The sequence below is a fragment of the Rhizobacter sp. LjRoot28 genome, from assembly GCF_964253025.1.
Classification (GTDB): Bacteria; Pseudomonadota; Gammaproteobacteria; order Burkholderiales; family Burkholderiaceae_C; genus Rhizobacter.
Genome location: NZ_CAXUQC020000001.1, coordinates 1,727,696 through 1,785,366, shown reverse-complemented (window position 1 = coordinate 1,785,366; position 57,671 = coordinate 1,727,696). Strand labels below are relative to the sequence as shown.

General features: G+C 67.7%; 39 protein-coding genes, 1 tRNA gene and 1 pseudogene (2 of these 41 running past the window's edge). 6 read left to right on the top strand and 35 right to left on the bottom strand.

Annotated elements, in window-relative coordinates; translation table 11 throughout:
• The 4 genes in view from ACSQ2F_RS08345 to ACSQ2F_RS08330 are tightly spaced (at most 34 nt apart) and all read right to left on the bottom strand, a layout consistent with a single transcriptional unit that may run on beyond the window.
• Positions 1 to 1,881: the start of an RHS repeat-associated core domain-containing protein gene (locus tag ACSQ2F_RS08345; protein ID WP_436021637.1), read on the bottom strand. The gene continues 3,099 nt to the left of window position 1, outside the view; only the first 1,881 of its 4,980 coding nucleotides appear in the window; the start codon lies at positions 1,879 to 1,881; the stop codon falls past the left edge of the window.
• Positions 1,882 to 1,901: 20 nt separating this feature from the next.
• Complete coding sequence (locus ACSQ2F_RS08340; protein WP_436021635.1) at positions 1,902 to 8,252, bottom strand: fibronectin type III domain-containing protein; 6,351 nt, start codon at positions 8,250 to 8,252, stop codon at positions 1,902 to 1,904.
• Between the two features lie 34 nt (positions 8,253 to 8,286).
• Positions 8,287 to 9,927 (bottom strand): hypothetical protein, encoded by a 1,641-nt coding sequence (locus ACSQ2F_RS08335; RefSeq protein ID WP_436021633.1) that lies wholly within the window; start codon positions 9,925 to 9,927, stop codon positions 8,287 to 8,289.
• A gap of 16 nt (positions 9,928 to 9,943) precedes the next feature.
• Positions 9,944 to 13,525 carry an IPT/TIG domain-containing protein gene (locus tag ACSQ2F_RS08330; RefSeq protein WP_436021631.1) on the bottom strand — a complete coding sequence of 1,194 codons (3,582 nt, stop codon included), beginning with the start codon at positions 13,523 to 13,525 and terminating at the stop codon, positions 9,944 to 9,946.
• A gap of 1,373 nt (positions 13,526 to 14,898) precedes the next feature.
• Between ACSQ2F_RS08330 and ACSQ2F_RS08325 the strand changes: the two are divergent.
• Positions 14,899 to 15,084, top strand: a pseudogene (locus tag ACSQ2F_RS08325) (integrase core domain-containing protein); the annotation flags it as partial.
• Between the two features lie 128 nt (positions 15,085 to 15,212).
• On the opposite strand, the gene ACSQ2F_RS08320 reads toward ACSQ2F_RS08325, so the two are convergent.
• From ACSQ2F_RS08320 to ACSQ2F_RS08255, 14 genes are all read right to left on the bottom strand, one after another.
• Positions 15,213 to 15,289 (bottom strand) — tRNA-Pro (locus tag ACSQ2F_RS08320).
• Positions 15,290 to 15,404: 115 nt separating this feature from the next.
• Positions 15,405 to 15,875: a MerR family transcriptional regulator gene (locus ACSQ2F_RS08315; RefSeq protein WP_436021629.1), complete on the bottom strand. Its 471-nt coding sequence runs from the start codon at positions 15,873 to 15,875 to the stop codon at positions 15,405 to 15,407.
• 35 nt (positions 15,876 to 15,910) lie between these two features.
• Positions 15,911 to 16,273 (bottom strand): integration host factor subunit alpha, encoded by a 363-nt coding sequence (locus ACSQ2F_RS08310; protein WP_436026778.1) that lies wholly within the window; start codon positions 16,271 to 16,273, stop codon positions 15,911 to 15,913.
• 41 nt (positions 16,274 to 16,314) lie between these two features.
• Complete coding sequence (pheT, locus tag ACSQ2F_RS08305; protein ID WP_436021627.1) at positions 16,315 to 18,735, bottom strand: phenylalanine--tRNA ligase subunit beta; 2,421 nt, start codon at positions 18,733 to 18,735, stop codon at positions 16,315 to 16,317.
• 29 nt (positions 18,736 to 18,764) lie between these two features.
• The gene (gene pheS, locus ACSQ2F_RS08300) at positions 18,765 to 19,808 is read right to left on the bottom strand and encodes a phenylalanine--tRNA ligase subunit alpha (RefSeq protein ID WP_436021625.1); all 1,044 of its coding nucleotides are present in this window, start codon (positions 19,806 to 19,808) and stop codon (positions 18,765 to 18,767) included.
• A 125-nt stretch (positions 19,809 to 19,933) separates the two neighbouring features.
• Positions 19,934 to 20,290 (bottom strand): 50S ribosomal protein L20, encoded by a 357-nt coding sequence (gene rplT / locus ACSQ2F_RS08295; protein WP_056655597.1) that lies wholly within the window; start codon positions 20,288 to 20,290, stop codon positions 19,934 to 19,936.
• A 22-nt stretch (positions 20,291 to 20,312) separates the two neighbouring features.
• Entirely contained in the window at positions 20,313 to 20,516 is a 204-nt protein-coding gene (gene rpmI, locus ACSQ2F_RS08290) for a 50S ribosomal protein L35 (protein WP_056655594.1), read from the bottom strand.
• A gap of 142 nt (positions 20,517 to 20,658) precedes the next feature.
• Entirely contained in the window at positions 20,659 to 21,216 is a 558-nt protein-coding gene (gene infC / locus ACSQ2F_RS08285; protein WP_436026776.1) for a translation initiation factor IF-3, read from the bottom strand.
• A 78-nt stretch (positions 21,217 to 21,294) separates the two neighbouring features.
• A complete protein-coding gene (gene thrS / locus ACSQ2F_RS08280; RefSeq protein ID WP_436021622.1) occupies positions 21,295 to 23,214 on the bottom strand; it encodes a threonine--tRNA ligase in 1,920 nt (639 codons plus the stop codon).
• A gap of 227 nt (positions 23,215 to 23,441) precedes the next feature.
• Positions 23,442 to 23,918: an acyl-CoA thioesterase gene (locus ACSQ2F_RS08275; RefSeq protein ID WP_436021620.1), complete on the bottom strand. Its 477-nt coding sequence runs from the start codon at positions 23,916 to 23,918 to the stop codon at positions 23,442 to 23,444.
• A 43-nt stretch (positions 23,919 to 23,961) separates the two neighbouring features.
• Positions 23,962 to 25,041, bottom strand: a complete 1,080-nt coding sequence (locus tag ACSQ2F_RS08270) for a patatin-like phospholipase family protein (protein WP_436021618.1) — start codon at positions 25,039 to 25,041, stop codon at positions 23,962 to 23,964.
• A gap of 10 nt (positions 25,042 to 25,051) precedes the next feature.
• Positions 25,052 to 27,400 carry a Tex family protein gene (locus ACSQ2F_RS08265; protein WP_436021616.1) on the bottom strand — a complete coding sequence of 783 codons (2,349 nt, stop codon included), beginning with the start codon at positions 27,398 to 27,400 and terminating at the stop codon, positions 25,052 to 25,054.
• A gap of 93 nt (positions 27,401 to 27,493) precedes the next feature.
• Positions 27,494 to 29,668 carry a response regulator gene (locus ACSQ2F_RS08260; protein ID WP_436021614.1) on the bottom strand — a complete coding sequence of 725 codons (2,175 nt, stop codon included), beginning with the start codon at positions 29,666 to 29,668 and terminating at the stop codon, positions 27,494 to 27,496.
• Positions 29,665 to 35,454, bottom strand: coding sequence for a HAMP domain-containing protein (locus ACSQ2F_RS08255; RefSeq protein ID WP_436021612.1), 5,790 nt, complete (start codon positions 35,452 to 35,454; stop codon positions 29,665 to 29,667). The genes ACSQ2F_RS08260 and ACSQ2F_RS08255 overlap by 4 nt, the downstream gene beginning before the upstream one ends.
• A 132-nt stretch (positions 35,455 to 35,586) precedes the next feature.
• Between ACSQ2F_RS08255 and ACSQ2F_RS08250 the strand changes: the two genes are divergently transcribed.
• Complete coding sequence (locus ACSQ2F_RS08250) at positions 35,587 to 38,199, top strand: ATP-binding protein (RefSeq protein WP_436021610.1); 2,613 nt, start codon at positions 35,587 to 35,589, stop codon at positions 38,197 to 38,199.
• Positions 38,200 to 38,294: 95 nt separating this feature from the next.
• Here the strand turns inward: ACSQ2F_RS08250 and ACSQ2F_RS08245 are convergent, their stop codons facing one another.
• The 9 genes from ACSQ2F_RS08245 to ACSQ2F_RS08205 all read right to left on the bottom strand — a co-directional run bounded on the left by ACSQ2F_RS08245 (position 38,295) and on the right by ACSQ2F_RS08205 (position 46,249).
• Entirely contained in the window at positions 38,295 to 39,338 is a 1,044-nt protein-coding gene (locus tag ACSQ2F_RS08245) for a LacI family DNA-binding transcriptional regulator (RefSeq protein WP_436021608.1), read from the bottom strand.
• Between the two features lie 107 nt (positions 39,339 to 39,445).
• The gene (locus tag ACSQ2F_RS08240; protein WP_436021606.1) at positions 39,446 to 39,850 is read right to left on the bottom strand and encodes a PaaI family thioesterase; all 405 of its coding nucleotides are present in this window, start codon (positions 39,848 to 39,850) and stop codon (positions 39,446 to 39,448) included.
• 56 nt (positions 39,851 to 39,906) lie between these two features.
• Positions 39,907 to 40,815 (bottom strand): class A beta-lactamase, encoded by a 909-nt coding sequence (gene bla / locus ACSQ2F_RS08235; RefSeq protein WP_436021604.1) that lies wholly within the window; start codon positions 40,813 to 40,815, stop codon positions 39,907 to 39,909.
• Complete coding sequence (locus tag ACSQ2F_RS08230) at positions 40,805 to 41,779, bottom strand: pseudouridine synthase (protein WP_436021602.1); 975 nt, start codon at positions 41,777 to 41,779, stop codon at positions 40,805 to 40,807. The genes bla and ACSQ2F_RS08230 overlap by 11 nt, the downstream gene beginning before the upstream one ends.
• The gene (trhO, locus tag ACSQ2F_RS08225) at positions 41,766 to 42,560 is read right to left on the bottom strand and encodes an oxygen-dependent tRNA uridine(34) hydroxylase TrhO (protein ID WP_436021600.1); all 795 of its coding nucleotides are present in this window, start codon (positions 42,558 to 42,560) and stop codon (positions 41,766 to 41,768) included. Before trhO ends, ACSQ2F_RS08230 begins: the two co-directional genes overlap by 14 nt.
• 43 nt (positions 42,561 to 42,603) lie before the next feature.
• Positions 42,604 to 44,322: a potassium channel family protein gene (locus ACSQ2F_RS08220; protein ID WP_436021598.1), complete on the bottom strand. Its 1,719-nt coding sequence runs from the start codon at positions 44,320 to 44,322 to the stop codon at positions 42,604 to 42,606.
• Complete coding sequence (locus ACSQ2F_RS08215; RefSeq protein WP_436021596.1) at positions 44,319 to 44,699, bottom strand: DUF6394 family protein; 381 nt, start codon at positions 44,697 to 44,699, stop codon at positions 44,319 to 44,321. The genes ACSQ2F_RS08220 and ACSQ2F_RS08215 overlap by 4 nt, the downstream gene beginning before the upstream one ends.
• 13 nt (positions 44,700 to 44,712) lie before the next feature.
• Complete coding sequence (gene pssA, locus ACSQ2F_RS08210; RefSeq protein WP_436021594.1) at positions 44,713 to 45,330, bottom strand: CDP-diacylglycerol--serine O-phosphatidyltransferase; 618 nt, start codon at positions 45,328 to 45,330, stop codon at positions 44,713 to 44,715.
• Positions 45,331 to 45,334: 4 nt separating this feature from the next.
• The gene (locus ACSQ2F_RS08205) at positions 45,335 to 46,249 is read right to left on the bottom strand and encodes a DUF72 domain-containing protein (RefSeq protein ID WP_436021592.1); all 915 of its coding nucleotides are present in this window, start codon (positions 46,247 to 46,249) and stop codon (positions 45,335 to 45,337) included.
• 65 nt (positions 46,250 to 46,314) lie between these two features.
• Here ACSQ2F_RS08205 and ACSQ2F_RS08200 point away from each other — a divergent pair, with 65 nt between their 5' ends.
• Both ACSQ2F_RS08200 and ACSQ2F_RS08195 read left to right on the top strand, forming a co-directional pair.
• A complete protein-coding gene (locus ACSQ2F_RS08200; RefSeq protein ID WP_436021590.1) occupies positions 46,315 to 48,399 on the top strand; it encodes an ATP-dependent helicase in 2,085 nt (694 codons plus the stop codon).
• Between the two features lie 256 nt (positions 48,400 to 48,655).
• Entirely contained in the window at positions 48,656 to 49,132 is a 477-nt protein-coding gene (locus tag ACSQ2F_RS08195) for a CreA family protein (RefSeq protein ID WP_436021588.1), read from the top strand.
• Here ACSQ2F_RS08195 and ACSQ2F_RS08190 read toward each other — a convergent pair.
• On the bottom strand, positions 49,122 to 49,751 hold the full coding sequence (locus ACSQ2F_RS08190; protein ID WP_436021586.1) for a LysE/ArgO family amino acid transporter: 630 nt from the start codon (positions 49,749 to 49,751) through the stop codon (positions 49,122 to 49,124). The two genes, ACSQ2F_RS08195 and ACSQ2F_RS08190, sit on opposite strands and share 11 nt — an antisense overlap.
• A 69-nt stretch (positions 49,752 to 49,820) precedes the next feature.
• Between ACSQ2F_RS08190 and ACSQ2F_RS08185 the strand changes: the two genes are divergently transcribed.
• Positions 49,821 to 50,720, top strand: coding sequence for a LysR family transcriptional regulator ArgP (locus tag ACSQ2F_RS08185; protein ID WP_436021584.1), 900 nt, complete (start codon positions 49,821 to 49,823; stop codon positions 50,718 to 50,720).
• A 3-nt stretch (positions 50,721 to 50,723) separates the two neighbouring features.
• Here the strand turns inward: ACSQ2F_RS08185 and ACSQ2F_RS08180 are convergent, their stop codons facing one another.
• Positions 50,724 to 51,989 carry a TIGR03862 family flavoprotein gene (locus tag ACSQ2F_RS08180; RefSeq protein WP_436021582.1) on the bottom strand — a complete coding sequence of 422 codons (1,266 nt, stop codon included), beginning with the start codon at positions 51,987 to 51,989 and terminating at the stop codon, positions 50,724 to 50,726.
• Positions 51,990 to 52,057: 68 nt separating this feature from the next.
• Between ACSQ2F_RS08180 and corA the strand changes: the two genes are divergently transcribed.
• Entirely contained in the window at positions 52,058 to 53,026 is a 969-nt protein-coding gene (corA, locus tag ACSQ2F_RS08175) for a magnesium/cobalt transporter CorA (protein ID WP_436021580.1), read from the top strand.
• Positions 53,027 to 53,045: 19 nt separating this feature from the next.
• Here corA and ACSQ2F_RS08170 read toward each other — a convergent pair whose 3' ends face one another.
• The 6 genes in view from ACSQ2F_RS08170 to ACSQ2F_RS08145 are tightly spaced (at most 47 nt apart) and all read right to left on the bottom strand, a layout consistent with a single transcriptional unit that may run on beyond the window.
• On the bottom strand, positions 53,046 to 53,954 hold the full coding sequence (locus ACSQ2F_RS08170) for an SDR family oxidoreductase (protein ID WP_436021578.1): 909 nt from the start codon (positions 53,952 to 53,954) through the stop codon (positions 53,046 to 53,048).
• Positions 53,955 to 53,973: 19 nt separating this feature from the next.
• A complete protein-coding gene (locus ACSQ2F_RS08165; protein ID WP_436021576.1) occupies positions 53,974 to 54,903 on the bottom strand; it encodes a glutathione S-transferase family protein in 930 nt (309 codons plus the stop codon).
• 2 nt (positions 54,904 to 54,905) lie between these two features.
• Complete coding sequence (locus ACSQ2F_RS08160; protein WP_436021574.1) at positions 54,906 to 55,925, bottom strand: NADP-dependent oxidoreductase; 1,020 nt, start codon at positions 55,923 to 55,925, stop codon at positions 54,906 to 54,908.
• A 47-nt stretch (positions 55,926 to 55,972) separates the two neighbouring features.
• The gene (locus ACSQ2F_RS08155) at positions 55,973 to 56,410 is read right to left on the bottom strand and encodes a PaaI family thioesterase (protein WP_436021572.1); all 438 of its coding nucleotides are present in this window, start codon (positions 56,408 to 56,410) and stop codon (positions 55,973 to 55,975) included.
• Between the two features lie 6 nt (positions 56,411 to 56,416).
• A complete protein-coding gene (locus tag ACSQ2F_RS08150) occupies positions 56,417 to 57,208 on the bottom strand; it encodes an SDR family oxidoreductase (RefSeq protein WP_436021570.1) in 792 nt (263 codons plus the stop codon).
• On the bottom strand, positions 57,205 to 57,671 hold the end of the coding sequence (locus tag ACSQ2F_RS08145; protein WP_436021568.1) for a M3 family metallopeptidase. The gene runs 1,579 nt beyond the window's last position; 467 of the gene's 2,046 nt are visible here — the last part of the coding sequence; its start codon lies off the right edge, out of view; the stop codon is at positions 57,205 to 57,207. The genes ACSQ2F_RS08150 and ACSQ2F_RS08145 overlap by 4 nt, the downstream gene beginning before the upstream one ends.

The following is a 57,671-nucleotide window of genomic DNA, read 5'->3' as shown; positions in this document are numbered from 1 at the left end:
AGCCTCGACGTTGCCCGACGCGTCGGCGCGGTACTCGACAACCTCGCCGCGCGGGCCGACCTGCTTCCTCGGATTCCCGGCCCTGTCGTAGGCATAGTGCCTCACGGCCCCTTCCGGGTCGACTGTTCTTTTGACATTGCCTTGAGAATCATAGTCAAACGCCCAGCGTGAGACAGTATCCGCCGGCGCCGACTTTCCACGCCGCAGTAACGCGGTCACAAGACCGGCCGAATTCCGAACGTATTCAGTTTCCCGTTCCGCAACGCTACCAGCGGCCTCCCGCTTGTAGAGAAGGTTACCTGCGCTATCGTAATCGTATTGAGTTACCACACCCATCGCGTCGACACGCTCAAGCAGGCGCATATGGGCCGCCGAATACTTGCTGCTGACCGTCGCCCCGTCTGGATATTCGATTAAAACAACCTGCTCGAATTCGTTCGATCTTGTTCTCGTCGTGAATCCGCGAGCATTCGTGCCACTCTCCGTGCGAGAGCCGGTGTCATAGCGCACCTCGGCTTCAACGCGACCGTTCACAACGTGACGGACCATCCGGCCGACACGATTGTGGGTATAGGATTCGATCTTCTGCCCGGCAGCCGTCTCCGGCCTCACCACCTTCGCGTTGAACTGCTTGTTTACATCATCGTAGTCGAACGTGTACTCGGTCTCGGCACCGTCGGGCGTCACATGGCGCTTGACCGTGCTTCCAGAATATTCAATCGTTTCCTGCCGAAGTTCGGCATCAGTGATTTTTGTTATTCTGTTCCCAGCATCGTATTCATACTGAGTCACAAAGCCGCGAACGTCAGTGACCTTAATCAGGCGATTCTTGTCGTCATAAGCATACTTTACGGATCTAGGAGGAAGGTCAACCTCAAGTTCCGAGACCGGGTAATCTCTCACCTCAACTAGAACATCACCAGAATAGTGAAGGCTGAAAACAATGTGCCCGACATCATCCAGCACGGCGCGAACGATTCCACCAGCGTCTCGGAGAAGCCAGACTTTTTTGCCATTTCGTCCACCCCAAGACACCACCTGGCCTTGGGTGTTGTACTCAATCCAGTCGCCACCTCGATCGGTCCATCGATATCCCTTCTTGTTTTCCTGGGCCGCGACTGTGTAGCGCCCGTGTCGGAGAGCGGGCTCAACATCGGCCGTCGCAATGGGAAGGATTTGGAGAACGGCTCGCTTTTCCAGTACAGCGCGGTTATTAAAAGCATAACGGCCGCTCTCGCCCAAATACAGCTCGTTCATCCTTCGAAGCGCTTCAACATCGGCCGTTTGGGCTGATCCAGTGACGGAACCGAGACAGAGATTCGCGTAGTCGATGCTCACCCGCTGGAGCGGCACATAGTCCGGAGCCAGTTCGCCCATCAGTCGATTGAACGGCGTGGACCGCGCAGGCACCATCGGACCGGCTTCGGTAATGCCGCCGACGACCACCGTTCCTACCGTAGGTTCCCAGTCTTCATCGACCCAAACCCAGCAACTTGAACTTTGGGAAGGAGGCTCCGCGGGGAAATTACTCACAGTGGCACCGGCGCTTGCGGCACTTGTCGTGTCCGCGCTCTGGCTCCCGGTAAGGTTCTTCCAGCTTTGAGAAAGGCTTTCCCAATGCTGATTGAATTTCCACTCCTGACCATTCCAGGAGCGGACCCATCGCACTCGACCAGCCGTTGTGTCCACGTAGATGTCATCGACACTGACCGTGGCGAAGCCGTTGGGAAGCGACACGGAAAAGCCGTTGGGCGAGTCCTCCGAATAGGCTGGAGACGCGCAGGCAATCAGCATGGCACCCGCCCACACCTTCGCCTTCAAAGACCAAGGTTCGACCATTGCGAGAAACCGCCCCTCGAAATCAGAGATATCAAAACTCACGTCGACGCATCGCCAAATATTTAGTCGCACGACACTCCACCCTTTGGTATTTCAACGCACCGTTTTCCACGAAGCGGTATGGATGTGGGGCCGCCGCCGTAACCCCCTGTACCCCAACCGCCGCCGCTATACCCACCACCGCCGGCACCGCCGCCCGTACTTCCGCCTCCGCCGCTCTGGCAGGAACTCGTGCTCACGGAGAACCAAGACGAAGTTGCACCGCAGACCGATTTTTCGCCGTTTGCGCAGATGGAGATACAGGTCACTGCGGTTGAATTGCTGTAGCTATAGCAACCGGCACCGGTCGAGTTGTCCTGCGCCGCGGATTGTTCGAGACCGCGAACAGAGACGACACGATACGGAACGGTGATACGTTGATGCGGCTCTAACGCATGTGGTATGTCCACCAAGAACTCGTAGCGGAAGAATTCGTCGCTCTTGGGAAGCTGGTGTTTTATTTGCTCGGCACGGAGAAGCCCGTGGTTTTGAAGAGAGAGCTCGCCGTAATAAACATCTCCCGTGTTCATTTTCGGCAGATTGATGCTTGTCGGCCGCATGACCACTACTGCCGCCGGAACATCCGTTTCAAAAGTCGCATTCAAGGTAATTTCGTACCGGTCTTGAATAGTTATTTCCCGCACGCTCCATTCCACCGTGACGAGGTTGTACTGAAGAAACACCGATTGATTAAGTGTTATCCCCGGCTTGACGGTCAAACGTCCGCCAATCTCCTGGTGGTTATTTGCCGTAACGCGGAACTTGTACCGTCCCGCCGGCACGTTCTGGAACATGGCCTCGCCCAGCGCGTCCGTGCTCATCTCCAGCGTGACCGTCGCGACTTCCTCGTTCTGCAGCGTGATGCGCGCATTCGCCAGCCCAGAGATCAGCTTGCCGTCCTTGCCGACCGTCGCGGTGTAAATGTCCGACGCCCTGAACTGCACATTGCCCTGCCCGCTCGCGGTGATGCTCGCGTACACGTTCAAATTCTGTGCGCCGACGTTGTCGCCCTCCATGCGCACAAGGAACTCGTAAACGCCTTCGGCGATGCCTGCCGGCGGGTTGAAGGCCAGGTCGATGTTGCGCTTGGCACCCACCGCCAGCGTGCCGTTGACAGCGTTCGAGATGCTCACCCACGACGGGGCGGGAGAGCCGTCCGTCTTGGTCAGCGTGAACTGCAGGTTGATCGCGTCCTGCAGGCCCTTGTTCTCGACGACCACGGTCTCCACTTCGCTGGCGCCGCGCGCCAGGCCAGTCTCGACGAAGCTAGGCACGCTCGTGATGAACGGCTTGGCTTCGGTGAGCGTGTAGTTCACGGTCACGCGGCCGATCGGGGTGAGCGGGCTTTCGTCGGTGACGAGGTTCAGGATCACCGAACCCGTCGGCTGCGCGTCGTTGCTCGCGGTGAAGCGCACCGGCACGTTCAGCGTCTGGCGTTCGGCCAGCGTCACCGGCGCAGGCAGCTGCACGCTGATGCCCGCGGGGATCTGGCCCGTGGGCTGACTGGCGGCGTCCAGCACGAGGCGCAGGTTCGTGGCCTTCGTGCCCGGGCCCGCCTTCGCGGTGAACGGGATGCTGAACGGATAGTTCTTCGGCACGTCGAGCTTGTACGGCGTGGGGCCCACGGTCACCCGGTTGATCGTGAACGAGCGCTGCTCCGAGCGGTCGGTCACGTCCGGATGCACCGCGCTCACCTTGTAGAGACCCGAGTCGGTGATCGTCGGCGTGAACGTGTAGATGAACTGGCCGGCGGTGTCGGTCAGCACGCTGAACACGCGCTCGAAGCCCTGCTGGTTCAGAACCAGCTTCAATCGTGTGTTGGGCAGCGGCGCGTTGCCGCGGCGGTCCAACGCACGACCGGTGACGACGATGTCCTGGTCACCGAACGAGCTAATCGGGGTCACGTTGGTGACCTCGCCGTAGTAAGCGGTGTCGACGAGCGAGATCACCTTCTCGGCGCCACGACCGGCGATCACGACTTCGTCGTCCTGGCCGCTGTGGTACCGCAGCTTGTCGACCTCGAGCTTCAGGCGAATGCTGTTCGGGCTCGACGCCGGCACGTTGACGAGGAAGACGTCGGACGTGTAGCTCTGGCCTGCACCGATGCGCGCCACCGTGAGCCCGTTCGTCAGCGTCACGACGTTCGCCCCCAGCGCCTGGCGATACGCCTGCGTCGCCAGCACGTTGCCGTCGCCATCGAGCACCTTGAACCGCAGTTCGGTCGAGTCGCCGTTGCCGTTGTTCGTGGCCGTCAGCAGTTCGATGTCCACCTGGCTCGTGTTTTCGATGGTCAGGCGCACCCGGCCGGTGGCACCCCGCGTGAACTCGTCGGTGGCCATGCCCACGACGATGCCGCTGTCGCCCACGGTCACGCTTTCGTTGCGCGCGATCTTCACCAGTTCGCCTTCCACCGGCGAGATCTCGACGCCCACCTGGGTCTGGGCCGAGGCCGGCAGGTCGGCGTAGCCGCCCACGATCACCGGCACGAGGCGGGTCTCGTTCGCCCCGAGCGAGAACAGCTCCGACTTGTGGTCCTTGAACTGCGTTGCGTCCTTGTTGATCGGCAGGCGCACGACGACGCGGGCGTTGCCCACGGCCGACGAGGTGTTGGTGACCTGCACCTGCAGCTGGTTCATCACGCCGCGCAGCACCGGCAGGCCCGAGGCGATCTGCGCGCCCACGTTCGGCAGCAGCAGGCTGCGCGGCATCTCGACGCCGTTGGCGTCGACGGTGGCGATGGTGTAGAGGCGCTCGCCGCTCGTGTAACCGCTGTCGCTGAAGGTGCGCGCCGTGATGGGCGCCGGCGTCAGCTTGATGCGGTTCGCCGACGCGCCGACGTAGACGTTGTAGCCCGCGACGTTGCCGTTCGGCGCGTTCCAGGTGACCACCGGCAGTTCGTTGCCGAGCTGCTCCACACGCAAGTTCGACACCGGCAGCAGGCTCGCGTTCAGGTACGCCGAGTTGGAGATGGCCGACTCGTTGCCCGCCGCGTCGAGCGCGGTCACCACGTAGGCGCCCTGCGTGGGCGACGGCGTCGGGTCGAGCGCGATCGGCTGGCGCAGGCCGGTCTTCAGCGGCGTCAGGCCTTCGATGCTCGTGATGGACGTGCCCGTGGCACGGTACAGGTTGTACGTGGCAACGGTGCTCGCGAGCGGCGGCTGCCACGTCGCGACGATGCCCTGCCCCGTCAGCTGCAGCTGCAGCGATTGCGGCGCGCCCGGGGCGTTGGCGATGGTGGTGACTTCCACCGTGGCGCTCTGGCCCGACACGGATTCCTGCGCGTTCGACTGGCGCACGGTGGCGACGGCGTACCTGAACAGGCCGTCCTGCGGCGTGGTGTCGACGTGCACGGTGCCGCCCGAGCGCACCAGCGCCACGAGTTCGGTCTGTACCGGTGACTGCCGGTAGACCTGGTAGCTCGTCGCCTCGTCCACGGCCTGCCACGACAGGCGCACCTTGCCGCCCGGTTCGGCCTTCGCTGTCAAGCCCAGCGGGATCGCGAGCGGCGGCAGGTTGCCCTGGTACACCTGGAACCGGTTGAAGCCGATGACCTTGGTGGACACGTTGTCGAGGTCGTCGAGCGCGCGCGACGTGAAGCTCAGGATCTCCGGCTGCGCCAGGCCCGCGTCGGACGGCAGCGTGAAGCTGGCGGTCCACACGGTAGGGCTGACCTGCGTCAGGCTGCCGACGGACACCGCCGAGCGCACGGGACCGCTCAGCAAGTAGTTGACCGTCGGGGCGGCACCGGCCTTCGGCGCCTTGCTGAACGTGAAGGTGGCCGACACCGTGGGCGCGCTGTCGTAGCGGATCGGCGACGACGGGCTGACCACAATGCTGGAGAGGGCCGGACCTTCGGTGTCGATGCGGAACGTGGCGCCCGCGTCGATGTCGGTGCCGCGGTTGCCCGCCACGTCGCGTGCCGAGAACAGCGCGTTGGCGTTGCCCGACGCGGTGTTGGCGTCGACCAGGAAACTGCCGGCCCAGGTGGTCGGGCCCGTCGACGCGAGGTCGACGGGGATCGGAGTGCCGCCCTGCGGCACGATCGACAGGTACGGCGTGGCCTGCAGCGGTTCGCTCAGCGTGACCACGAGATTCACACGGCCCTGCCCGATGCGGCCGGTGGCGGCGTCCACCTTGCCCTGCGGCGCGTAGGCGATCGACAGCGCGCGGGGCAGCGTGCCGTCCGAGGTGGCCTGGGCCGGGTTCGACGGCACGGAGGGCGTGCCCGCGGCGTTCACCGACACCACGCGGTAGTACCAGGTGCCGTCCTGCTGCGGCAGGTCATCGTAGGCCGAGATGGTGTTGCCGAGGGTGCCGGGGTGCAACTTCACCCCTTCGGTGACGCTTGTGAACGGCACGCTGGCCCGATAGAGCTGGTAGCCAGTGACGTTCGGGTCGGTGGAGCGGGTCCATCCAAGCTTGACCTTGCCCTGCACCTGGGCCACGGCCGACAGGTTGGACGGGCTGGCGGGCACGGTGACGTCGAGCGTTACCGACACGGCGGCCGACAGCGCGCTCGTACCCCACGCATCGGTGGCGGTGGCCTGGATCTGATTCACACCGGGCGCCAGAGTCACGGCGCTGCTGAAGCGGCCGTCGCTACCCGCGTTGACCGCGGTGCCCACGGCCTGGCCGTTGAGGTGCAGGCGCACCGAACCGCCGGCCTTCGCCGTGCCGGCGACGGTGGCCGCGGCCTCTCGGGTCGTGCTGCCGTTCGCAGGGGCCGAGAGCACCGGCGCATCGGGGACCGCATGCGCCACGGTGATGCTGTAACTCGTGGTGCTGCTGTTGTTGAGCGAGTCGAAGGCACGCAGGGCCAGCGTGTGGGCGCCGTTGGCCACGGCCGACAGGTCGAGCGACACAGTGTAGGTGCCGGTGCCGGACGCCGTGCCCGCCACCCCGCCGTCGAGCAGCATCTCGATGCGCGAGATGCCGCTGCGGTCGGTCGCCTGGAACGTGAACGTGGTGTTGCGCGTAAGCGTGGCGCCATTGGCGAGCGGCACGCCGGCCGAGGTCGGCGTCGTCAGCTGCGGGCCTTCGGTGTCGGGTACCACGGGCGCGCGGGACAGCGTCACATCGCGCAGCTGCTCAGTGACGCGACCAGCACGATCGGTGGCGGTCACGCGCCAGTGGTGGACTCCGTCGGCGAGGCTCGTCGGGCTCCAGCTGTAGGCGTACGGCGCCGTGGTGCGCGTCGCCACCAGCGACCCGTTGAGGAAGAACTGCACGCGCTCGATGCCCGAGGCGTCGGTGGCCGCCGCGTCGACAGTGATCGGGCCGCTGATGACGCTGCCAGCCACCGGATTGCCGATGGTGAGCACCGGGGCCTCGGTGTCCACGAGCACGCCGCCTGTCAACGTGCCGGTTGCGACGGTGCCGCTCGCGTTGCGGAACTGCACCGAGACGGGCTTCGTGCCGTCGCCCGCGGACAGCGCGAAGTTCACGGTGGCGCGCCCGCCGGACAGCGGCTGGAACGCGATGCCGGCGAAGGCCGAGCCTTCGGCGATGCGGTATTCGGTGGCGTTCACGCACGAGATCTCGAGCGCGACGGTATGAGTTTCGTAGTACGGCGCCGGCTGCGCGAGGCGCACGGTGGGTGCGATTAGCGGTGCGGCGGCGAGGTAGTTCCCGTAGTTGACGCCGGAGGAGACCCGGTCGCCCTGGCCGGCGGGGTTGCCCATGGGATCGGTCGGTCCGCTCGCGTGGCCCCACCAGTTGCCGGTGGCGAGCAGCATGCTGCCCGCCGTGCCGTTCGAGATGGCGTTGCTGGTGTTGTGCGCGAACTGCGTGGTGCCCACGGTCGGCGCGCTTCCGCCGCCCGCCTCGATGCCGACGCCGTTGCGCAGGAAGCTGGACCCCGTGATCGCGGGCGAGGCGCCATCAATGAGGCGCAGGCCCACGGTGTTGTCGGTGAACTGGGCGTACTGCAGCGCGGGGTTCACGCCGCGCAGCGTCAGCGCCGCGCCGTTGGCGGCGCCTGCGTAGCGCACCGTCAGGTCGCCGAAGCCGGTCACGCCGAACGCCGCGGCTGACTTCTCCACGCGGATGCCAGTCCAGTCGGCCGAGGCCGGCGTTTGTGGGGCGGCGCCGATGGCACCGCCCGCCGCATCGTCCTTCTGGCTCGTGAAGGTCACGCCCTTCGCCGCGAGCAGGCGGTCGCGCACGATCAGGCGCCCGTCGCCACCGAACTTGACCACCACGCCCTCGTCGATCGCCAGTTCTGCGGCCGAGGCGGTCAGCGGCATCGATGTCGCGACGAGCGCGAACACCATCGTCCCGACGACCGACGAACGAACCCACCCCGCGCGGCGGTCGGAATGCCGGACACGCGAGGAATGGCGTTCCGGGCGGGAGTCGTTCGTCATCATGGTCATGGGGCGAAGGCGGTCGGGTTCCTGCGAGGAAAGGTCAGCCGCGGAAGCCCGCGGCCTGCAGGGCGGCGTACGGCACGTCGAACGTCTTGCCGCTCACGGTGTAGAGGCGCGCGGACGCCTCGCCCACGAGGGGCACGGTCACTTCGACCTTCTCGACGGCCTCGTTTCTCGCAAAGCGCGACAGGTCGGGCATGCCCGCCTGGGTGGTGCCGCCCACGACTACCGTGTAGGTCGTCGTCGCCTGCAGCGTGCTTGGGCCTTGGGGCAATGTCACCGAGACCGTGGCCGTCCCAGTCGTCGTGGTGCCGGCAATCGCAGGGCTGATCGCCTGTACCGACGGCCCATAGGCAGGCGCGACACGCAGGGTCACGGTGTTGCCCACCGGCACGTTCGTGGTCTGGAACACCACCTCGACCGGAGTCGTCGCCGAGGCCGGCAGGGTCACGTCGGCGTTGCCGGTCGGGTTCGCAGGGACGGCTTGGCCTGCCACCGAGGCGATGCGAATGCTCGGGGCGCCCGCGATGAAGATCGGGCCGGGGGTGTCCACCACATATGCAGGCGTCGCAGTGCCGGTGTAGGTGATGGCTTCGCCTTCGAGGCGGATGCGTCCGACGCTGCCGCCATAGTGTGAAGAGCTGCCGGTGCTGCCACAGTCCGACCGCGGACTGCCGTTGTAATGCCGGCAGCCGCCGTGGGTCTGGATGGGGCCGTTGCCGGCAATGGTGGTGGCTACGATTCGCACCGCACCGCCCGATCCGCCGGCCCCCTGTCCACCGACGCCCGGACCCGCGATACCCCCGCCATCGCCCCCGAGAGCGGTGATCGCGCCCGTGATGCTGACAGTCGCGGACGATGCGATCAAGATGGCGCCGCCGCCGCCACCGCCGCCGGAGCCAGCGTAGCTCGTTCCTCCCAGTCCACCCCCGCCGCCCGATCCTCCGAGCAGGGGCTGGAGCAGGGGCGAACCGTAGGCCTTTGCGCTATAGAAGACGTCAGCGGTTCCACAGCCATAGCTCGAGGCGCCGGGTCGCAGGATCGACAGGGCATAGGCGCCACCGGCGCCGACGGACCGGACAGCGCCGAATCCATCGCTACCACAACCATCGGCACCTTCGATCGCCCCTTTGCCGCCGCCTGGCCCGAGTCCGGCTCCCGACCGAATGACGGCCGGCCGCGAAGCCGCGTCCTCGCGCCCCCCCCGCCCACCGTCGTATCCACCCGGACCACCAAGGCCGGGCTGTCCGTCGTCGCCCAGCACGCCGTTGCCGTAGGTACCCGAATGCGCGGCCGTTCCACCACTGACATCGATGACGCCTGCGATCGTGACGCTACCCGTCGCCAGCAGAAAGACCGGCGTGTTCGCCGCGTTACGCTTGAACTTGACGGTCACGCCCGTGGGGATGTTCACCGTCGTGTAGTTCAGGATGCCCGACTCCGGCAGCACCACCTCCGTATTGACCGTCGGATTGAACGCGCCATCGGCGCCGGTGCTGCCACTGTTGACGGCGGCCTGCGCACTGGCCGCGGCCAGCACGCTCAGGAGAAGGGCGACCGGGGCACCGCGCCCCGGGCCCCGCTTCAGCGTTTGCGTTGAAGTGTTCATGGAGGGGCTCCTCGATTCAGGTTGGCAAGGGAAAGGACGCGCGCGCGCGCGCAGGACGGATGGGGACTTCATGGCTGGGCTGTTCCGGTCACTGCGGTGCGACCACGTTGAAGGTGTTGGCGGGAAGGGGTGCCGTGCCGCTCTGTCCACCCGGCACCTCGAGGACGAGGACACGGTTGCCCAGCGTGGCGTCTGCACCGACAAGCACGTTGAACTGCAGGTAGTCACCGAGCGCATCGGAGAGGAAGACGGGGGTTGTGACAGCACGGACACCCGAGGCGGGCGCGAACGAAACGCCCGTCACTGCGGACAGACCGGTGCCGCGCACCGTGACCGTGGCGGCCCGGCCCCGCTCGAGCAGGATCGGCGATACAGACTGGAGGATCGGGATCGCTCCAACACCGAACACAGGCTCAGCCGACACAGTCGCGACCGTGCCCGAAACCGTCTGCAGGCGCAGGTGGCGCGGGCCAGCCGGCGCATCGGGCGCGGCGGAGACCCCCACGCTCAGCACCGTCCCGCCACCGGTCACGACCGGCGTGTCGAACAGCAGGCCAGTCGACGGCGCGGCCACAACCGCGGTCACCGCATCGAAGCCGGAACCCGTGACGGTGATCGTGCCGGAGGCGCCTTGCAGCACCCCGCCCGGCGTGACCACCGCCACGTGGGCGCCCACGACGACACCGACCGGCCGAGTGCCGAGCAGTCCCGTCTGGGGTTCGTCGGGCAGCGTTGCCGAGTTCGTGCCGACAGCCACGCCGACCGGTGCCGAAGCCAGCATGCCGATGAGCGCGTCGGGTTCCGCCACGCTGCCGACCATGACGCCGACCAGCGCGGTGGTGATCGCATGGGCGGAACCGCTGGTGGCGGACACCCGCACTCGATTCCGCGGCGACGGCACGAGCGTCGAATCACCAGCCACCGTCGTGATGACCAACGTGCTGTCGGCCGCCGGCGCGCCGGTTGCGACGGCGCCGAAGAAGCTCAGAACCGAGCCGTCCTCGGACACCGTGAACGGCCCATTGAACGTCATTCCGTTCGCAGGCTCCGCCCGCACGCCCGTGATATTGATCAGGTTGCGGCCGCGCACCGTCATCTCGACCCCGGTGCTTCCCGCCGTCAGCACCTGCGGTGTCACCGAATCGAGTTCCGGAAGGGGCGCGGAGACAAGGAAGCTGTCGTCGGTCCACTTCACCGTCGTCAACACACCCGCCGCCGTCAACAGCACGAGTTTGCGGCTGCCGAGCGGTGCGTCCGGGGCCAGGCGCAGCGTGAAGGTCGCCTCGGTGCCCTCCGCGTTCGCGGTTGGCGCACCGACCAGCGAGGCACCCGTAGACGGCACCAACGCCGCGCCCGTCATGGACTGGAGCGAGCGGCCGCGCACGGTCACCAGCACATCGCTGCCAACCACACCCACGCGAGGCAACACCTCGAGCACCCCGGCGCCGTTCAACACACCGACAGCGGTCGAGCCCGGTGTCACCGTCACGGGTTTCTCCCCGACGGCCGGCACGCCAACCATCACACCGACCAGGCGCGACGCGAAGGGTCCGACATCACCCCGGACCGTATCGGCCTCGGCCAACATCCAGGTGTTGAACGACAGCAGTTCGGCCGACGACATCCCGGACGGCGTGACGACCTGGACGAGTCGCATACCCGTCACGGCGTCGGAAGCGATGTCCACCCACGTAGCGATGGAAGTGCCATCCGCATCGATCTCGAGTTGCGTGTCGATGCCCAGCCCCGCAGCGGGCGTCACCCGCAGCAGGCCCTGCTGCAAGTTGCGGCCCCGCACGACCAGCCGTATCCGGTCGCCGCGCGGCGAGATCAGCGGCGTCACCGATTCGATGGTCGGCGCACCGGTGGTCAGCTGGACGGTGGATTGCAGCGCATTGGCGAACACCAGTTCCTTGCCGGCCACGTCTTTGACGACGACGCGGCGGGCCCCTGCAACGGCGTCGCTCGCGGCAGTGACGTCCACCTGGATCTGGCTGCCGTCGGCGGCCACGTTCATGGCCTCGACGCTCACACCGGTGGACGGACTGAGCGACAGCTGCGCGCCCGACGGGATGCCCTTGCCGGTGACGGTGAAGCGCACCGTGGTGCCCCGTGCCCAGCCCCCAGGCGAGACCCCAGTGAGCGTGCCGCCCACCGCCACGCCGACCGGCGCGTTCGTAACCTTGGCCTCGGTGGTAACCGGCGGCACGGACACCTCCCCGTTCACGACCCCCACCAGACCGCTGTAACTCGTGTTCGCGCCGCGGAAGTCCGCGGTGATGAACACGGGCACGACGACCTGGGCGAGCGTCGAGGAGCGGAGCGTAAGGCTCACGGTGCCGGCCACACGCGGCACCACGGCGAGCGTAGCCACGGTCTGGCCGGCCGGAATGATGAGGGTGGCGGGCGACACCGTGAGCTTCGCCGGATCGCTCACCGAGACGTCGATCGAATGGTCCCGGAAGTCCGCCTTAGACAGACGCAGGACGATGTTGCGGCTGGTGGCGTCAGGCGGCAGCGCGAGCGGCGCCGGTTCGATCGACACCACCGGCGGCACCGCTGCCTGCACCACAAGGCTACCCTGGTTCGACAGGAGGTACTGACCCGCAATGGCCGGGTCCGGCGCGCGTACCTGCACGGCGAGCGTCGCGGCAGCCTGCTGGTTCAGCAGCGTCGCGCGAAGTTCGGTGGCGCTGACGAATCGCGTGGCTGCGGCAGCCCCGTTGAACAGCACCTGGGACGCCGCGCTGAAGTTGCGGCCGACCACTGTGACCTCGAGGGGGCCGGACTGCGCGTTCACGGACAACGGCGAAACACCACTGATCGTGGGGACCGGCAGCGTGACGGTAACGGCGTCCGGGAGAACGACCTCACCCGCATCCACCACCAGGCGCAACGCCGCGCGCCCGGGCGCGGCGGCGGCATCGACCTTGAGCTGCATGAAGACCTGCGACGAGGACCCGCCGCTGAACGGCGTCAGTGCGAGTCCGGGCCGGTCGAGCGTCGCTTCGCTCACACCGGACAATCGGCTGCCGCTGACCGTCACGGTGACGGTCTGGCCCACCTCGACCGTCGATGGCGAGAGCGCGACCACGGTAGGTGTTGCGCCGACCGACACCGCGCCGCCCGTCACCGCGTACGGTATTCCGCGCAGGCCCCAGCGCACGTTTCCGGCGATGTCGCCGGCAGCCACGGACACGGCGTTGAGGGCATTGCCGCTCGCGCGGTTGCCGAGGCCGAACGGCGAAGCGGCCAGATCGATCGCGATCGCCGCGCCCTGCTGCGAGCGGATGTCGACGAAGTTGAACTCAGGAGCCGATCCGTTGACCACGACGCCGCGGCCATGTTCGAACAAGACGTGCTCCAGCCGAGTGTTCACGGTTCCGGCGGTAAAGGTCCACTGGTTCCAGTCGCCGGCCGATGCACCCTGCCCGGCACGCACCTTGTCCGAACGGACATGCACCGGCAGTGCGGCCGTGCCGTTCGCCCGCACGCCACCCGCCTGGACCGTCAGCCCGGCGCCGCTGCCCATCGACACGACCACACCGGCGTCGATTGTCAGCGTCGCGCCCGCGCGCACGGCAATGGCACCGTTCACCACGTATGGGCTACCCGAGGTTTCCCAGCGGGTGTCGCTGGCAATGTCGGCCGCGACGATCGTCTGCGCCATCACCGGGCTGCATGCGAGCCCGAGAAAGGCAGCCAGGGCTGGCGCACCGGCGTCGCGCAGGCGACAGACGGCGGACCGCAGCAACACCGCGCAGGCAAGTCGCATCATGGGTACGGAAGAAGACGAGGTGGATCGCTGGCCGCCGCGCGGGCGTACGTCAGCGAGAAGGATCGGCGAGGGAAAACGCGCGCCCGGGCAGCATCGCCATCGGCGTTCGCGCGGCATTGCACCACGCGCAGAGCGTCCGATCTCGGACGCAACAAGACTTGTTGCCCTTCATTCCCCACTCCCCTTTTGGTGAGCCGCGCGATTCGTGCCGTGCGACATTCGTGGCCGGATGCTAACAGCGGAATTTGAGCGGTCGGGGGTTGGAGCTTGGGGGGTTGCGGACCTCGGCTCGACACGCTATCCGCGCGGGCGAGCGCGAAGAGGCCGCGGGCCCCTCAACTTTTCGATAACTTCCTCACGCAATCCGCCGATCCGGCCATGACGTTCAACCAGTCGACCGAGGCGACCATGGTCAGGCGTACCGACAAGGCCGCGAACGTTCCTCAACAAATCGCCCGGAAGGCGGAGTAAACCAAAGGGGGATTCATCTTTTTTCGCCCTGAGCTTTTGCCTGTCGTAAAGGCACCGGATTCCGTGGAGGCACTTTGACCTGCCCGGTTCTGAAGCCCAATAGTTTCAGGAGCGCCCCCAGTTCGAGAGGAGCCCATGAGAAAGTGTCAATTCACTGAAGAGCGGATGATCGCCATCCTGCACGAGGGCGCCCGCAGGGCGTCGGCAACGTCGCCAGAAGCACATGGTCAGCGAGGCAAGCATCTACGGCCGGCGGAAGCACTTCGGCCAGTTGGAAACCGTCGAGGTCAAGCGACTGAAGGAGCCGAGCCTGTGGGCTGATTCGAGTCGCACGCCCGACGTTGGATGCAGAGCGCAGATTGAGCGCGAAGGACTCAGCGATGATCGAGGCGATGCGGGAACTGTCGGTGCAGTATTCGAGCTATGGATACCGGTGAATCCGGATCTTCCTGCGTTGGCGTGGCTTCGGGCCGAGGTCGCTGATCCAACGCATCTGGCGCGGGCCGGCTGCTGCTACTGTGTCCGCGGCGCCTCATCGCCACGGGTCGGCCACGGGCGACACACCGTTCAGCGCGCCTGGTATGGTTCTACGACTTCGTGTTCGATACGACGCGGCGGGCGAGCAGATCAAATGCTTGCCCGTGGTCGACGATTGCACCCGGGAATGCGTGACCCTTAACGTCGTCGGCTCCATCCGCCGAGTGGTCGAGGCACTCGCACGCTTGATGAGGGATCATGGACCGCCCTTGTTCACGCGCTCGAACAACGGCCCATAGTTCGTCAGTCACGCGATTTTGAAGTGGACTGCACACTCATGCATCGCCACTGCCTTGAGCGATCCTGGCAAGCCCAGGCAGAACGGCACTTGCCAGAGCGTCAATGGCAAGTTCCGGAACGACGGCCTCTCGCTGGAGTGCCGCCAATCACGCCGCGAAGCGACCGTTGCTATCGAAGACTCGCGTTGCCACTACATTGCAGTCCGGGAACACCAGAAAGGTCGGACGAGTCGGCGGGACGGCGCGGCACGGAGGCGCGAGGCAAGCTCGCGGCAGGAGCTCTGGACGCAAAAAGGGTCAGTCCTTGTGAGAACTGACCCTTTGCGAATAACTGGTCGGGACGGCGGGATTCGAACTCGCGACCCCTTGCACCCCATGCAAGTGCGCTACCAGGCTGCGCTACGCCCCGACTGAGCCCGCAAGTATAGCCTTAAAGTTGTTGAGAACGCCAGCGTCTTGAGCGGTATTTGCATCGCGGCGCGTGAACGCCTTTGGCGGTGGCGCGCAGCGGCGCGCCCTGCCCTTCAGACGGTCAGCAGCGAACGGATGGAGAGCAGCTCGTTGCGCATCTGCTCGGGCGAGAGTTCAGCCGATGGAGGCTCGGGGAGCGGCTCGGCCGCGGCGCCGGCTGCTTCGAGGGCCTCGGGGCCGAAAGCGGAGCTGTCGTCGAAGCCGGAGTCGTCGTGCGTGTCGGCAGCGTCGAGTGCGTCGGTCACCGCGGCGAGGTGGCCGCGGCCGTGCACGAGCTCGGTCAGGCGGTTGCGCGCACCGCTGATGGTGAAGCCCTGCTCGTAGAGCAGTTCGCGGATGCGGCGGATGAGCAGCACCTCGTGGTGCTGGTAGTAGCGGCGGTTGCCGCGGCGCTTCATCGGCTTGAGCTGCGTGAACTCCTGCTCCCAGTAACGCAGCACGTACGGCTTCACGCCACACAAGTCGCTGACCTCACCAATGGTGAAGTAGCGTTTGGCGGGGATGGCGGGAAGCGCTTTCTCCATTGAAATCAATGAGATCGAGGCCGAAAGCTAAGACTTTACTCGAAGTCCTCACCCACCGGGATGTCGCCTTGGACAACACCCTTCAATTTGTGGCTTGCGTGGAATGTGACCACATTGCGCGCCTTGATGGGGATCGATTCGCCGGTGCGCGGGTTGCGCCCGGGGCGGGGGGCCTTGCGACGGATGTTGAAGTTTCCGAAGCCCGACATCTTCACGTCATCGCCCTTCACGAGCGTGCTGTGAATGATCTCGAAGAAGGCCTCGACCATGTCCTTGGACTCGCGCTTGTTGAGCCCGAGCCGCTCGAAGAGCAGCTCGGCCAGCTCGGCCTTGGTCAGCGTGGGCGTCTCGAGCGTGGGCAGCATCACGCGCTCGGGCGGCGGCGACTCGGGCGGCATGTCAGGCGGCAAGGTGGTCATGGTCGGTGCTCAGTGAGGCCTCAGCCGCGCAGGCGAGCGCCCAGGCGGGTCTTCAACGCGTCGAGCACGGCCGCGACGGCCGCCTCGATCCGCTCGTCCGTCAGGGTCGCGGAGTCGTCCAGCAGCTCCAGGCGAACCGCCAGGCTGCGTTCGCCGGCGGCCATGTCGGCCGTCGGCGTCGCGGGCTTGTAGATGTCGAACAGGCGGGCCGAGCGGATGAGCGCGCGGTCGGCCGACGTGATCGTCTCGATCAGCGCGTCGTGCGTGACCTGCTCGCCAGCGATGACGGCGATGTCGCGCCAGGCGGACTGCTGGCGCGCGATGGGCGCCGCAACCGGCACGTTGCGCGCCGTGAGGGCGTCGGCTTCCAGTTCGAACAGGATGGGAGCGCCGGGCAGCTCGTAGCCTTGGCGCCACCGTGGGTGCAGTTCACCCACATGGCCCACGGCCCGGCCGTCGAGCACGACACGCGCCGAGCGGCCCGGGTGCAGGGCCGGATGCTCGGCGGCTTCGAAGCGAACGGTGCGCGGCGCGAACAGCGCCTCGATGTCACCCTTGACGTCGTAGAAGTCGACGCTGCGTTCCTTGACGGACCACTGCAGCGCATCGGCCGGACCGTAGGCGATGCCGGCCACCCGCAGCGGTTGGTCGATGCCGGCCACCGTGCGCAGGCTCGCCTTGACGGTGTCGTCACGGCGGAAGACGCGACCGACCTCGAAGAGGCGCACACGCGCGGCCTTGCGGGCCAAGTTGAAGCGCAGCACGGACACGAGGCTGCCGATGAGGCTCGTGCGCATGACCGACAGCGGGCTGGCGATCGGATTCAGCACCCGGATGGGTTGCGTGTTGCCGGCCAGCTCCTGCTCCCACCGCTCTTCGACGAAGCTGAAGTTGATCGTCTCGTGGTAGTCGCGGCCGGCCAGCGCGTGACGCACGGCATGCAGGCTGCGGCGTGACTCGGGGCGCACGCGCGCGGTGACGGGCGCAAGCGGCGGCGTGTCGGGCAGGTTCTCGAAACCGATGACGCGCACCACCTCCTCGATGAGGTCTTCCTCGAGCTGGAGGTCGAAGCGCCAGCTGGGCGGCGTGACGGTGAGCACGCCCTCGGGGCTCGCCTGCACCGGCAGGCCGAGGCGCTTGAGCACTTCGGTGCACTCGCCTTCGGTCACCGGCATGCCGATCACCTTGGCGGCACGGGCGACGCGCAGCTGCACCGGCTTGCGCACCGGCATGTTGAGCTGCTGGTCGTCGATGGGGCCGGCTTCGCCGCCGCAGATGTCGATGATGAGCTGCGTCACGCGCTCGACGTTCTCGACGGTGTGCGCCGGGTCCACACCGCGCTCGTAGCGGTGGCTGGCGTCGGTGCTGAAGTTGTACTTGCGGGCACGACCGGCCACGGCCTCGGGCCACCAGAAGGCGGCCTCGACGTAGACGTTGCGGGTGTCGTCGTTCACCGAGGTGGCGTCACCCCCCATGATGCCGGCCAGCGACTCGACAGCCTGGCTGTCGGCGATGACACCGGTGCGGCTGTCGAGTTCGACGGTGTTGCCGTTGAGCAGCTTGAGCGTCTCGCCCTCCCGGCCCCAGCGCACTTCGAGGCCAGCGTGGATCTTGTCGAGGTCGAAGATGTGCGACGGCTGGCCGTACTCGAACATCACGTAGTTCGAGATGTCGACCAGGGCGGTGACGGAGCGCTGGCCGCAGCGGGCCAGGCGCTCGACCATCCAGGCCGGCGTGGCAGCCCGCGTGTTGACGTTGCGGATGACGCGGCCGGAGAAACGGCCGCACAGGTCGGTGTCGACCACCTCGACGGGCAGGCGCTGGTCATGCGCCGGCTGGGCGACGGGAATGGTGGGCGTCAGCAGGGGCGCACCGGTCAGGGCCGACAACTCCCGCGCAATGCCGTGCACGCTGAGGCAGTGCCCCAGGTTCGGCGTGAGCTTGAGGGTGAAGAGCGTGTCGTCGAGGCGCAGGTGGTCGCGCACCGAATTGCCCACCAGGGCATCGTCGCCGAGGATGAGCAGACCGGAGGACTCCTCGGACACCTTGAGTTCGCGCGCCGAGCACAGCATGCCCTGGCTTTCGACGCCGCGCAGCTTGCCGAGCTTGATCTTGAAGGGTGCACCGCCCTCCTCCGCCGGAGGCAACTCGGCGCCGACCAAGGCACACGGCACCTTGATGCCGGGGGCCACGTTGGGCGCGCCGCACACGATGTTGAGGACCGTGTCCGGGCCCACCTTCACCTGGCAGACGTTCAATCGGTCAGCGTCCGGATGGCGTTGCACGGAAAGCACCTCGCCCACGACCACCTGGGTGAAAGGAGGTGCGACCGGGCGAAGCTCTTCGACTTCCATGCCGGCCATGGTGAGCGTGTCGGCCAGCTCCTGCGTCGACAGCGGAGGGTTGCAGAAGGCGCGCAACCAGGATTCGGGGAATTGCATGTGAGAGGTCCAGAGACTGCGGGGCGGGCTTACTTGAACTGCGACAGAAAGCGCAGGTCGCCGTCGAAGAACGCCCGCAGGTCGCTCACGCCGTAGCGCAGCATGGTGAGCCGATCGGGGCCCATGCCGAAGGCGAAGCCGATGTGGCGCTCGGGGTCGAGGCCGTAGCTGCGCACCACGTTCGGGTGCACCTGGCCGGAGCCGGCCACCTCGAGCCAGCGGCCCTTCAGCGGCCCGCTCGCGAAGGCGATGTCGACCTCGGCCGAGGGCTCGGTGAAGGGGAAGAACGACGGACGGAAGCGCAACTGCAGGTCGTCCGTCTCGAAGAAGGTGCGGAAGAAATCGGTGAAGACCGACTTCAGGTCCTTGAAGCTCACGTTCTCGCCGATCCACAGGCCTTCGCACTGATGGAACATCGGCGAGTGGGTGGCATCGCTGTCGACCCGGTAGGTGCGGCCGGGCGCGATGACGCGGATCTCGGGCATGGGCAGCTCGCCGGCGTACTTCTCCGCATGGGCGCGCGCGTAGCGCACCTGCATCGGCGAGGTGTGCGGGCGCAGGTTCAGCCACTGGCCGTCCTCGTCCTTCATGTCCACGTAGAAGGTGTCCTGCATGGAGCGCGCAGGATGGTTCTCGGGGTTGTTCAGGGCGGTGAAGCTGTACCAGTCGGTCTCGATCTCGGGGCCGTCGGCGACGTCGAACCCCATCGAGCCGAAGATGGCCTCGATGCGTTCCATGGTGCGCGAGACGGGGTGCAGCGAGCCGGTGCCGCGCTGGCGCCCGGGCAGGCTCACGTCGAGCGCCTCGGCGCGGAGCTGGGCCTCGAGCTCGGCGTCGGCCAGTGCCTGGCGACGCGCGGTGAGCGCGGCTTCCACTTGCTGCTTGGCGGCGTTGATGAGTGCGCCGCGCGACTTCTTCTCTTCGGGCGACAGGGCACCGAGCGCCTTCAGCAGCTCGGTCAGGCGCCCCGCCTTGCCGAGGTACTTCGCCTTGGCGTTCTCCAGGTCGGCCGGTGCCGGGCTCTGCGCGAAGTCGGCTTGCGCGTCTTGCACCAATTGCTCGAGGTCGTTCATCAATTCATCAACGCCGGAAAATAAAAAAGGCCGAACCAGAAGGTCGGCCTTGAGGGCTTGGCACCCACCGGCACGAGGCCGATGGGTTTGCCGCAGCACCGGGTTGCCCCGGTGCAGACACGACATCAAGCGAGCTGGGCCTTCACCTTCTCGACGATGCTGCCAAAAGCGGCAGGATCGTTCACGGCCATGTCGGCGAGGACCTTGCGGTCGATCTCGATCGAAGCCTTCTTCAGGCCAGCCATGAACTTGCTGTAGGTGAGTCCGAGGCCACGGCTCGCCGCGTTGATACGGGCAATCCACAACTGACGGAACACACGCTTTTTCGTGCGGCGGTCACGGTAGGCATATTGCCCAGCGCGCATGACTGCTTGCTTGGCGATGCGGAACACGTTCTTGCGACGGCCACGGTAACCCTTGGCGAGTGCGAGAACTTTCTTGTGACGGGCACGGGCGGTTACACCACGTTTGACGCGAGGCATGCGGTTTCTCCTTCAGAAGCGATTAAAGGCCAGCGAAGGGCAGCATTTGCTTCATGTGCCCCATGTTGGTCTCATGCACGTTGACAGCGCCACGCAGGTGGCGCTTGTTCTTCGTGGTCTTCTTGGTCAGGATGTGGCGCTTGAACGCCTGGCCCCGCTTGACGGTGCCACCCGGACGCACGCGAAACCGCTTGGCCGCGCTCTTCTTGGTCTTCATTTTGGGCATGACTGCTCCTTTTGAATTGCACCTGCAGGCGCCGGCAAAGGGTCTTGCCGTCTTGTTGGCCTGCAGGGGCTTCTTGCGTCGCCCTGGTGACCAAACCAGGGCAACGAACTCACACGAACGCCGTTGCCAGCGCTCCTCTTGCTTACCGCTTCTTCGGGCCCAGCACCATGATCATCTGGCGGCCTTCGAGCTTGGGCATGTTCTCGACGACGGCGCAATCGGCCAGGTCGTCACGAATGCGTTCAAGCAGGCGCATGCCGATATCCTGGTGGGTGATCTCGCGGCCGCGATAGCGCAGCGTGACCTTGCCCTTGTCGCCGTCTTCCTCGATGAAGCGGCGCAGGTTGCGCATCTTGATCTGGTAGTCGCCTTCGTCCGTACCCGGCCGGAACTTGACTTCCTTGATCTCGATGACCTTCTGCTTCGACTTGGCTTCGGCCGCGCGCTTCTGTTCCTGGTACTTGAACTTGCCGTAGTCCATCAGGCGGCAGACCGGGGGGTCGGCCGTCGCGGCAATTTCAACGAGGTCGACGTCGAGCTCGCCCGCCATCCGCAGTGCTTCCTGCGTGCTCACGATGCCCAGCGGCTCGTTTTCCACGCCGTTCAGTCGGACCTCGGGGACCATGATTTCACGGTTCAGGCGGTGCTTGCGCTCCACATTCGGAGCGCGGCGGTCAGCAAAAGTAGCGATAGTTCTGATCCTTCAGCGGGCTCCAAGGCAGGAGAGCCCAAAAATTTGTCACGCGCGTCGTGGGTGAACCGGCTGAGCTGGACTCAGTCAGACCCGCTGGGCGATGTCGCTGGCGATCTTCGCGGAGAAGTCGGCGAGGGACATCACTCCCAGGTCCTGGTTGCCCCGGGCGCGCACCGCAACAGCCCCGTTTGCCTTTTCCTTGTCACCCACAACAAGGAGAAACGGGACCTTCTGCATTGAATGCTCCCGGATTTTATAGTTAATTTTCTCGTTGCGCAAATCAACCGAGACCCTAACTCCTTGTTTTTGCAGTGATTTCGCAATCTCCTGGGCGTAGTCGGCCTGGCCGTCGGTGATATTCATGACGACGACCTGCTTCGGAGCGAGCCAGGCCGGCAGTGCGCCGGCGTGCTGCTCGATCAGGATGCCGATGAAGCGCTCGAGGCTGCCCACGATGGCGCGGTGGAGCATCAGGGGCGTGCGGCGCTCGCCGGCTTCGTCCACGTACTCGGCGCCCAGGCGCTCCGGCATGTTCGGGTCGACCTGAATCGTGCCGCACTGCCAGTGCCGGCCGAGCGCGTCCTTCAGGGTGTATTCGATCTTCGGGCCGTAGAAGGCGCCCTCGCCGGCCGCCACCTCGAACTCGCAGCCGGAACGGCGCAGGCTCTCCATCAGCGCGAACTCGGCCTTGTCCCACGACTCGTCCGTGCCGATGCGGGCCTCGGGGCGGGTGGCGACCTTGTAGATGATGTCGGTGAAGCCGAAGTCCTTGTAGACCTGCTGCAGCAAGGCGGTGAAGGCGGCGCATTCCTCGAGGATCTGGTCCTCGGTGCAGAAGATGTGGCCGTCGTCCTGGGTGAAGCCGCGCACCCGCATGATGCCGTGCAGGCCGCCGGTGGGCTCGTTGCGATGGCACTGGCCGAACTCACCGAAGCGCAGCGGCAGGTCGCGATAGCTCTTGATGCCCTGCTTGTAGATGAGGATGTGGCCCGGGCAGTTCATCGGCTTGAGCGCGTAGTCGCGCTTCTCCGACTCCGTCGTGAACATGTTCTCGCGGTACTTGCCCCAGTGGCCGGTCTTCTCCCAGAGCGACTGGTCGAGCAGCTGCGGCCCCTTTACTTCCTGGTAGCCGTTGTCGCGGTAGACGGCGCGCATGTACTGCTCCACCTGCTGCCAGACGGTCCAGCCATTGGGATGCCAGAACACCACGCCCGGCGCGTGCTCGTCGATGTGGAAGAGGTCGAGCTCGCGGCCGAGCTTGCGGTGGTCGCGCTTCTCGGCCTCCTCCAGGCGGTGCAGGTACTGGGCAAGGTCATCCTTGGTGGCCCAGGCCGTGCCGTAGATGCGCTGGAGCATCTCGTTGCGGTGGTCGCCGCGCCAGTAGGCCCCGGCCACCTTCATCAGCTTGAAGTGCTTGAGCTTGCCGGTGCTGGGCACGTGGGGGCCGCGGCACAGGTCCTCGAACTTGCCTTCGCGATACAGCGAGACGTCTTCGTTGGCCGGGATGCTGGCGATGATCTCGGCCTTGTAGGCCTCGCCGATGCCCTTGAAGTACGACACCGCTTCATCGCGCGGCAGCACCCGGCGCTCGACCCGCTCGTCCTTCTTGGCGAGCTCGGTCATCTTGGCCTCGATGGCGGCCAGGTCCTCGGGCGTGAAGGGGCGCTTGTACGAGAAGTCGTAGAAGAAGCCGTTCTCGATGACGGGGCCGATGGTCACCTGCGCCTCGGGGAACAGCTCCTTGACGGCGTAGGCCAGCAGGTGGGCCGTCGAGTGGCGGATCACGTCGAGGCCCTCGGGATCCTTCTCCGTGATGATGGCCAGCTGGGTGTCCTGCTCGATGCGGTGGCTGGTGTCGACCACGCGGGCCGACTCGCCCTGCCCCACGCGCCCGGCCAGCGCAGCCTTGGCCAGACCTGCGCCGATGGACGCAGCCACCTCGGCCACGGTCACGGGGTTGTCGAACTGGCGCTTGGAACCGTCGGGCAATTGAACGGAAATCATCGGGAACTCCGGGAAGGCCTCGCACCCTGGGTGCGGGGCCGGAAAACAAAAAAGCGCGGGGGTGAGCCGCGCTTTCGAGATCAGGACGAGAAAAGGTGAACGAGCCGCGGCCGACTAGAGGGGTGCCTTGTCAGTGCGAGTTCGCGGTGTCATAACCAGGATGCCTTTCTCGCTCTTGCTCGTTGCAGATCGACGCATTGTAGTGCAGCGGCGGCGGCCCTGCCCGCTCAGGACTTCACGGCCTGGTACCGGGCCTCGAGTTCCTGGCGCAGCTGCCGGCGCACCTGGGCGGCCCCGCTGCGGCGCACTTCCTCGGGCGAGCGCGGCACCAGCGGCTTCACCTCGACGGGCTTGCGGTCATCGTCCACCGCCACCATGGTGAAGAAGCAGCTGTTGGCGTGCCGGACGGTCTGGGTGCGGATGTCTTCGGTGATGACCTTGATGCCCACCTCCATCGACGTCCGTCCGGTGTGATTGATCGAAGCCAGGAAGGTGACCAGCTCACCCACGTGGATCGGCTGGCGGAAGGTCACCTGGTCGACGGACATGGTCACCACGTAGCGGCCCGCGTAGCGGCTGGCGCAGGCGTAGGCCACCTGGTCGAGCAGCTTGAGGATGCTGCCGCCATGGACGTTGCCGCTGAAGTTGGCCATGTCGGGCGACATCAGCACGGTCATCGAGAGCTGGTGGTTGGGCAGGTCCATGGGGACTCCGAGGAAAAAGCGAAAGCGGGATGTGACGCGGCGGTCAGAGGGGCTCGGCGTGCACCGGCTGGCCGGTCGCCAACGCGGCGAAGTCGTCCCGCAGGCGCTGGCTTTCGGCAACCGCCTGGGTCCATGCGCGGGTCCGGGCGCCGATGTCCTCGCCATAGCGGACGAAGTCATTGCGGTCGGGCAGCTTGCCGTTGGGCAAGCTGCGGATCCACTCCGGCCTCGGCGAGAGCACGACGACGTTGTCCAGCAGCGGGCTGCTCCGGTGGCGATGACGCAGCACCTTGTCCAGCCAGCCGGGGATGACGGTCTTCTGGAAGTGCGGATAGAGGGTGAGGCCCTGCGCCATCGACGCGTAGTCGAGGTGCAGGTGGTAGTCGGTGATGCCGCCGTCCCAGTACGCACCGCGCGGGCCGCCCGGAATGTCGTGCACCGCATCCAGCCAGAAGGGGATGGAGCAGCTCGCCAGGATGCTCAGGCGCAGGTTCCCTGCGTCGAGCTTGGCGGCATGGGTGCGGTAGTCGAGCGTGCGCAGCGGCAGCGGGTCCCGGGCGTCGGAGAACACCACCCGCTCCAGCCAGGCCCCCATGGCACGACGGCTCACCGCATTCGTGGCGAAGGCGCCCAGGTAGGCAAGCGGGGTCGTCACCTTGGAGAACGCCCGTCCTTCGCGCCGCAGCACGTGGCGGCCCCGGCTGGTGAACACGTGCAGCCGATAGCGCGGGTGCTCCAGCACCTCGCGCTCCCGCCCGCCGAAGTGCTCCGTGAGCTTGTCGCCGAATGCGGTGGTGACCTGCGTGGGCGTCGGGCGGCGGCCCGGCTCGTGAGGATAGTCCTGCGCGATGTAGTCCCGGCCCAGGCGGTCCAGCGCCTGCACCGGGTTGTCGAGGCAGGCGCTGGCCATGCGCCAGGCGCCGATCGACGCGCCGAGCAGATGCACCGGATGGGTCGTGCCGGCCAGCCACTCACCAAAGAGGTACTGGTCGAGCGGGTTGAGCACGAGGCCCTTCGGCCCGCCGGCAGCACCCGGAATGGCGTGCACGTCGGCCGGACGCAAACCTTGCTCGCGCAGGTGCGCGAGTGCCCGCGGGCCCGCGTGGATCTGCAAGGCCTTCATCGCGGGTGGCTCAGCGCTTGCCCTGCAGCTTGGCGAAGGCGGCTGCCATCGCCGAGCCGCCGGCCGGCGGTGCCGAGGCGCCACCTCGCCCCCCCCCGCCGCTCACCCGTTCGTTGCGGCCGGCCGGGCGATGCGAGTTGTCACCGCTGCGCTCGCCGCGCGGGCTCACGGCGGCATCGAGCTTCATGGTGAGCGAGATGCGCTTGCGGGCCAGGTCGACCTCCAGCACCTTCACCTTCACCACGTCGCCCGTCTTGACCACCTCGCGGGCGTCCTTGACGAACTTGTTGCTCAGCTGGCTGACGTGCACCAGCCCGTCCTGGTGCACGCCCAGGTCGACGAAGGCGCCGAACTCGGCCACGTTGCTCACGGTGCCCTCGAGCGTCATGCCGGGCTGCAGGTCCTTGAGGTCCTCGACACCGTCGTTGAAGCGGGCCACCTTGAAGTCGGGCCGCGGGTCGCGGGCCGGTTTCTCCAGCTCGGCCAGGATGTCCTTGACCGTGATGGCGCCGAACTTGTCGGTGGCGAAGGCTTCAGGCTTCAGCGTGCGGATGACGTCGCTGCGCCCCATCACCTCGGAGGCCGGCTTGTTCACCGCCCCGAGGATCTTCTCGACGACCGGGTAGGTCTCGGGATGCACGCCCGACTGGTCGAGCGGGTTGTCGCCGTTGCGGATGCGCAGGAAGCCCGCGCTCTGCTCGAAGGTCTTCGCGCCCAGGCCGCTCACGTCGAGCAGCTGCTGGCGGTTGCGGAAGGCCCCGTTGGCGTCGCGCCAGCGCACGATGCTGCCGGCCACGGCGGTGCTCAGGCCCGACACGCGTGACAGAAGCGGCGCCGAGGCGGTGTTCAGGTCCACGCCCACGGAGTTCACGCAATCCTCGATGACGGCGTCCAGGCTGCGCGCGAGCTCGCCCTGGTTCACGTCGTGCTGGTACTGGCCCACGCCGATGCTCTTCGGGTCGATCTTCACCAACTCGGCGAGCGGATCCTGCAGGCGCCGGGCGATGCTCACGGCGCCGCGCAGGCTCACGTCCAGATCGGGCAGCTCCTTGCTGGCGTATTCGCTGGCGGAGTACACGGAGGCACCCGCCTCGCTCACGACGACCTTCTCGATGTGGGTGCCGGGGGCGAGCTGCTGGATGCGCTTGATGAGGTCGGAGGCGAGCTTGTCGGTCTCGCGGCTCGCCGTGCCGTTGCCGATGGCAATCAGGTTGACGCCGTGCGTGGCGCACAGGCGGCCCAGGGTGTGGATCGAGCCTTCCCAGTCCTTGCGCGGCTCGTGCGGGTAGACGGTGTGGGTGTCCAGCACCTTGCCGGTGGCGTCGACCACCGCGACCTTCACACCCGTGCGGATGCCCGGGTCCAGGCCCATCACCACCCGCGGGCCGGCCGGCGCGGCCAGAAGCAGGTCGCGCAGGTTCTCGGCAAACACCTTGATCGCCACCTTCTCCGCCTCTTCGCGCAGGCGCGAGAACAGGTCGCGCTCGAGGCTCAGGCTGAGCTTGACCTTCCAGGTCCAGGAGATCGTCTTGCGGATGAGGTCGTCGGCCGGTCGCTTGGCGTGGCTCCACCCGAGGTGGATGGCGATGCGGCCCTCGGCCTTGGACGGCTGGCCCGGTTGCAGCTCCTCGTCCAACACGAGCTTGGCGTCGAGGAACTCCTGCGTGCGGCCACGGAACACAGCAAGCGCCCGGTGGGACGGTACGCGGGAGATCGGCTCGTCGTAGTCGAAGTAGTCCCGGAACTTGGCAACGTCGGGGTTGCTCTCGTCCTTGCCGTCCATCAGCTTGGAGCGGAAGAGGCCTTCGGCCCACAGCCATTCACGCAGCTTGCCGACGAGCGCGGCGTCCTCGGCCCAGCGCTCGCTGAGGAGGTCGCGCACGCCATCGAGCACGGCCGGCACGTCGGCAAAGCCGCCTTCGGCGTTCACGAAGCCGGCGGCTTCGGTCGCGGGGTCGAGCGTCGGGTCGGCGAACAGGCGATCGGCCAGCGGCTCCAGGCCGGCCTCGCGCGCGATCATGCCCTTGGTGCGGCGGCGCGGCTTGTAGGGGAGGTAGATGTCCTCCAGCTCCTGCTTGGTCGGCGCCGTTTCAACGGCGGCACGCAGCTCGGGCGTGAGCTTGCCTTGCTCGTCGATGCTCTTGAGCACGGCCGCGCGGCGCTCTTCGAGCTCGCGCAGGTAGCCCAGGCGCGATTCGAGCTCGCGCAGCTGGATGTCGTCCAGGCCGTCGGTGGCTTCCTTGCGGTAACGGGCGATGAATGGCACCGTCGCACCGCCGTCGAGCAGTTCCACTGCGGCATTCACTTGGGCCGGCCGGCACTTCAGCTCGGCGGCAATCTGCAGAAGGATCTTGTCCAAAACGAGGGGCCCGTCGGAAGGGCAAAGCGGGAAAGCGGCGAAGTTTGCCACACCGCCCTCCCCGCCTCCGGCCGACGGACGGCCGCCGAGCGCTCAGTGGCCCTCGGGCGCCGCCCTGCGCTCCCGCTGTGCGTCCGGCGCCGGCGGATTCTCTCGCCAGCGGGCGATGAGGTCGTTCAGCCGGGCCGGCTCCGCCGGCTTGATGAGGTGCTCGTCGAAACCGGCCTCGAAGGCGCGCCGACGCTCGCTTTCCTGGCCGTAGCCGGTTACGGCGATCAGCAGGGAATGAGCCGTCACGGGGGACTGGCGCAGGCGCTCGGCCACCTGGTAGCCGTCCATGCCGGGCAGGCCGATGTCGAGCACCACCACGTCGGGGGCGAAGACGGGTGCGCTGGCCAGCGCCTGCAGGCCGTCGTGCACCGTCTTCACCTCGTGGCCCGCGATCTCCAGGCACATGGCCGTGGTGGCCGCGGCATCCCGGTTGTCATCGACCACCAGCACCCGGCACCCGGCCACGGCCGGTGCGAGTGCGGCCGGCTCGGTGACGGGCGCACCACTCGGTACCTCGCTGAGGCAAGGCAGCACCACCTTGAACTGGGAACCGCGCCCGGCGCCCGCGCTCGAGACCGCCACCGTGCCCTTGTGCAGGTGAACCAGGCGCTGAACCAGCGTGAGGCCGACGCCCAGCCCGCCCTGGCTGCGATCCAGCGCCCGCTTGCCCTGCTCGAAGAGGTCGAACACGTTGGGCAGCAGCTCCGCGTCGATGCCGATGCCGGTGTCCGTCACGGTGATCACCGCCTGACCATTGCCCACCTCCAGGCTGAGGGCCACGTCCCCGCCCTTTTCGGTGTACTTGGCAGCGTTGTGCAACAGGTTGGAAACCACCTGCGCGAGGCGTGCGGCGTCACCGCGCAACCACACCGGGCCATCCGGCAGCGTGTGGGTGAGCCGGTGCGCCCTGGCCTCGATCACCGGGCGGGCGGTTTCCACGGCCATCAGGATGACGTTTCGCAGGTCGAGCAGCTCGGTCTGCAGGGCGATCTTGCCCTGGCTGATGCGAGCGACGTCGAGCAGTTCCTCCACCAAACGGGTCAGGTGGTTCACCTGCCGGCCGGTGACGTCGGTGGCCCAGGACAGCTTGGGGTCCGGCGGGGCCACCCGGCGGATCACCTCCAGTGCGTTGCGGATGGGCGCGAGCGGGTTGCGCAGCTCGTGGGACAGCATGGCAAGGAACTCGTCCTTGCGCTGGTTCGACTGCTGCAGCTTCTCCTCGGCCGCGCGCCGCTCGTCGATCTCGAGCTGCAGGCTGCGGTAGAGCCGCGCGTTTTCGAAGGCGATGGCCGCACGCGAGGCCAGGTCCTCGAGCGTGCCCCAGTGCAGCGCGCTTCCGGCGTCACGCACCGGGTCGATCCACAAGGCTCCCAGCACGCGCTGGCCGATCAGCAAGGGGATGGCTGCCGCCGGGGGCCCCCACACGCCGGGCGTGCTGGTGCCGCGCGCCACCTGGACGATGCGCCGCTCACTGATGGCGCGACCAATGGCATCGTGCTCCTCGCCATCCAGCTCGGCGAGGGTGCGCGCGTTCGGCACGGGTTTCTCGCCTTCCCCGGAAATGACAAGGGTGTGCGCCTCGCGTTCGTCAGGCAGCACGAGCGTCGCCCGGTCTGCCATGTTCGGCACCACGAGCTCGATCAGCTGCCGGGCACCCACCGCCAGGTCGAGGGACCCGCCCAGCACGCTGCTGGCGTGCGACAGGAAACTCGACCGCTGCGTGGCTTCCTCGGCCGCGATGCGGGCCGCTTCGGCCTTGGCCAGCGCCACCCGTTCGTCGGCCTGCATGCTCAGGCGGCGCTGCATCTGGTGCAGCTCCACGAACACCTTCACCTTGGAGCGCAGCACCTCCGGCACCACCGGCGAAAGGATGTAGTCCACCGCGCCCAGGGAGTAGCCGCGTTCGGTCTGCACCTCGTCCGCATAGGAGGTGATGAAGATGATCGGCGTGTGGGCGGAGCGCTTGTAGCGGCGGATGAGGCTGGCCGTCTCGAAGCCGTCGATGTCCGGCATGTTGACGTCGAGCAGGATCACCGCGAACTCGCGCCGGAGAATCTCCCGCAATGCCGCGCCGCCCGAGCGGACCGACACGATGTTCTGCCCCAGCTCCTCCAGCACCGTCTCGAACACCAGAAGCTTCTCCGGCATGTCGTCGACGATGAGGATGTCGCTGCGCTCCGCCGGCTCGGTGGCCAGCTCGCCGAAGTTGCTGTTCAACGGCACAACCAGCCCCTCAGCACGGCCAGCAGGTTCATCGGGTCGACCGGCTTGGAGAGGTAGTCCCAGGCGCCCGCCTCGATGCACTTCTGCCGGTCGCCCTTCATGGCCTTGGCCGTCACGGCCACCATCGGCAGGTCACGCCCTCGCGGACGTTTGCGGATCTCCTGCATGGTCGCCATGCCGTCCATCTCCGGCATCATGATGTCCATCAGCACGATGTCGATGGTGGGGTCGGCCTCCACCAGGCGGATGGCCTCGCGTCCGTTGTCGGCCGACACGATCACCATCCCCTCGTTGTCCAGCACCGTCGCCAACGCGAAGATGTTGCGCATGTCGTCATCGACGATCAGCGCCTTCTTGCCCTGCAGCGCGCGGTGCCCGCCCAGCACTTCATCGATCACCCGGCGCTCGTCCTCGCTCAGCAGCCCGGGGTTGCGGTGCAGCACCGCGTTCGTCTGCGCAAGCGTGGTCAGCCAGGCATCGCTCTGGCGCAGGGCGAACCGTCCGGCGGTGCCGCGCCAGGCGCTGTCAACGGTGCCGTGCGGTGCATGCAGCACCACGGCGAGCGGCCAGGCGGCTTCGCGCCGCTCCATGGCGTCGATCACGTCCTCCGGTCCGATGTCGCGCAGCGAGGCATCCACCACCACGGCATCCACGGTGGCGAGTGCGGCCCGCGCCGACGCAGCGTCCTCGGCGAGCACGGTCTCGACGCCTTCGTCGAGCCGGGCGAGGAACTCAGAGCGCTGCGGCGACGACGGCATCGCCACCAGCAGCCGGCGGCTCGGCCGGTCGACATAGGTGAACATGTCGCGCATGGCCGCGTCGACCGCGTCCTTGGATTGCAACGGCTTGGCCAGGAAACCGATGGCGCCCTGCTGCAGCGCCCGCTCCCGCGATTCATCGGTGGAGACGACGCAGATGGGAAGGTGCCGGGTCGCCTGGTCCGTCTTGAGGCGGTCGAGCACGCGCCATCCCTGCATGTCCGGCAGGAAGATGTCGAGCGTGATGGCGGTCGGGTGGTACTCGCGCACCATGGTCAGCGCGCCGGCCCCCGTGCCGCTCACCAACCCCTTGAAGCCGGCCAGGCGCGCAGCGTCCAGCATGACCTTGGCGAACCCGAGGTCGTTCTCGACGATGAGCAGCACGCGGTCACCCGAGGCGATGTCATTGCGGTCGTCGTCGGCGAGGTTGGCAAAGAGGCCGGTGTCGCCCTCCCCGCCGGCCCCGGTCTCGACCAGGTTCTCGGGCGGAAGCACCATGCCCGTGAAGGCCCCGCGCCGCAGCGGCGCAGCCCGCTCCTGCGGTGCTGGCAGCGCGGCCGGCCGCTCGGCCTCGGAGTCAGCACTGAGCCAGCGCACCTGGCGGCTCGGTCGGGCCGCCGTGTAGTTCTGCGGCAGGTACAGCGTGAAGGTGCTGCCGGCCCCGGGCGTGCTCACCAGGCGAATCTCACCGCCCAGCAGGCGCGACAGTTCGCGGCTGATGGCGAGGCCGAGGCCCGTGCCGCCGTACTTGCGCGAGGTGGAGCCGTCGGCCTGCTGGAAGGCCTCGAAGATGATCTGCTGCTTGTCCGGCGAGATGCCGATGCCGGTGTCGGAGACCGAGAAGGCGATGACCTGGTTGGCCCGGTTGAGCCCCTCGTTGTCCGGCGACCAGCCTTCGTCCACGGTCGCGATCGAGAACGCCACCTGGCCCTGGTGGGTGAACTTGAAGGCGTTGGACAGCAGGTTCTTGATGATCTGCTGCAGCCGCTTGACGTCGGTGATGAGCGACTTGGGGAGCGACGGACCGACGTTGATGACGAAGTCGACGTGCTTCGATTCGGCGAAGTGCCGGAAGCTGCGCTCCACCGAGCGATGCAGGTCTTCCACCCGCAGCTCGCTCACATCCACCGCCACCGTGCCCGACTCGATCTTGGACAGGTCCAGGATGTCGTTGATCAGCATGAGCAGGTCGTTGCCCGAGGCGTGGATGGTCTTGGAGAACTCGACCTGCTTGCCCGACAGGTTGCCGTCCGGGTTCTTGCAGAGCTGGTCCGACAGGATCAGCAGGCTGTTGAGCGGCGTGCGCAACTCGTGCGACATGTTGGCCAGGAACTCCGACTTGTATTTGGAGGTCAGGGCCAGCTGCTCGGCCTTCTCCTCCAGCGCCTGGCGGGCCTGCTCCACTTCCTGGTTCTTGCGCTCCACCTCCTGGTTCTGGTGGGCGAGCAGCCGTGCCTTTTCCTGCAGTTCCTGGTTGGTCTGCTGCAGTTCCTGCTGGCGGCTCTGCAGTTCCTCCGCCAGGGACTGCGACTGCTCCAGCAGGTCTTCCGTCCGCGAGTTGGCCTCGATCGTGTTGATCACGATGCCGATCGATTCGGTCAGCTGCGTGAGGAAGGCCTCGTGGACCGGGTTGAAGCGCTGCAGCGAGGCCAGCTCGAGCACGCCTCGCACCTGGCCTTCGAAGACCACCGGCAGCACGAGCACGTCCATCGCGGCGTTCTCGCTCAGGCCGGACGCGATGCGAAAGGCAGTCGATGGCACGTTGGTCAGCAGCACCTTCTGCTTGTCGAGGGCGCACTGGCCAACGAGGCCTTCGCCGAGGCCCAGCTCCTTGCCGTGCAGCTGCTGGCCGCCGGAGGCATAGCTCGCGAAGAGCTTCAGGCGCGGCACATCGGTGTTCGTGTGCAGCACGTAGAACTCGGCCTGCTGCACGCCCACGACCGGTGCCAGCTCGGACAGGATCAGCTGGCCGACCGTCACCAGGTCACGCTGGCCCTGCAGCATCCGGGTGAACTTGGCCAGGTTGGTCTTGAGCCAGTCCTGCTCGGTGTTCTTCTGGGTGGTGTCCTTCAGGTTGCGGATCATCTCGTTGATGGTGTCCTTGAGGGACGCCACCTCGCCCTGCGTTTCCACCGTGATCGAGCGCGTCAAGTCGCCCTGCGTCACGGCCGTGGCCACCTCGGCAATGGCGCGCACCTGCGTCGTGAGGTTGGCGGCCAGCTCGTTCACGTTCTCGGTCAGGCCCTTCCAGGTGCCCGAGGCGCCCGGCACCTTGGCCTGGCCGCCGAGCTTGCCCTCCACCCCCACCTCGCGCGCCACGGTGGTCACCTGGTCGGCGAAGATCGCCAAGGTGTCCGTCATGCTGTTGATGGTGTCGGCCAGCGCGGCGATCTCGCCCTTGGCTTCCACGGTCAGCTTCTGCTTCAGGTCGCCGTTGGCCACGGCCGTCACCACCTTGGCGATGCCGCGCACCTGGCTCGTCAGGTTGCCGGCCATGAAGTTCACGTTGTCGGTCAGGTCCTTCCAGGTGCCCGACACGCCGCGCACCTGGGCCTGCCCGCCGAGGCGGCCCTCGGTGCCCACTTCACGCGCCACCCGGGTCACTTCCGCGGCGAAGGAGGACAGCTGGTCCACCATGGTGTTGATGGTGGCCTTCAGTTCGAGGATTTCGCCCTTCACGTCCACCGTGATCTTCTCGGACAGGTTGCCGGCCGCCACGGCCTTCGTCACGTCGGCGATGTTTCGCACCTGGCTCGTGAGGTTGGAGGCCATCAGGTTCACCGAGTCGGTGAGGTCCTTCCAGGTGCCCGCCACGCCCTGCACGTCGGCCTGGCCACCGAGCTTGCCTTCCGTGCCCACCTCCCGCGCCACCCGGGTCACCTCGGCCGCGAAGGAGCGCAGCTGGTCCACCATGGTGTTGATGGTGTTCTTGAGCTCGGAGATCTCGCCCTTCACGTCCACCGTGATCTTCTTCGACAGGTCACCGGCGGCCACGGCCGTCGTCACCTCGGCGATGTTCCGCACCTGGCTCGTCAGGTTGCCGGCCATGAAGTTCACCGATTCGGTGAGGTCCTTCCAGGTGCCGGCCACGCCCTGCACGTCGGCCTGGCCACCCAGCTTGCCTTCGGTGCCCACCTCCCGCGCGACCCGGGTCACCTCGGCCGCGAAGGAGCGCAGCTGGTCGACCATGGTGTTGATGGTCGCCTTCAGTTCCAGGATCTCGCCCTTCACGTCCACCGTGATCTTCTTCGACAGGTCTCCGGCGGCCACCGCCTTCGTCACGTCGGCGATGTTCCGCACCTGGCTGGTCAGGTTGCCGGCCATGGAGTTCACCGAGTCGGTCAGGTCCTTCCAGGTGCCGGCCACGCCCTGCACGTCGGCCTGGCCGCCCAGCTTGCCTTCAGTACCCACCTCTCGCGCCACCCGCGTCACTTCAGCGGCAAAGGAGGACAGCTGGTCCACCATGGTGTTGATGGTGTTCTTGAGCTCGGAGATCTCGCCCTTCACGTCCACCGTGATCTTCTTCGACAGGTCGCCCGCCGCCACGGCCTTCGTCACGTCGGCGATGTTCCGCACCTGGCTCGTGAGGTTGGACGCCATGGAGTTCACCGAATCGGTCAGGTCCTTCCAGGTACCGGCCACGCCCTGCACGTCGGCCTGGCCGCCGAGCTTGCCTTCGGTGCCCACCTCCCGCGCCACCCGGGTCACCTCGGCCGCGAAGGAGCGCAGCTGGTCCACCATGGTGTTGATGGTGTTCTTCAGCTCGGAGATCTCGCCCTTCACGTCCACCGTGATCTTCTTCGACAAGTCGCCCGCGGCCACGGCGGTCGTCACCTCGGCGATGTTGCGCACCTGGCTCGTCAGGTTGCCGGCCATGAAGTTCACTGATTCGGTGAGGTCCTTCCACGTGCCGGCCACGCCCTGCACGTCGGCCTGGCCACCGAGCTTGCCTTCGGTGCCCACCTCCCGCGCCACCCGGGTCACCTCGGCCGCGAAGGAGCGCAGCTGGTCCACCATGGTGTTGACGGTGTTCTTGAGCTCCAGGATCTCGCCCTTCACGTCCACCGTGATCTTCTTCGAGAGGTCACCGGCGGCCACCGCCTTCGTCACGTCGGCGATGTTGCGCACCTGACTGGTCAGGTTGCCGGCCATGGAGTTCACCGAATCGGTCAGGTCCTTCCAGGTGCCCGAGACGCCCTCCACCCGCGCCTGGCCCCCGAGGGACCCTTCGGTACCCACTTCGCGGGCCACCCGGGTCACTTCCGAGGCGAAGGACCGGAGCTGGTCCACCATGGTGTTGATCGTGTTCTTGAGGGTCAGGAACTCGCCCTTGACGTCCACGTCGATCTTCTTGGATAGGTCGCCCTTGGCCACGGCCGTGGTCACGTCGGCGATGTTGCGCACCTGGTCGGTCAGGTTGCCGGCCATCGAGTTCACCGAGTCGGTCAGGTCCTTCCATGTGCCGGCCACGCCCTTGACCTTCGCCTGGCCGCCGAGCTTGCCCTCGGTACCCACTTCGCGGGCCACGCGAGTCACCTCGGCCGAGAAGTTGCCGAGCTGCTCCACCATCTTGTTGATCGTCTTGGCCGTGCGCAGGAACTCGCCCTCCAGCGGGCGACCCTCCACTTCGAGCGCCATGCTCTTGTTCAGGTCGCCCTGGGCCACGGCGCCGATCACGCGCGCGACTTCACTGGTCGGATGGACCAGGTCGTCGATGAGCGCGTTGATGCACTCGATGGATTCGCCCCAGAAGCCCTTGGCGTCGCGCAGCGAGGCGCGCTGCTTGAGCTTGCCCTCCTTGCCGACGACCTGTCGCAGGCGGGCGAGCTCCTCGGCCATGCTCGCGTTCTGCTCGACCACGTCGTTGAAGGCGTCCGCCACCTTGCCCGAGACGCCCGGCCAGTGCAGCGGCAGGCGAACCCCGGCGTCGCCCTTGCGCAGCGCGGTCAGCGCAGCCAGCAAGGCGCCCCATTGGGCGTCGTCGTTGCGGGCAAGGGTCGGCAGGTTGTCCAGCACGTTCATCGGTACTTCTCCAGGGATTGGGACGCGGCCCGCGATTGTGGCAGGCCGTGCAGATTCCGGGGGCGTCCGGCGCGGCCCGAGGGAGCACTTCCCCGGGCGTACTGCCGCCCTGCAATGACTTGATAATGAACCATGCTTCGCTCAGGACACTTCTTCGGCCGACTCCTGGCAGCTGCCATGGCGCTGATGGCGCCGCTGGTGATCCTGCACGGGTTTACCCTCTATCAGCAGAACGAACGGGCCGAAGCCCAGGCCTACCGCTCGGTGGCCACGCGGGCGCTCGAGGAGGCCAAGGAAATCGACGCCTTCCTCACCCGAACGGAAAACCTCGTGGTCCTGCTGGCACAGCGGGCCGACCTGTCGACCCTGGACCCCCAGCGCTGCGCCGACACCTTCGGTGGCATGGCAACCATCGACCCCGTCTATGCGAACCTGGGCGTCATCGCGAACGACGGCTCGCTGGTGTGCGCCTCGGTGCCGCAGCACCGCGACAGGCCCGCCGTCAACTTCGCCAAGGCGGAGTGGTTCGCAGCGGCGCTGACCGACACCGCGCCGCGCCTCGGAACGCCCATGCAAGGCCCGATCGAGCAGGCGCCCGTCAGCATCCTGACGGTCCCGCTGCTGGATCCGACCGGCACCCGCGTCGGGGTGGTCGGGGCCTCGATCCAGCTCCACCGCCTCGCGGAGCGCATGTTCAGCCATGGGCTGCCGCCCGGCGGCAGCGTCACGCTCGTCGACGAGCGAAATCACGTCGTCACCCGCTACCCGGAGCCGGCGCGCTGGATCGGGCAGCCCCTGCCCTCGTCCGTGCGGGATGCCCGGCGCGTGTCGCCCGACAGCGTCGTGACGGCGGCAGGTCCCGATGGCCTGACCCGCGCCTACGCGACCGCTCCCATCGGCAAGCACGGCTTGCGGGTGGCGGTCGGCATTCCGACCGACTATGTCTTTGCCGCGCCGCGCGCGGCGCGCCTGCGCAGCTACCTTGTCGCCGGGCTGACCCTGCTGCTCGCCACCGTGCTCACCTTCCTGTTCGCCCGCGCGCTGGCCCGCCCCCTGCAAAGCCTGGGCGAGACCGTCAAGGCGTGGACCTCCGGCCGCCGTGGCACCCGGGCCGACGAAGAACTGCCCGGGGAGTTCAGGACCCTGGCCCGCGAGTTCAACGCCATGATCGACGCCCGCGAGGCAAGCGAGGCGCGGCTGGTCGAGTCGGAGCGCCGCTATGCCGCCATGCTGGACGGGGTCGACCTGCTGGCCATCACGGTCGCGCTGGACGGTCAATTGCTGTACGCCAACGACGCCCTGTCGCGGCTCACCGGATGGTCGCACGACGAGTTGCTGACCGGCGACTGGACGCGCCTCGTGATGCCCATGGACTCCACCGACGTCTTCGCCGCCCTGCGCACCTCGGTCGCACAGGAAGTGCCCGTCCCGCCCCGCCAGGACGGCGTGCTGCTCACACGCGACGGCCGCCGACGCCGCATCCGCTGGGCCAACGCCCCGCTGCGCTCGGTGAGCGGCGAACTGATCGGCATCACGAGCATCGGTGAGGACGTGACCGAGCGGCATGACGCCGAGATGGCCCGCCAGGCCAGCGCCCGCGCGGAGGCGGCGAACCAGGCCAAGACCGAGTTCCTGGCCCACATGAGCCACGAACTGCGCACGCCGCTCAATGCCGTGCTGGGCTTCTCCCAGCTGCTCCAGCTCGAAGCCGGGGACCACCTGTCACCGGCTCAGCGCCAGCAGCTCGACATGATCCACCTGGCCGGCGTGCAACTGCGCTCGCTGATCGAGGACGTGCTCGACGTCGCGCAGATCGAGGCCGGGCGCCTGGCGATCAACCTCGACGACGCGCCGCTGCAGGCGCTCATCGATGACGTCATCCGCCTGAGCGGCCCCAACGCGAGTGCGGAGCAGATCGAACTCCTCCTTGACCGGCCGGTGCCGGCGGTCGTGCTCCGCACCGACCCCGTTCGCCTGCGCCAGGTGCTGCTGAACCTGCTGTCCAACGGCATCAAGTACAACCGGCCCGGCGGCCATGTCCGGCTGACCGCGCGGGTGGAGGGCGACGACCTCGAGGTCGTGGTGACCGACAACGGCCTCGGGATGACGGCCGACCAGCTCCGGCACCTGTTCGAACCCTTCAATCGACTGGGCCGGGAGCACGGTGCCATCGCGGGCACCGGCATCGGCATGTCCTTGTCACGGCAGCTGACGCGCCTGCTGGGGGGTGACCTGATCGTCGACAGCGTGGCAGCGCAAGGCACCTGCGTGACGCTGCGACTCAAGGGCGTCGTGCACGCGGTGGCCCCGCACCGGCTGCACGAACCGCTGGCCGTGTTGCCGGGCGAGCCGACGGGAACCGTGCTCTACATCGAAGACAACGTCGCCAACACCCTGATCGTGCAGGAACTGCTGGGCCGCTGGGTGGGCGTCACGCTGCATGTGGCGCCGGACGGGCGTTCCGGCATCGCCATGGCGCGTGAACATCTGCCCGACCTGGTGCTGCTCGACATGCGTCTGCCCGACATGCACGGCCTCGAAGTGCTGGCCGCGCTGCGCACCGACCCTCGCACCGCCGGCATCCCGGTGGTATCGCTGTCGGCGAGCGCCATGCCGGAGGAGGTGGATGCCGCCCGCGGCGCCGGGGCCAATGCCTACTGGACGAAGCCGCTCGACTTCGCCCCCTTTCTCAAAGGCGTCGCCACGCTGCTGTCACGCAAGGCGGCCACCCCGACGCCTGACTGAAGTCGCCAGCCGGTCGACCGCCCTGCCCCGGCTACACCCTCCGGCGACGGTGCCACCGCTTGCTGCAACGCCTGCCCTCGCGGGGCCGGCGGCCCTCAGGCCGAGTCGCGCTCGACGATCGAGAAGCCGAGATCAACCACCCGGTCGGCCACCTCGCGGCCCTGGGCCCGCTCGACGATGCAGCGCGCGGCCTCCTCGCCGATGCGCGAGCCGTCGATGCGCACGGTGGTGAGCGCGGGGTTCAGGTCGCGAGCCAGTGACAGGTCGCCGAAACCCACCACGGCGAGGCGGTGCGGCACCGCAATGCCCTGGCTCTGGGCCTCGATGAGCACGCCCAGGCCGAGGAGATCGGAGCTGCAGAACACGGCGTCGATGTCCGGATTCTCGGCGAACAGTGCGCGCAGGCCGGCGCGCCCGCTGCCGAGCGTCGTGGGCGCCGGCACCAGGTGCACCGTCACGGGCGGCAGGCCGAGCTGCGCGGCCGTCTGAACGAACGCGTCGCTGCGTCGACGGGAGCGCTCGTCGTCGCCGCCCAGCACCGCCAGGCGCTTGCGGCCCTTGCCCTGAAGAAACCGGCATACCTCGCGGCCGACCTCGACATGGGAGAAACCGACCAGCATGTCGAGCGGCGTGGGCGTCAGGTCCCAGGTCTCGACGATGGGAATGCCCGAGGCCAGCAACCGGTGGCGGCCTTCCGCGGAGTGCAGGATGCCGGTGAGAACGATGCCGTCGGGCCGTCGGCCGATGATCGCGCTCAGCAGGTCGTCTTCGCGCGAGTTGGCATAGCCGGACTGGCCCAGCATCAGCTGGTACCCCTTGGCGGCCAGTGCCGCGGTGAGGGATTCGATGGTCTCGAGAAACACCGGCCCGGCCAGGGTGGGCACCACCGCGGCGACGAGACGGCTCTTGTTGGAGCGCAAGCCGCCGGCCAGCAGGTTGGGCACATAGCCGGTCATCGCGATGGCCTCCCGGACCTTGGCCAGGGTAGCGGCCGGCACCTGCTCGGGCTTGTTGACCGCGCGGGACACCGTCATGGCCGACACACCCGCGAGGCTGGCCACGTCGTTGACGGTGGCGCGCCGCGGGCGCGCTGGCGCCGGACCGGGACTGGGCTTGGGGTCGGATGGGGGGGCGCTCATACGCGGGCGATGTTACCTGCCCCGCAGCCATGATCCGGCGGGTTGCAGGCTGGCACCGGCCCACGTTTTCCCGCATCAACGCATTGCCATGCAGGCGCGCGCACCGATCAGGCGCGCGCCTCGACCGGGACGAGGATGGCATCTCCCGTGGCCACCAGTCGCTGCCCCTGCGGTCCTTCGGCGAACAGCTCGGCAACGGTGAAGACCTGCTTGCGGCCGGCCTTGACCACCCTCGCCTTGACGATGAAGGCCTCGCCGATGGCGGGCGCCATGCAGTTGACGGCGAAATGCGAGGCGAGCACGTTGCCGGCCACGGTGGAGGCGGCAAAGCCGCAGGCCGTGTCGATCAGACCGCCGATCAAGGCGGCATGCAGGAAGCCGGTGTACTGGCCGAGCTCGTCGCGCCACGGCAACCGCAACTCGACCTCGCCCTCCGAGACGGCACTCACCTCGATGCCCGCCCAGCGGTTGAATGCGGCGGAAGCATTGACCTTCCTCAGCGTGTCGATCATGAGAGGGCTCCTGTGGAATGGAGCCCCACTCTAGAAGGGGCGCGACCGACTGTCCGTCACACCGGCGACGGCGCAAGCGCCCGCGGCGAGGCCAGTTCGCGAACGACCAACCGAGCCGCCACGGCATGGGCGGCCTCGCGCGTCTCGACCGGCGCGGTCGACCCGGACATGAAGACGGCCAGCACGAGCGGCGAGCCGACGCTGGGCCACGCCACGGCGACATCGTTCAAGGCGCCGCGGGCGCCCCCGCCCGTCTTGTCGCCCACGCGCCAGTGGTCCGGCAGGCCGGCGCGCAACCGGCGCTGGCCGGTGGTCGATGCAACCATCCATGCCGTGAGATGGGCACGCGACGGCACGGACAGGTGCCGGCCGAGTACGACGGCACGCACGCTGCTGGCCATGGCCAGGGGCGTGGTGGTGTCGCGCAGGTCGCCCGGCAGGTTGGAGTTGAGCTCGGGCTCGTTGCGGTCGAGCCGTGTGCTCACGTCACCGAGCGTACGCACGAAGTCGGTCACGCCGGAAGGCCCGCCGACCAGGGGCAGCAGCAGGTTGGCCGCCGGGTTGTCGCTGACCTCGACCGCGGCCGCGAGCAGGTCGCGCACGCTCATTCGCCCCTCGGCCACCCGCCGGCCGGTCACCGGCGCGTGAGGCACCAGGTCGCGCCGTCCGTAGGCCACGGTCTGGTCCAGCGACAGCTGCCCGTCGTCGACACGACCCAGCACCGCCGCGGCCAGCAGCACCTTGAAGGTGGAGCACATGGCGAATCGACTTTCGGCGTTGAAGCTGACGAAATCACCCGTGCCGGTGTCCTGCGCAAACACGCCGAGCTTGCCCCCCACATGCGCCTGCAGGTCGGTGAGGGCGTCGTCGAGGACGACTTCGCGGCCGACCGGGGTCGCGCAACCTGCCAGCCATGCCGGCAAGGCACTGGCCAGCAGCGCACGGCGTCTCAGCTCAATCGTCACGGGTACCTCCTTCGTCAGACGCGACATCATGCCCAATCCCGACGGCCGACAGCGCAAGGCGGCTTTCAAAGGCACGTGGCTCGCCGGTCACCGGGTCGGTGAAGGCGATGCGGCGTGACAGCAGCTGCAGCGGTCGGTCGTACGACGGGAGCGCGCCGGGTGAGAGGTCCGGCTGCAGGACGGGGTAGAGGGTGTCCCCGACGATCGGTGCCCCGAGAGCCGCCATGTGCACCCTCAACTGGTGACGCTGACCGGTCTCGGGGCGAAGCCGATAGTGGGCCAGGCCGTCTCCACGGAGGCCGATGCGCTCGATGAAGGTCACCGCGTTCGGCGGGCCGGGCACCTCGCACATCTGCATGAAGGACGCAGCCGACTCCACCAGCCGGCTGCGCCGCACCAAGGCGCCCGACAACGAGGAACGGGCAGCGGCCACGGCTTCGTACTCCTTGTCCACGGCACGGTCGCGGAACAGGCGGTGGTAGGCCGCGCGGTCCTCCGGGCGCACGCTCAGCAGCACGAGGCCGGCGGTTTCACGGTCCAGACGGTGCAGCGGTGACAAGGTCTCGATGCCGAGCGCTCGCTTGAGCCGCACGAGCAGCGTCTCCTGCAGGTGGCGCCCGCCCGGCGTGACGGGCAGGAAATGAGGTTTGTCGGCGACCACGAGGTGGGCATCCTGGAACAGGACGCGCGCTTCGAAGGGAACCCGGTGCTCGTCAGCGATCTCGCGGTAGTAGTAGAGCCGGCGATGCGCGCCGCACGCCTCGTCAGCGGTCACCGCACGCCCGTCCTCCGCACGTACGCGGCCCTGGGCCACACGCTGCCGCCAGTCGTTCTCGGGTACCGCGGGAAACCGCGCCGACAGGAACGCCAGCACCGTTCGCCAGGGACCCGCGCTCACGCCGACGCAGCTGGGCCCCACGCCGTCGAGCGTGGGGAGGGCCGCCCGTGGATCAGCCTGCGGCATCCAGGCGGCGCGCCCGCTCGAGGCGCCAGGCCTCGTCCGGGTCGTCTCCGTAGACCCGCTCGGCGGTGGTGCCGGTCTCGGCCAGCCGCGTGTCGATCGCGATGCGGTTGTCGAACACGAAGCACTCGCCCTGCCAGTCGCGATCGGCGTCAGGCAGGCTGGCGAAGTAGTTGAGGATGCCCCCCTGGAGCTGCCGCACCTCGAGGCCCAGCCCGCTCATCCAGGCGCTGGTCTTCTCGCAGCGGATGCCGCCGGTACAGTACATGGCCACGGTCTTGCCTTGCTCCCGCCATTCGGCCGCATGGGCAAGGACGTAAGCCGGGAAGTCGCGGAAGTGGCGCACGCCGGGGTCGAGCGCCCGCTCGAAATGCCCCAGGCGGAACTCGAAGTGATTGCGGTTGTCGAGCACGACCACGTCGTCCCGCGCCAGCAGTTCGCGCCACTGGGCAGGGGCCACCTCGCCGGCGGTCGAGGCCACCGCGTCGTCGATGCCCACGGCGACGATCTCCGGCCGGTGGTGCACCTTGATGCGGGCGAACGGTGGCGTCCGGCATGCAGTGCGGCGGAAGGCCAGGCCGGCGAAGCGAGGGTCGGCGGTGAATGCGGACTCGAAGTCGTCCAGCGCCGACGCCGACCCGGCCAGCACGCCATTGACGCCCTCCCCGGCCACCAGCACGCTGCCGGTAAGTCCGAGCGTCAACTCGCGAAGCCACTGAGTGACTGTCGCAGCGTCCGGCAACGGGACGAACCGGTAGAAGGAAATGTGGAACTGGGGCACCATGGCCGCATTGTCGCAAGGCCGGGCTTGCAAGGGGGGCGGGTCGTCAGACCCTCAGACTGCGACCCGGCAATGGCGGCCACGGCACGCGCCGCGGCGAATCGACACCGTCGAGGACGTAGGCCAGCACGGTGTCGTCCCGTGCGGTCCACCGCAAGCGCGAGGCGGCGATGGCACGGCCGCACAGCAGCAGCCGGTCGCCTTCGGCCAGCACTTCCTCGTCGGCCGGCAGCAGCACCTTTTCCTGCGTGCGTTGCAGCAACAACGGCACGGCACGCAGGCGCAGGCCGCGGTTGTCCGGCGCGCGCATCAGGTCGCCCACCGTCACGGTGCGTCCGGCGCGAAGGGCGGCCACCACGGCACCGGCCTCGTCGGGGTCGATCGTGAGCGACCAGCTCTCCACGGTCTCCTCGCCGATGTGCTCGCGCATCGCGCTCAGCAGGTCGTGGGCCCAGTCCTCCTTCTGCTGGCGGGCCAGGCGCATGAAGTAGGACAGCTGCGGGGCCCGGATGATGCGCAGCACCTCCGCGGCCACGATGTAGCCGGACAGCACGCTGATGTCCAGCGGCGCCGTCTTGAACATCGGCGTATTGCGCCGTTCGTTCTGCCGGACCGCGATGAAGACCTCGGCATTGAGCTTGCGGGCGGTCAGGCAGGCGGTGAGGTTCTCGGTGTCCTTGACGCCGCAGATGACGACGCCATCGGCAGTCTCGATGCCGGCGGCGCGCCAGCTGTCGCCGCGCGTCGGCGACTCCGCGATGGTGCCCTCGGGCACGTCGTCGCCCCCGTGCTCCTCGATGACGGTCACCTCGATGCCGATGCGCTCGAGGTGGCGGCGCACCGTCCGGCCGAACGGACCATGTCCGCACACGATCCAGCGCCCGAGCGGCAGCACGCGCGGCGCGGCCATCGCGTTGGCGCTCTGCGTCGTGAGGGCCTCGTAGATGATGTGCAGGCTGGGCGCCTGCACGGCCAGGATCAGCCGCTCGGCAAACGTGTCGAACGGGTTGATGATGTGGTCGGCACCCACCGCCGCCATCTCGGGCTGCTTGTGATGCCAGCGGGCGGCGCAGATGATCTCGGCCGACGGGTTCATGAGCCGGGCTGCGAGTGCCACGTTGACGTTGACGCCATCGTCGCCCGTGAGTGCCACCACGCCCGCGCAGAAGGGAGAGGTGAGCCCGGCCAGTGCCAGAGCACGCGGGTCGCTCGCATCGGCATGCAGGGACGGCACCGGCAGGCGCAGGTTGTCCACCTCGACCGCATCGACGCGGGTGAGGTCGTTGTCGACCACCGCCAGGCGTACGCCCCCCTCGGCCAGCTCGCGCGCCACCAGGGTGCCGGAGTCGTCGTAGCCGCAGATCAGGTAGAACGGTTCGGTGATGCGCCGCACGCCCGAGGCCATGCGGTTCTCGTGGAGGATGCGCCGGAACATCGGGTCCTGCAGCGTGCTGAACACCGCCCCGATGGCATAGAGCCACGAGAGGACGGTGGAGTAGATGCACAGCAAGGCCCACAAGCGCTGGGCATCGGAGAAAGGGTACGGGATTTCTCCGAGTCCGATGGTCGTGCCGAGAAAGCTGACGAAATAGGTGGCGTGGAAGAAGCCCATCCGCCACGGCGAACCGTCGGGGGCCTGGCCCGGCACGAGCGTGAAGCCGACGATCGCCACGGCATAGACGACGATCAGCAGCACCAGGGGCAGCCGCAGCCGCCTCAGGAGGATGAAGACGCCGCGCTGGGCGCGGCCGTCGGCGCCGATCATCGTCGCAGGCTGGCCGTCTCGACGATCAACAGGACCACCGACACCACGTTGGCCGCCAGTGCACCGATGGCCAGCGAGACGACGGTCACGGTGTCGTGCACCGAGAGCGTGGCGCCGTCCAGGGTCGACCACGACCAGAACAGTGCGGCTGCAATCAGCTGCACGTCGGCCACGAGGCTGGTGGCCAGCATGGTGGAGCCGAGCTGCGAACGATCGCCGAACTTCATCACCGTGGCGATGAGGCTCACCACGAGCGACGCGAAGAGTTCGTAGCGGTTGTGATGGGCGATGTCGGTGATGTCTCCGACCACGAAGCCGAAGTTGAGCGTCAGGGCCAGGACGATGACGAACGCGAAGATGATCTTGTCGAAGCTCATGAGGCGTCGCGGATCAGATCTTGGGAATGCGGATGCGGCTGACCATCAGCGAGCCCGAGACCGCGAACATGAGCACGAGAGGATGAAGCGTCATGCCCCCGATCTTGACGCTGCCGAACCAGAGCGCGTCACCCAGGGCCCCTTGCCAGGCCGCAATGGCCAGCACGACCACGAGCAGCATGGACGTCGGGATGGGCGTGCCTTCGAAGTACTTGACCTTGTCGCCCCCCTCGGAGAGCGCTTCCGCCGTGACGTTGTAGCGGGCGAGCCGAGACACCCCTGCGGCGACGAAGAACACGAGGATGATGCGGTCGTAGAAGCCCTGCATGCCGGCACCATAGGCGATGACGGCCGGGGCCACGCCGAAGGAGATGACGTCGGCCAGGGAATCGAGTTCACGGCCCATGGCCGAGCTGCGCTGCCGCCAGCGGGCGATGCGGCCATCGAGCACGTCGAAGATGAGGGCCAGCGGCACCAGGCCGCAGGCGAAGTACAGATGGTGGACTTCGCGGGTCTGGAGGTAGGTCATCACCGAGAAGAGCGAACCCACCCCGCAGAAGGCGTTCGCCAGGGTGAACCAGTCCGCGAGGTGGAACTCGCGGATCATCGAGAAGGGCTTGGCTTTTTCCATCCGGCTAGCATAGACCAGAGTTGCCTCCCAGGCCGAGAAGGCCCATCAGGGTGAGCGCATTGCGCTGGCCCTGGTCCTCCATGTTGTTGTTGAAGATCACGTGGGTGAAGGCAGCCTTCTGCGACAACTGCCGGATCGGCACCGCAAGGCCCCGGAGTTCGTCTTCCGGGTAGTCATAGTTGAAGCGGTCGGAGGCCGCGACCTCCCCGCGGATGTTCCAGGTGGCGGCGTTGCGACCATGCAGCCGCACCAGGGCGAAGCGGGGGTGGGTGAGCTCCCAGACCGCCGGCACGCTGTTGTCGAACCCCTGTGGCTCGTCGACCACGGTATGCGCCACGCCCAATTCCCGCTCGAAGGCCAGCGTGGCCGCCTTGCGGGGTTCGGCGAACCAGCTGGCGTGGCGAAACTCCACGCTCACGTAGTGCCCCTGCAGCCGCTCGACGCAGTGCGCCACGTGCGCCCGCGCCGCCGGACTCTCCCGCACCCAGGGGGGGAACTGGAAATGCACGAGCCCCAGGCGGCCGGCGGCTTTCAGCGGCACGAGTGCGTCGATGAACCGACGCCACAGTTCATCGCGCAGTTCGGGCGGCATGTCCTTGTAGAAGAAGGTGGCAGGCGCGGCCGGTCCGAGCGCGGCGCGGATGTCGCCATGAAGCACATTCACCGGCGTCTGGTGCCCGGTGAACAGGCGAAAGGCCTTCACGTTCATGGTGAACCCGTCGGGGGTGCGTTCGGCCCACCGGGCGGCATTGGCCGCCGACGGAATGGCGTAGTAGCTCGAGTCGAGTTCGACGAGCGGGAACACCGAGGCATAGTGGCGCAGGCGCCCCTCGGCCGTGCCGGCGCCGCGCGGGTAGAAGCGCCCGCAGGCGATGAGCGTCTTGTCGGTCCAGGAGGCGGTGCCGATGCGGATGGCCATTGCGTTTCCCCGGCTGGCTGGATGCCTATACAGTATAGGTGCAGTGATTTCGTGATGGCCATGCCATGACCGCCCCAACCCCGCCTACCGCACCGCCCGACCCCTTCGCCCCACTCAACGACGCGCAGCGTGAAGCGGCCGGGCATGGCCTCGACGGCGACCCGCGAGCCTTGCTCGTCATTGCAGGGGCCGGGTCGGGCAAGACGCTGACGCTGGCGGCGCGGGTGGCGCGACTGGTGCTGGCCGGAGGCGATCCGCAACGCATCCTGATGCTGACATTTTCCCGGCGCGCCGCAGCCGAGATGGAGCGCCGCGTGGGGCGGGTGCTGCACCAGGCGCTGGGCTATGGCGCCACCTCGCGCCCGCCAGCGTTCCCGTGGGCCGGCACCTTCCACGCCATCGGCGCGCGCTTGCTCCGGATGCACGCCGGGCGCATCGGCTTGCCCGACACCTTCACCATCCTCGACCGGCCGGACAGCGAAGACCTGATGGCGCTCGCGCGCCAGGAGCTCGGCCTGGCCGCCACCCGCAACCGGTTTCCACTCAAGGGCACCTGCCTGTCGATCTACTCGCGGGTGGTGAACAGCCGGGCGCCACTTGGCGAGGTGCTGCAGCAGACCTTTCCGTGGTGCCAGGCGTGGGAGGCCGAGCTGAAGCAGCTGTTCCAACGCTATGTCCAGGCCAAGCAGGCGCAGCACGTGCTCGACTATGACGACCTGCTGCTGTACTGGTCGCACATGATGAGCGACCCGGACCTGGCCCGCGACATCGGCGCCGGGTTCGACCAGGTCCTCGTGGATGAGTACCAGGACACCAATCGGCTGCAGGCCGGGATCCTCCTCGCGCTCAAGCCCGACGGCCGCGGACTCACGGTGGTGGGCGACGACGCGCAGGCCATCTACGCGTTCCGCGCGGCCGACGTGCGCAACATCCTCGACTTCCCGCAGCAGTTTCCGATCCCGGCACGGGTAGTCGCACTGGAGCGCAACTACCGCTCGACGCAGCCCATCCTCGACGCTTCGAACGCGGTGATCGCGCTGGCGCCCGAGCGCTTCGCCAAGCGGCTCTGGACCGATCAGACGGCATCGAGCCGCCCTGCCCTCGTCACGGTGGCCGACGAATCGGCCCAGGCGCAATGGGTGTGCGACCGCGTGCTGGAGCAACGGGAGCAGGGCCTGACGCTGAAGTCGCAGGCCGTGCTGTTTCGGGCGTCGCATCACAGCGCCCCGCTGGAACTCGAACTCACGCGCCGCCACATTCCCTTCGTGAAGTTCGGTGGCCTGAAATTCCTTGAAGCGGCTCATGTCAAGGACCTGCTGTCGGTCCTGCGCTGGGCCGAGAACCCGCGCAGCCGCCTGGCGGGTTTCCGCGTCGCCCAGCTGGTCTCGGGCATCGGCCCGGCGAGCGCACGACGCCTGCTCGACGCGATGGACCAGGCGACCGAGCCGACGAGCGCGCTTCAGGCATTTGCACCGCCAGCGGCAGCCCGTGAGGCGTGGAGCGCATTTCGAGACGTGTGGACCGCCCTGCGTCGCGAGCCCGCGTGGCCGCGCGACCTGGAGACGGCGGCAGGCTGGTATGGGCGACAGATGGACCGTCTGTTCGAGGATGCCACCGTGCGGCTGGCGGACATCGCGCAGCTCACGCGCCTCGGTGCGGGCTACACGACGCGAGAGCGTTTCCTGACCGAACTGACGCTTGATCCACCCGAAGCCACGAGCGATGAGGCCGGCGTGCCGCATCGCGACGAGGACTACCTCATCCTGTCGACCATCCACTCGGCCAAGGGTCAGGAATGGAAGGCGGTGTACCTCCTCAATGCGGTCGACGGCTGCATCCCTTCGGACATGGCGACGGGCCATGCGGCTGAGATCGAGGAAGAGCGCCGCCTGCTGTATGTCGCCATGACGCGCGCCAAGCAGCAGCTGAGCCTCGTCGTGCCGCAGCGCTTCCACATCACGCAGCAATCGGCCCACGGCGATCGCCACGTCTATGCCGCGCTCACGCGCTTCATCCCGCCCGAGGTGGCGCAGCAGTTCGATTGGGTGGGCGCGCAAGCGGCTGACAGCGGGCATGAAGCGGCAGCATCCGCAACGGCCTCGGGCCCGGCGGTGGACGTCGCGTCCCGCATCCGGTCAATGTGGGAATGAAGGGGCACCGAGGTGCGACGCGTCGCTGCAAGAATTGCATAAAAAAAACGGACGGGGCCGTGAGGCGCCCATCCGTTGAAGAGACCGCAGTAGTTGGGGAGGGAGAGAGTCTGCGGCCCCGGGGAAACCAAATCGTAGGTGGATCGATAAATCCTGTGTGTAGGACATGGCCTCGAATTCTGTCGTCTCAACGGGGTGCTGTCGTAACCTTCCGTTTGCAACGCTTCATTTCGTATTCAACGCAAAGGTGCCCTTGATGAAATCAGTCGCAGCCCTCATGGCCGCCGTGTCCGTTTGCTTCGTTGCGCCCGCGGGGGCCGAGTCCATCGGCGAGGTGGACACCGTCTTCAAGCTGATCGGGCCCGACCACAAGATCGTGGTCGATGCCTATGACGACCCGAAGGTGAGCGGCATCACCTGCTATGTCTCGCGCGCCAAGACGGGCGGCATCAAGGGGGCGGTGGGTCTCGCCGAGGACAAGTCGGAAGCGTCGATTGCCTGCCGGCAGGTGGGGCCCATCTCCTTCGAGGGGCCACTGCCCGCTCAGGAAGAGGTCTTCAGCGAGCGCATTTCCCTGATTTTCAAGAAGCTGCGCGTCGTGCGCATGGTGGACACGCGACGCAACGCACTCGTCTACCTCACCTACTCGGAGCGCGTCATCGAGGGCTCGCCGCAGAACGCCGTGTCGGCCGTGCCAGTGGCGCGCGGCACGCCGATTCCGGTCAAGCGATGAAGGTGTGCCACACGAGGCCCACGGCGAGCACGAACATCACCAGCGCCACCACCGCGTCGAGCATGCGCCACGCGGCCGGCCGCTGGAACCAGGGCGCCAGCAAGCGGGCGCCGTAGCCGAGGCTCGTGAACCAGAGGCCGCTGGCCGAGGCCGCGCCGGCGGTGAAGTACCACTTCATGGCGCCCATCTGCTGCGCGCCGACGGACCCGACCAACAACACGGTGTCCATGTAGGTGTGCGGGTTCAGCAGCGTGAAACCGGCCACCTGCACGAGTACACGGCGCAACGGGGTGGCCGGCCCCGAACCCGGCGTGACCAGCGCCCCCGGCCGCAGCGCTCGACTCGCGGCCTTCATGCCGTAGACGAGCAGGAATGCCGCGCCCGCTGCGGCAAACACGGCTCGGATCTGCGGGTGCGCTTCGATGACGGAGGCCATGCCGGACACGCCAAGCGTGATGAGCACGACGTCTGCAACGAAGCAGAACGCCACCACCGGCAACACGTGCTCCCGTCGCAGACCCTGGCGGAGCACGAAGGCATTCTGTGCGCCGATGGCCACGATCAGGCCCAGGCCCAGACCGAAGCCGGTGAGGAAGGCGGGTGAGAGGAGGAAGTCCATGGCGCCAAGCATGGCGGCCTGGGCCACTTTAGGCCAGTTAAACTTCCTTGAATCGATGAAGGATTGCTAATGCTCGACTACGCATCGCTTGCCGCCGTCAGCCAGGTCGTCCGGGATGGCAGCTTCGAGCGCGCCGCGCGCTCGCTCAACGTGACGGCCTCGGCGGTGTCGCAGCGGGTGAAGCTGCTGGAAGACCGCTTGGGCCTTGCGCTGATCGTCCGCGGGACGCCTTGTGTCGCCACGGACGCAGGCCAGCGGCTGTGCCGCCACGTCGAGCAGGTCGGCATGCTGGAGCACGACCTGCACCGCGCGTTGCCGGCGCTCGGCCAGCTCGACAACGCGTCGTCGCGCATCACCTTGAAGGTGGCGGTGAATGCGGATTCGCTGGACGGCTGGTTCGTGGGTGCCGTGGCCCGCTTCTGCGACAAGGAGCAGGCCCTGGTGGACACCAGCATCGACGACCAGGAACACACCGCGGAGTGGCTTCGCACCGGCGCCGTGCTGGCCGCAGTGACGAGCAGTGCCAAGCCGGTGCAGGGCTGCCGCAGCATCCCGCTCGGCCACATGCCCTACGTCGCCACCGCGAGCCCGGCCTTCGTGCGGCGGTGGTTTCCGGACGGCGTCACTGCCGAAGCCCTGGCCCAGGCCCCCTGCATGACCTTCAACCGCAAGGACCGGCTGCAGAGCGAATGGGTGCGCCAGGTGTGCGGCCACGCGGTGGAAATGCCGCGGCACTGGCTGCCCTCCTCGCAGGCCTTCGTGGCCGGCGCCCTGGCCGGACTGGGTTGGGGCATGAACCCGCTCGCCTTCGTGGCGGACCATCTGCGCCGAGGCCGCCTCGTCCGCCTCGCGCCCGACAGCGACAAGCAGGTGCCCTTGCATTGGCAGCACGCACGGCTTCAGATTCCCATGCTGGACCGGCTCACCGATGCCGTGGTCGGCACGGCAAAGGCCGCGCTGGAGCCGTGAGCGTCAGCGCGCGTCCAGCCAGTCGGCGGCGCTGCGCCCCGCGGCCCGGCCGGTGGCCATGCAGGCGGTGAGCAGGTAACCGCCGGTCGGCGCCTCCCAATCCAGCATTTCCCCAGCACAGAAGACGCCCGGGAGCGCCTTGATGCCGAGGCCGGCGTCAAGGCCCTCGAAGCGAACCCCGCCTGCGCTGCTGATCGCTTCGTCGATCGGGCGGGTGGTGTTCACGGTGACGGGCAAGGCCTTGATCGCCGCGGCGAGCCGGATCGGATCATGCATGTCGGCCCTGGACAGGAACTCGTGCAGCAGCCCTGCCTTCACGCCGTGCAGCCCGAGCCGCGACTTCAGGTGGGTCGACAGCGAACGCGTGCCGCGGGGATGGGCCACTTCGGCGGCCACCCACTCGGGCGAGCGCTGTGGCAGGAGGTCGAGGTGGAAGGTGGCGCGTCCGGCCTCGGCAATGGTGTCCCGCAACAAGGCCGAGACCGCGTACACGAGGCTGCCTTCGATGCCGGTTTCCGTGACCACGAACTCGCCGGCCTGCTCGAACGGCGGCCGCCCTTGCCCGTCGAAGCGGATCGCCACGCCCTTGAGCGGCTCGCCGGCGAAGCGCTCGCGGAAGATGGCGCTCCAGGGCGGGTCGACCTCGAAGCCGCAGTTGGATGGCACGAGCGGCGCAACGTCAACTCCTGCCGCGCGCAGCCAGGGGACCCAGGCACCGTCCGAACCCAAACGGCGCCAGCTGCCGCCACCCAGCGCGAGGATCACCGCGTCATGGGTGCGTTCGACCGGACCCTCGGGCGTCTCGAGCGCCAGGGTGAAGGGGCCCGCGCCGGTCAAGCCGGTGAGGCGATGGCGCATGAAGAAGCGGGTGCCGGAGGCCCGGAGCCGGTGCAGCCAGGCCCTCAGCAGCGGGGCGGCCTTCAGGTCCGTCGGGAAAATGCGCCCCGACGAACCGATGAAGGTCTCCACGCCGAGCGAACGCGCCCAGGCGCGCACCGCGTCCGCCCCGAAATGCTCGACATGCGGCACGAGCCCGGACGTGCCGCCGCCGTACCGCCCGAGAAACGCGGCCGAGGGCTCCGCATGGGTGAGGTTGAGCCCGCCCTTGCCGGCCAGGAGAAACTTGCGTGCGACTGAAGGCATCGCGTCGTAGACGTCCGCGCCGAGGCCCCGGGCGGCCAGTGTCTCGGCCGCCATCAGGCCGGCGGGGCCCGCGCCGACGATGGCAATGCGGGAGGGAGTGGAGGGCTGGGCGGTCATCGGCGGCATGGGTTCGGGGGCGTGGCGCGGCACCGCCGCGCATGTCAACATTGTCGCCTTCCCCGACGAGACCCGACATGCTGATCAACTGCGTTGCGTATCAGGAAGGCCGCAAGGTGGCCGACATCGGCCCCGAGGCCATCAGCGACTACCTCGGCCGACCCGGATTCCTCGTGTGGCTCGCCCTCAAGGACCCGACACCCGACGAGCTGAAGATGATCCGGGACGAGTTCGGCCTGCACGAGCTCGCCATCGAGGACGCAGAGACCGATCACCAGCGCCCGAAGATCGAGGAGTACGGGGACACGGTCTTTGCCGTCGCGCACACCATCGAGTACGGGCCGACGGACGATCTGGTCAGCGGCGAGGTGGCCATCTTCGCCGGCCCGAACTTCGTGATCTCGGTGCGCAACCGTTCCGAACATTCGCTGCAGGAAGTGCGTGAACGCGCGGAGCGGGAGCCGCACCTGATGCGCGAAGGCCCGGGGTTCGTGCTGTACGCCTTGCTCGACGCCATCGTCGACCAGTACTTCCCGGTCATCGAGGCGCTCGAGTCGGAGCTCGAGGGCATTGAAGAGAAGATCTTCGTGGGCGGCAGCGGCAAGGAAAACGTGCGGCGCCTGTACGACCTCAAGCGCCGCATCGCGGTGGTCCGGCACGCCGTCATGCCGCTGCTGGACTCGGTGGGCCACCTCACCCGCGGGCGCGTGCCGCCCGTCTGCGAGAGTTCACGCCACTATTTCCGTGACGTCTACGACCACCTCGCCCGCATCGACGGCGAACTCGACAACCTGCGCGACACCATCAGCACCGCGATTCAGGTGAACCTGTCGATGATCACGATCGACGAGGCCGAAACCACCAAACGCCTGGCGGCCTGGGCGGGCATCTTCGCCCTGGCCACCGTGTTCGCCGGCATCTGGGGGATGAACTTCGAGCTGATGCCGGAACTGCGGTGGCGATGGGGCTACCCCGCCGCGCTCGGCGTGATGGGCCTCAGCTGCGCCTGGCTCTACCGCCGGTTCCGCAAGGCGGACTGGCTGTAGGGCCGGCGCGGGTTCTGCTTCAGTCGGCCGAGCGGAGCGCCTTGCGAAGCTCGGCACCCACTTCCGGGCGCGCCGCGAACGGGTCGCTCGGGTTGCGCCCTTCGAGCAGGTCTTCCATGCGGACCTTCACGCCCGCCAGCGCGTGGGCGTGGCTGTAGATGTAGAAGCGCTCCTCGCGGATGGCCTCGAAGACGGACTCGGCGATCGTCACGGCCGTGACCTTGCCGCTCGACACCGCCTTGGACGCCATCGCGCGACCGATGAGCTGGCTCTTCGTCTGCGGCTTGTCCTCGCTCAGGTCGGCGGGACGGTTGCGGGCGCTGTCGGCGATGCCGGTGGGCACGAAGTACGGGCACAGCACGGAGGCGTGGATCTGGTCGGTGACGAGGCTCAGGTCCTGGTAGAGCGTCTCGCTCAGGGCCACCACCGCATGCTTGCTGACGGTGTAGACGCCCATGTTCGGCGCGGCCAGCAGGCCGGCCATCGAGGCGGTGTTGACGATGTGCCCGCGGAACGACGGATCCTTGCGCGCCGCATCGAGCATCATCGGCGTGAACACCCGCACCCCATGCACGACGCCCATGAGGTTGACGCCGAGAACCCACTCCCAGTCCTTGACGCTCGATTCCCAGACGAGGCCGCCGCCACCGACACCGGCGTTGTTGAAGACGAAGTTGGGGGCGCCGAAGCGCTCGAGCGTGGCGGCGCCCATGGCCTCCACTTCGGCCGCCTTGGAAATGTCGAGCCGGTACGGCAGCACCTGGGCGCCGAGGCCGGTGATCTCGGCGGCGGCCTTCGTCAGCGCCTCCTGCTGCACGTCGGCCATGACGATGTTCATGCCGAGGCCTGCGGCGATGCGCGACACCTCGAGTCCGAAGCCCGAGGCCGCGCCGGTGATGACGGCGGTGCCGCCCTTGAAGTCCTTCATGTCGTCCCTTTCAGTGGTTTCAGTGTTTGACGTTCTTGATCTGGTAGCCGAGGCGAGGGAAATGCACGCGCACCCGCCCTGCCCGCTCGTCCTCGCGCTCGATGACGGCCTCGTCGAGACTCAGCCCGACGAGGGCGCCTTCGCAGGGGTCGCTGCCGTAGTCGGTGGCAGCCACGGTGACGCGGGCCCCCTCCTCGAAGCCCAGGTCGGGTTCGACGCGAACGGAGGCGAACGCCGTGCTGCTGCGCGCCACCTCCAGGGCCTCGGCGCTCGACATCGGGGTCGGCCGCCCTTGGCCGAAGGCGTTGACGTGCGTGTACCAGGCGGCGACGCGAGGGAACTGCGCCAGGGTATCGGCCATCAGTGGTGCGCGCCGGAGGTGCCACACCGACTGTGCAGCGGCCACGTCGGCAATGCAGGGCACCGGGCCCAGCAGGAAGGGCCGGCCGTCGGCCAGCAGGGATTCAAGCCAGCGCAGCTGGGTGGCCAGGTGGGCGGCGTTGTCGGCGGGCCCCGGGCGGGCACGCCCCACGGTGAGCGCCGCCCGGTCGGCCGCGAAGGCCTTCATGAACTCGGGTGACTCCCCGGCCATGCGCTGGGCCAGGCCGCCAACCTGCATGGCCAGCGGAATGGCACACCAGAAAAGGGACGAGTCGGCCCAGCTTTCGATGACGTGCTGCAACGGCGAGGCCGCGGCCGGGTAAAGGGCGGGCGCCGGCGCGTGCCGATCGAGCACCCGGCAGATGAGCGCACTGTCGCAGAAGACATCGGCGCCGATCTGCAGGAACGGCGTGCGCCGGTAGCCGCCGGTGAGGGCGACCACGTCGGGCTTGGGCATCATCATGGGCACGGTGACGGCCCGCCAGGCCAGCGACTTCATGCCCATGACCAGCCGCACCTTCTCGGAGAACGGCGAGGCCTCGTATTGGTGGAGAATGAGGTCGTCCATGATCAGACCAGCTTCACGAGCTGCTTGCCGAAGTTGCGACCCTTGAGCAGGCCGATGAAGGCCTCGGGGGCGTCCTCGATGCGCGGTGCGACGGTTTCGCGGTACTTGAGCTTGCCGCTGGCCACCAGGGTGCCCAGTTCGCCAAGCGCCTGCGGCCACACTTCCATGTGCTCGCTGACGATGAACCCCTCGACCTTGAGGCGAGAGGTCAGGATGAGCTGGGGGTTGGCCATGGGAATGGGCTCGCCGTTGTAGCCGGAGATCATGCCGCAGAAGGCCATTCGGCCAAAGGCGTTCATCTGCAGCATCACGGCGTCGAGCACCATGCCGCCCACGTTCTCGAAGTAGCCGTCCACGCCGTCCGGTGCGGCGGCCTTCAAGGCAGCGCTGAGCGAACCGAGGTCGCGGTGCGCCTTGTAGTCGATGCAGGCGTCGAAGCCCAGTTCATCGACCACGAACGCGCACTTCTCGGGTCCGCCGGCGATGCCGATGGCGCGGCACCCGCGTGCCTTGGCCAACTGGCCCACGGCCCCGCCCACCGCACCGCTCGCCGCGCTGACCACGACCGTTTCACCCGCCTTCGGAGCAATCAGCTTGACGAGGCCGTACCAGGCGGTGACGCCCGGCATGCCCACGGCGCCCAGGTAGGCCGACAGCGGAATCCGGGACGTGTCGACCTTGCGGAGCACGCCCGGCTGATTGCCATCGGCGAGCTGGTACTGCTGCCAGCCCCCCATGCCGACGACCTGGTCGCCGGCCTTGTAGTTCGGGTGGCGCGAGGCGACCACCTCGCCGACGGTGCCGCCGATCATGACCTCGTCCAGCGGCTGCGGCTGGGCGTAGTTCTTGCCGTCGTTCATGCGGCCGCGCATGTAGGGGTCGAGCGAGAGGTAATGGTTGCGTACCAGCACCTGGCCTTCGGCAGGCTCGGGCACCGCCACCGATTCGAGGCGGAAGTTCTGCGGGGTCGGCTCGCCGTCGGGGCGTGAGGCCAGAACGATGCGCTGATAGGTGTTGCTCATGGTGTCCTCGTCGAAGATGGGGGGACCGGCAGAGGCCGGTCGAAGGGTCAGTCGGAGGCCTCGGGCCGCTGGATGCGGCGCCCGCCCGCGGGCAGGCCGCGCATGTACTTGAAGGTGCCGGAAGCCTGGGCCACCAGCTCGCCGTTGCCGTCGAACACCGACCCTTCGCAGAATGCGAGGGAGGCGGTGCCGTGCACCAGGCGGGCCCGGGCGACCATGCGCCCGAGGCCCGGGCGCATGAAGCTCGTCTTCATCTCGATCGTCACCACGCCCTGCGAGGACGGTTCCTCGCCCGGCATCGGGCTGCGTGCGGCGTGCGCCATGGCGACATCGAGCAGCGTCATGGTGAGACCACCGTGGGCCACCATCCACGAATTGCACAGGGCGTCACGCACCTCGACGGCGATCTCGGCCTCGCCGCCTTCGAACTTCAGCAGCTCGAACCCCAGGTGCTCGACGAACGGGATGTGACGGGGAAACTGCATGTCGGATCAGCTCCCGTGGATCGCCGACACGCCGCCGTCCACCGCCAGGATCTGGCCGGTGATGTGCTTGCCTGCGGCAGAGGCGAACAGGACTGCGGCGCCCTTCAGGTCGTCGTCGTCACCGATGCGGCCGAGCGGCGCATTGCCGGCCAGCTTGTCGGCGCCGACGCGCGAGATGGTGCCCGCGGTCATCTTGCTCGGGAACATGCCGGGTGCGAGCGCGTTGACGTTGATGTTGTGACGGCCCCATTCACCAGCCAGGGTGCGGGTGAAGTTGACCACGGCACCCTTGCTCGTGCCGTAGGCGATGTACTGGATTTCCTTGGAGGCGCCCGACAGGCCGGCGATGGACGCCACGTTGATGATGCGGCCCTGGCGGCGGGGAATCATGCTCAGGCGGCCGACCGCCTGGCTCATCAGGAAGACGCTGCGGATGTTCAGGTTCATCACCTTGTCCCAGGCTTCCAGCGGATAGTCCTCGGCCGGCGCGCCCCAGGTGGCGCCCGCGTTGTTGACGAGGATGTCGATTTCCCCGAGGGCCGCGTGTGCCTCGCGGGCGACGCGCTGGATGTCGTCGGGCTGGCTGGCGTCGGCGGCGATCCACTTCGCATCGATGCCGCGGGATGCCAGGTGGGCAGCGGATTCTTCCAGGTCGGCCGCCTTGCGGGACGTCAGCATCACGCGGGCGCCGGCCTCGCCGAGCGCCTCGGCGATCTGCAGGCCGAGGCCTCGCGAGCCGCCAGTGACGAGTGCGGTCTTGCCGCTGAGGTCGAACAGGTTCTTGAGGGGTGTGCTCATGGTTTCTCCAGGGTCGTCGATGTGGACGGATTTGTCTGTCGCGGGGGTGCCAGCGTGTTGAAGAACGCCTCGGCCGACCACGGCCGCCCGAGGAAGCGCTGCATCAGCAGGTCGGGCGCCGCCTGGCCCCCGGGGGCAAGGATGGTCTCGCGGTAACGCCGGCCGGTGTCGGCCGACAAGCGGTCGGCAGCGAAGGCGGTGCGCAGGTCCTCGGCGAGGACGAGGCTCCAGAGGTAGCTGTAGTAGCCACCGGCATAGTGGCCGGCAATGTGGCCGAAGCCGGCGGGGAACTGGCTGCCGGCCACATGGCCGAGCGGCGTGCTGCCTTCCATGTCGCGCCACAGGGCCATCGGCTCCCGGGGCCGCGCGCCGTGCAGCGCCAAATCGTAGGCGGCGAAGAGCCGCTGGCGCGCCAGGCGAAGGCCCTTGGCGAAATCGCGGGCTTCGCGGGCGGCGGCCAGTC

Bases quoted from the DNA above. Each gene is read 5' to 3' on its own strand.
- ACSQ2F_RS08200 (WP_436021590.1), top strand. From the start codon at position 46,315: ATGACCGCCCCAACCCCGCCTACCGCACCGCCCGACCCCTTCGCCCCA.
- rpmI (WP_056655594.1), bottom strand. From the start codon at position 20,516: ATGCCCAAAATGAAGACCAAGAAGAGCGCGGCCAAGCGGTTTCGCGTG.
- ACSQ2F_RS08170 (WP_436021578.1), bottom strand. From the start codon at position 53,954: ATGAAGGACTTCAAGGGCGGCACCGCCGTCATCACCGGCGCGGCCTCG.
- ACSQ2F_RS08155 (WP_436021572.1), bottom strand. From the start codon at position 56,410: ATGCAGTTTCCCCGTCACATCCCGTTCGTCGAGCACCTGGGGTTCGAG.
- ACSQ2F_RS08315 (WP_436021629.1), bottom strand. From the start codon at position 15,875: ATGGAGAAAGCGCTTCCCGCCATCCCCGCCAAACGCTACTTCACCATT.
- ACSQ2F_RS08275 (WP_436021620.1), bottom strand. From the start codon at position 23,918: ATGGACCTGCCCAACCACCAGCTCTCGATGACCGTGCTGATGTCGCCC.
- ACSQ2F_RS08215 (WP_436021596.1), bottom strand. From the start codon at position 44,699: ATGAGCTTCGACAAGATCATCTTCGCGTTCGTCATCGTCCTGGCCCTG.
- ACSQ2F_RS08185 (WP_436021584.1), top strand. From the start codon at position 49,821: ATGCTCGACTACGCATCGCTTGCCGCCGTCAGCCAGGTCGTCCGGGAT.
- thrS (WP_436021622.1), bottom strand. From the start codon at position 23,214: ATGATTTCCGTTCAATTGCCCGACGGTTCCAAGCGCCAGTTCGACAAC.
- trhO (WP_436021600.1), bottom strand. From the start codon at position 42,560: ATGGTGCCCCAGTTCCACATTTCCTTCTACCGGTTCGTCCCGTTGCCG.
- ACSQ2F_RS08250 (WP_436021610.1), top strand. From the start codon at position 35,587: ATGCTTCGCTCAGGACACTTCTTCGGCCGACTCCTGGCAGCTGCCATG.
- ACSQ2F_RS08245 (WP_436021608.1), bottom strand. From the start codon at position 39,338: ATGAGCGCCCCCCCATCCGACCCCAAGCCCAGTCCCGGTCCGGCGCCA.
- ACSQ2F_RS08220 (WP_436021598.1), bottom strand. From the start codon at position 44,322: ATGATCGGCGCCGACGGCCGCGCCCAGCGCGGCGTCTTCATCCTCCTG.
- ACSQ2F_RS08190 (WP_436021586.1), bottom strand. From the start codon at position 49,751: ATGGACTTCCTCCTCTCACCCGCCTTCCTCACCGGCTTCGGTCTGGGC.
- ACSQ2F_RS08205 (WP_436021592.1), bottom strand. From the start codon at position 46,249: ATGGCCATCCGCATCGGCACCGCCTCCTGGACCGACAAGACGCTCATC.
- pheS (WP_436021625.1), bottom strand. From the start codon at position 19,808: ATGAACGACCTCGAGCAATTGGTGCAAGACGCGCAAGCCGACTTCGCG.
- ACSQ2F_RS08310 (WP_436026778.1), bottom strand. From the start codon at position 16,273: ATGCCGCCCGAGTCGCCGCCGCCCGAGCGCGTGATGCTGCCCACGCTC.
- ACSQ2F_RS08150 (WP_436021570.1), bottom strand. From the start codon at position 57,208: ATGAGCACACCCCTCAAGAACCTGTTCGACCTCAGCGGCAAGACCGCA.
- ACSQ2F_RS08270 (WP_436021618.1), bottom strand. From the start codon at position 25,041: ATGAAGGCCTTGCAGATCCACGCGGGCCCGCGGGCACTCGCGCACCTG.
- ACSQ2F_RS08255 (WP_436021612.1), bottom strand. From the start codon at position 35,454: ATGAACGTGCTGGACAACCTGCCGACCCTTGCCCGCAACGACGACGCC.
- pssA (WP_436021594.1), bottom strand. From the start codon at position 45,330: ATGGAAAAAGCCAAGCCCTTCTCGATGATCCGCGAGTTCCACCTCGCG.
- ACSQ2F_RS08160 (WP_436021574.1), bottom strand. From the start codon at position 55,925: ATGAGCAACACCTATCAGCGCATCGTTCTGGCCTCACGCCCCGACGGC.
- ACSQ2F_RS08335 (WP_436021633.1), bottom strand. From the start codon at position 9,927: ATGAAGTCCCCATCCGTCCTGCGCGCGCGCGCGCGTCCTTTCCCTTGC.
- ACSQ2F_RS08330 (WP_436021631.1), bottom strand. From the start codon at position 13,525: ATGGCGCAGACGATCGTCGCGGCCGACATTGCCAGCGACACCCGCTGG.
- rplT (WP_056655597.1), bottom strand. From the start codon at position 20,290: ATGCCTCGCGTCAAACGTGGTGTAACCGCCCGTGCCCGTCACAAGAAA.
- ACSQ2F_RS08340 (WP_436021635.1), bottom strand. From the start codon at position 8,252: ATGACCATGATGACGAACGACTCCCGCCCGGAACGCCATTCCTCGCGT.
- ACSQ2F_RS08230 (WP_436021602.1), bottom strand. From the start codon at position 41,779: ATGCCGCAGGCTGATCCACGGGCGGCCCTCCCCACGCTCGACGGCGTG.
- ACSQ2F_RS08165 (WP_436021576.1), bottom strand. From the start codon at position 54,903: ATGGACGACCTCATTCTCCACCAATACGAGGCCTCGCCGTTCTCCGAG.
- ACSQ2F_RS08195 (WP_436021588.1), top strand. From the start codon at position 48,656: ATGAAATCAGTCGCAGCCCTCATGGCCGCCGTGTCCGTTTGCTTCGTT.
- corA (WP_436021580.1), top strand. From the start codon at position 52,058: ATGCTGATCAACTGCGTTGCGTATCAGGAAGGCCGCAAGGTGGCCGAC.
- ACSQ2F_RS08240 (WP_436021606.1), bottom strand. From the start codon at position 39,850: ATGATCGACACGCTGAGGAAGGTCAATGCTTCCGCCGCATTCAACCGC.
- ACSQ2F_RS08180 (WP_436021582.1), bottom strand. From the start codon at position 51,989: ATGCCGCCGATGACCGCCCAGCCCTCCACTCCCTCCCGCATTGCCATC.
- pheT (WP_436021627.1), bottom strand. From the start codon at position 18,735: ATGCAATTCCCCGAATCCTGGTTGCGCGCCTTCTGCAACCCTCCGCTG.